General features: G+C 50.5%; 58 protein-coding genes, 1 tRNA gene and 1 riboswitch (2 of these 60 cut by a window edge). Of the genes, 29 read left to right on the top strand and 30 right to left on the bottom strand.

Going from position 1 to position 57671, the window contains the following annotated elements; genetic code table 11:
- Positions 1–332, bottom strand: partial view of a hypothetical protein gene (locus C3F13_01830; GenBank protein PWB56302.1) — the 5' portion only. 232 nt of this gene lie to the left of the window's left edge; only the first 332 of its 564 coding nucleotides appear in the window; the start codon lies at positions 330–332; its stop codon lies off the left edge, out of view.
- Between the two features lie 160 nt (positions 333–492).
- Between C3F13_01830 and C3F13_01825 the strand changes: the two genes are divergently transcribed.
- Both C3F13_01825 and C3F13_01820 read left to right on the top strand, forming a co-directional pair.
- A complete protein-coding gene (locus C3F13_01825) occupies positions 493–1050 on the top strand; it encodes a hypothetical protein (protein ID PWB56301.1) in 558 nt (185 codons plus the stop codon).
- Entirely contained in the window at positions 1005–1730 is a 726-nt protein-coding gene (locus C3F13_01820; protein ID PWB56300.1) for a hypothetical protein, read from the top strand. The genes C3F13_01825 and C3F13_01820 overlap by 46 nt, the downstream gene beginning before the upstream one ends.
- A 4-nt stretch (positions 1731–1734) precedes the next feature.
- Here C3F13_01820 and C3F13_01815 read toward each other — a convergent pair whose 3' ends face one another.
- The 5 genes from C3F13_01815 to C3F13_01795 all read right to left on the bottom strand — a co-directional run bounded on the left by C3F13_01815 (position 1735) and on the right by C3F13_01795 (position 5531).
- On the bottom strand, positions 1735–1932 hold the full coding sequence (locus C3F13_01815) for a hypothetical protein (GenBank protein PWB56299.1): 198 nt from the start codon (positions 1930–1932) through the stop codon (positions 1735–1737).
- A 98-nt stretch (positions 1933–2030) separates the two neighbouring features.
- Positions 2031–2327, bottom strand: coding sequence for an excinuclease ABC subunit C (locus C3F13_01810; GenBank protein ID PWB56298.1), 297 nt, complete (start codon positions 2325–2327; stop codon positions 2031–2033).
- A gap of 263 nt (positions 2328–2590) precedes the next feature.
- On the bottom strand, positions 2591–3388 hold the full coding sequence (locus C3F13_01805) for a hypothetical protein (protein PWB56437.1): 798 nt from the start codon (positions 3386–3388) through the stop codon (positions 2591–2593).
- A gap of 115 nt (positions 3389–3503) precedes the next feature.
- Positions 3504–4655 carry a magnesium chelatase gene (locus tag C3F13_01800; protein ID PWB56297.1) on the bottom strand — a complete coding sequence of 384 codons (1152 nt, stop codon included), beginning with the start codon at positions 4653–4655 and terminating at the stop codon, positions 3504–3506.
- A 96-nt stretch (positions 4656–4751) separates the two neighbouring features.
- A complete protein-coding gene (locus tag C3F13_01795; GenBank protein ID PWB56296.1) occupies positions 4752–5531 on the bottom strand; it encodes a hypothetical protein in 780 nt (259 codons plus the stop codon).
- Between the two features lie 98 nt (positions 5532–5629).
- Between C3F13_01795 and C3F13_01790 the strand changes: the two genes are divergently transcribed.
- The 6 genes from C3F13_01790 (at position 5630) to C3F13_01765 (ending at position 9948) form a co-directional block, all read left to right on the top strand.
- Positions 5630–6274 (top strand): lactamase, encoded by a 645-nt coding sequence (locus tag C3F13_01790; GenBank protein PWB56295.1) that lies wholly within the window; start codon positions 5630–5632, stop codon positions 6272–6274.
- 36 nt (positions 6275–6310) lie between these two features.
- A complete protein-coding gene (locus tag C3F13_01785) occupies positions 6311–6595 on the top strand; it encodes a hypothetical protein (protein PWB56294.1) in 285 nt (94 codons plus the stop codon).
- A gap of 70 nt (positions 6596–6665) precedes the next feature.
- Entirely contained in the window at positions 6666–7268 is a 603-nt protein-coding gene (locus tag C3F13_01780) for a chromate transporter (protein ID PWB56293.1), read from the top strand.
- Between the two features lie 36 nt (positions 7269–7304).
- Entirely contained in the window at positions 7305–8384 is a 1080-nt protein-coding gene (mutY, locus tag C3F13_01775) for an A/G-specific adenine glycosylase (GenBank protein ID PWB56292.1), read from the top strand.
- On the top strand, positions 8381–9478 hold the full coding sequence (locus C3F13_01770; GenBank protein PWB56291.1) for a hypothetical protein: 1098 nt from the start codon (positions 8381–8383) through the stop codon (positions 9476–9478). Before mutY ends, C3F13_01770 begins: the two co-directional genes overlap by 4 nt.
- Positions 9475–9948 (top strand): hypothetical protein, encoded by a 474-nt coding sequence (locus tag C3F13_01765; GenBank protein ID PWB56290.1) that lies wholly within the window; start codon positions 9475–9477, stop codon positions 9946–9948. The genes C3F13_01770 and C3F13_01765 overlap by 4 nt, the downstream gene beginning before the upstream one ends.
- A 10-nt stretch (positions 9949–9958) precedes the next feature.
- Here C3F13_01765 and C3F13_01760 read toward each other — a convergent pair whose 3' ends face one another.
- Complete coding sequence (locus C3F13_01760; protein ID PWB56289.1) at positions 9959–11320, bottom strand: hypothetical protein; 1362 nt, start codon at positions 11318–11320, stop codon at positions 9959–9961.
- A 251-nt stretch (positions 11321–11571) separates the two neighbouring features.
- On the opposite strand from C3F13_01760, the gene C3F13_01755 reads away from it, so the two are divergent.
- The 16 genes from C3F13_01755 (at position 11572) to C3F13_01680 (ending at position 27727) form a co-directional block, all read left to right on the top strand.
- Entirely contained in the window at positions 11572–12390 is an 819-nt protein-coding gene (locus C3F13_01755; protein ID PWB56288.1) for a hypothetical protein, read from the top strand.
- A gap of 64 nt (positions 12391–12454) precedes the next feature.
- Positions 12455–13738 (top strand): insulinase family protein, encoded by a 1284-nt coding sequence (locus C3F13_01750; protein PWB56287.1) that lies wholly within the window; start codon positions 12455–12457, stop codon positions 13736–13738.
- Positions 13739–13780: 42 nt separating this feature from the next.
- Positions 13781–15061 (top strand): insulinase family protein, encoded by a 1281-nt coding sequence (locus C3F13_01745; GenBank protein ID PWB56286.1) that lies wholly within the window; start codon positions 13781–13783, stop codon positions 15059–15061.
- A 21-nt stretch (positions 15062–15082) separates the two neighbouring features.
- Positions 15083–15445 (top strand): ACP synthase, encoded by a 363-nt coding sequence (locus tag C3F13_01740; GenBank protein PWB56436.1) that lies wholly within the window; start codon positions 15083–15085, stop codon positions 15443–15445.
- A gap of 98 nt (positions 15446–15543) precedes the next feature.
- Positions 15544–15747 (top strand): transcriptional regulator, encoded by a 204-nt coding sequence (locus tag C3F13_01735; protein ID PWB56285.1) that lies wholly within the window; start codon positions 15544–15546, stop codon positions 15745–15747.
- A 4-nt stretch (positions 15748–15751) separates the two neighbouring features.
- The gene (locus C3F13_01730) at positions 15752–16696 is read left to right on the top strand and encodes an ABC transporter ATP-binding protein (GenBank protein PWB56284.1); all 945 of its coding nucleotides are present in this window, start codon (positions 15752–15754) and stop codon (positions 16694–16696) included.
- A complete protein-coding gene (locus tag C3F13_01725; GenBank protein PWB56283.1) occupies positions 16693–17454 on the top strand; it encodes a hypothetical protein in 762 nt (253 codons plus the stop codon). Before C3F13_01730 ends, C3F13_01725 begins: the two co-directional genes overlap by 4 nt.
- Before the next feature lie 191 nt (positions 17455–17645).
- Complete coding sequence (locus C3F13_01720) at positions 17646–20180, top strand: penicillin acylase family protein (protein ID PWB56282.1); 2535 nt, start codon at positions 17646–17648, stop codon at positions 20178–20180.
- 259 nt (positions 20181–20439) lie between these two features.
- The gene (gene rpsB / locus C3F13_01715) at positions 20440–21447 is read left to right on the top strand and encodes a 30S ribosomal protein S2 (GenBank protein ID PWB56281.1); all 1008 of its coding nucleotides are present in this window, start codon (positions 20440–20442) and stop codon (positions 21445–21447) included.
- A gap of 18 nt (positions 21448–21465) precedes the next feature.
- A complete protein-coding gene (gene tsf / locus C3F13_01710; GenBank protein ID PWB56435.1) occupies positions 21466–22071 on the top strand; it encodes a translation elongation factor Ts in 606 nt (201 codons plus the stop codon).
- 96 nt (positions 22072–22167) lie between these two features.
- Positions 22168–22890 (top strand): UMP kinase, encoded by a 723-nt coding sequence (locus tag C3F13_01705; GenBank protein ID PWB56280.1) that lies wholly within the window; start codon positions 22168–22170, stop codon positions 22888–22890.
- Between the two features lie 172 nt (positions 22891–23062).
- Positions 23063–23620, top strand: a complete 558-nt coding sequence (locus C3F13_01700; GenBank protein PWB56279.1) for a ribosome recycling factor — start codon at positions 23063–23065, stop codon at positions 23618–23620.
- Positions 23617–24369, top strand: coding sequence for an isoprenyl transferase (locus C3F13_01695; protein PWB56278.1), 753 nt, complete (start codon positions 23617–23619; stop codon positions 24367–24369). Before C3F13_01700 ends, C3F13_01695 begins: the two co-directional genes overlap by 4 nt.
- Positions 24359–25177 carry a hypothetical protein gene (locus C3F13_01690; protein PWB56277.1) on the top strand — a complete coding sequence of 273 codons (819 nt, stop codon included), beginning with the start codon at positions 24359–24361 and terminating at the stop codon, positions 25175–25177. The genes C3F13_01695 and C3F13_01690 overlap by 11 nt, the downstream gene beginning before the upstream one ends.
- A gap of 42 nt (positions 25178–25219) precedes the next feature.
- Positions 25220–26206: a fructose-bisphosphatase class II gene (gene glpX, locus C3F13_01685; protein ID PWB56276.1), complete on the top strand. Its 987-nt coding sequence runs from the start codon at positions 25220–25222 to the stop codon at positions 26204–26206.
- Positions 26207–26305: 99 nt separating this feature from the next.
- Positions 26306–26434, top strand: a riboswitch (SAM riboswitch).
- A gap of 72 nt (positions 26435–26506) precedes the next feature.
- Positions 26507–27727 (top strand): methionine adenosyltransferase, encoded by a 1221-nt coding sequence (locus tag C3F13_01680; protein ID PWB56275.1) that lies wholly within the window; start codon positions 26507–26509, stop codon positions 27725–27727.
- Between the two features lie 815 nt (positions 27728–28542).
- Here the strand turns inward: C3F13_01680 and trxA are convergent.
- Entirely contained in the window at positions 28543–28869 is a 327-nt protein-coding gene (gene trxA, locus C3F13_01675; GenBank protein ID PWB56274.1) for a thioredoxin, read from the bottom strand.
- Positions 28870–29075: 206 nt separating this feature from the next.
- Positions 29076–30365: an ABC transporter substrate-binding protein gene (locus C3F13_01670; protein ID PWB56273.1), complete on the bottom strand. Its 1290-nt coding sequence runs from the start codon at positions 30363–30365 to the stop codon at positions 29076–29078.
- 319 nt (positions 30366–30684) lie between these two features.
- Here C3F13_01670 and C3F13_01665 point away from each other — a divergent pair.
- Positions 30685–30756, top strand: a tRNA-Lys gene (locus C3F13_01665).
- Positions 30757–31145: 389 nt separating this feature from the next.
- Here the strand turns inward: C3F13_01665 and C3F13_01660 are convergent.
- The 3 genes from C3F13_01660 to C3F13_01650 form a co-directional block, all read right to left on the bottom strand.
- Positions 31146–32297: a hypothetical protein gene (locus C3F13_01660; GenBank protein PWB56272.1), complete on the bottom strand. Its 1152-nt coding sequence runs from the start codon at positions 32295–32297 to the stop codon at positions 31146–31148.
- A gap of 151 nt (positions 32298–32448) precedes the next feature.
- Complete coding sequence (locus tag C3F13_01655) at positions 32449–32796, bottom strand: hypothetical protein (GenBank protein PWB56271.1); 348 nt, start codon at positions 32794–32796, stop codon at positions 32449–32451.
- 944 nt (positions 32797–33740) lie between these two features.
- Positions 33741–34976, bottom strand: a complete 1236-nt coding sequence (locus C3F13_01650; GenBank protein PWB56270.1) for an MFS transporter — start codon at positions 34974–34976, stop codon at positions 33741–33743.
- 250 nt (positions 34977–35226) lie between these two features.
- Here C3F13_01650 and C3F13_01645 point away from each other — a divergent pair, with 250 nt between their 5' ends.
- Positions 35227–36039 carry an IclR family transcriptional regulator gene (locus C3F13_01645; GenBank protein PWB56269.1) on the top strand — a complete coding sequence of 271 codons (813 nt, stop codon included), beginning with the start codon at positions 35227–35229 and terminating at the stop codon, positions 36037–36039.
- 69 nt (positions 36040–36108) lie between these two features.
- Positions 36109–37512 carry an isocitrate dehydrogenase (NADP(+)) gene (locus tag C3F13_01640; GenBank protein ID PWB56268.1) on the top strand — a complete coding sequence of 468 codons (1404 nt, stop codon included), beginning with the start codon at positions 36109–36111 and terminating at the stop codon, positions 37510–37512.
- Positions 37513–37639: 127 nt separating this feature from the next.
- Here C3F13_01640 and C3F13_01635 read toward each other — a convergent pair whose 3' ends face one another.
- From C3F13_01635 to C3F13_01615, 5 genes are all read right to left on the bottom strand, one after another.
- Positions 37640–38548: an alpha/beta hydrolase gene (locus tag C3F13_01635; protein PWB56267.1), complete on the bottom strand. Its 909-nt coding sequence runs from the start codon at positions 38546–38548 to the stop codon at positions 37640–37642.
- A 30-nt stretch (positions 38549–38578) separates the two neighbouring features.
- Positions 38579–39580: a ribose ABC transporter permease gene (gene rbsC, locus C3F13_01630; protein ID PWB56266.1), complete on the bottom strand. Its 1002-nt coding sequence runs from the start codon at positions 39578–39580 to the stop codon at positions 38579–38581.
- Between the two features lie 41 nt (positions 39581–39621).
- A complete protein-coding gene (locus C3F13_01625) occupies positions 39622–40410 on the bottom strand; it encodes an ABC transporter ATP-binding protein (GenBank protein ID PWB56265.1) in 789 nt (262 codons plus the stop codon).
- A 241-nt stretch (positions 40411–40651) separates the two neighbouring features.
- Positions 40652–41875 (bottom strand): hypothetical protein, encoded by a 1224-nt coding sequence (locus C3F13_01620; GenBank protein PWB56264.1) that lies wholly within the window; start codon positions 41873–41875, stop codon positions 40652–40654.
- 366 nt (positions 41876–42241) lie between these two features.
- Complete coding sequence (locus C3F13_01615; GenBank protein ID PWB56263.1) at positions 42242–43126, bottom strand: alpha/beta hydrolase; 885 nt, start codon at positions 43124–43126, stop codon at positions 42242–42244.
- A gap of 103 nt (positions 43127–43229) precedes the next feature.
- Here C3F13_01615 and C3F13_01610 point away from each other — a divergent pair, with 103 nt between their 5' ends.
- Positions 43230–44141 carry a hypothetical protein gene (locus C3F13_01610; GenBank protein PWB56262.1) on the top strand — a complete coding sequence of 304 codons (912 nt, stop codon included), beginning with the start codon at positions 43230–43232 and terminating at the stop codon, positions 44139–44141.
- 67 nt (positions 44142–44208) lie between these two features.
- Here C3F13_01610 and rbsC (C3F13_01605) read toward each other — a convergent pair whose 3' ends face one another.
- From rbsC (C3F13_01605) to C3F13_01545, 13 genes are all read right to left on the bottom strand, one after another.
- Positions 44209–45219, bottom strand: a complete 1011-nt coding sequence (gene rbsC, locus C3F13_01605; GenBank protein ID PWB56261.1) for a ribose ABC transporter permease — start codon at positions 45217–45219, stop codon at positions 44209–44211.
- Positions 45220–45300: 81 nt separating this feature from the next.
- Positions 45301–46083: an ABC transporter ATP-binding protein gene (locus C3F13_01600; GenBank protein ID PWB56260.1), complete on the bottom strand. Its 783-nt coding sequence runs from the start codon at positions 46081–46083 to the stop codon at positions 45301–45303.
- A 174-nt stretch (positions 46084–46257) separates the two neighbouring features.
- On the bottom strand, positions 46258–48429 hold the full coding sequence (locus C3F13_01595; GenBank protein ID PWB56259.1) for a hypothetical protein: 2172 nt from the start codon (positions 48427–48429) through the stop codon (positions 46258–46260).
- 127 nt (positions 48430–48556) lie between these two features.
- Positions 48557–49516, bottom strand: a complete 960-nt coding sequence (locus tag C3F13_01590) for a hypothetical protein (GenBank protein PWB56258.1) — start codon at positions 49514–49516, stop codon at positions 48557–48559.
- 3 nt (positions 49517–49519) lie between these two features.
- The gene (locus C3F13_01585; protein PWB56257.1) at positions 49520–50401 is read right to left on the bottom strand and encodes a branched-chain amino acid ABC transporter permease; all 882 of its coding nucleotides are present in this window, start codon (positions 50399–50401) and stop codon (positions 49520–49522) included.
- Positions 50402–50427: 26 nt separating this feature from the next.
- Positions 50428–51129, bottom strand: coding sequence for an ABC transporter ATP-binding protein (locus tag C3F13_01580; protein PWB56256.1), 702 nt, complete (start codon positions 51127–51129; stop codon positions 50428–50430).
- Complete coding sequence (locus tag C3F13_01575) at positions 51122–51850, bottom strand: ABC transporter ATP-binding protein (protein ID PWB56255.1); 729 nt, start codon at positions 51848–51850, stop codon at positions 51122–51124. Before C3F13_01575 ends, C3F13_01580 begins: the two co-directional genes overlap by 8 nt.
- Before the next feature lie 50 nt (positions 51851–51900).
- Positions 51901–52125, bottom strand: coding sequence for a hypothetical protein (locus C3F13_01570; protein ID PWB56254.1), 225 nt, complete (start codon positions 52123–52125; stop codon positions 51901–51903).
- Positions 52126–52132: 7 nt separating this feature from the next.
- Complete coding sequence (locus C3F13_01565) at positions 52133–53845, bottom strand: aldehyde ferredoxin oxidoreductase (GenBank protein PWB56253.1); 1713 nt, start codon at positions 53843–53845, stop codon at positions 52133–52135.
- Between the two features lie 51 nt (positions 53846–53896).
- Positions 53897–54862 (bottom strand): creatinine amidohydrolase, encoded by a 966-nt coding sequence (locus tag C3F13_01560; GenBank protein ID PWB56252.1) that lies wholly within the window; start codon positions 54860–54862, stop codon positions 53897–53899.
- A gap of 45 nt (positions 54863–54907) precedes the next feature.
- Positions 54908–55822, bottom strand: a complete 915-nt coding sequence (locus C3F13_01555) for a peptidase (protein ID PWB56251.1) — start codon at positions 55820–55822, stop codon at positions 54908–54910.
- 32 nt (positions 55823–55854) lie between these two features.
- Positions 55855–56220 (bottom strand): hypothetical protein, encoded by a 366-nt coding sequence (locus tag C3F13_01550; protein PWB56250.1) that lies wholly within the window; start codon positions 56218–56220, stop codon positions 55855–55857.
- Positions 56221–56226: 6 nt separating this feature from the next.
- On the bottom strand, positions 56227–57039 hold the full coding sequence (locus C3F13_01545; protein ID PWB56249.1) for an IclR family transcriptional regulator: 813 nt from the start codon (positions 57037–57039) through the stop codon (positions 56227–56229).
- 296 nt (positions 57040–57335) lie between these two features.
- Here C3F13_01545 and C3F13_01540 point away from each other — a divergent pair, with 296 nt between their 5' ends.
- On the top strand, positions 57336–57671 hold the 5' portion of the coding sequence (locus C3F13_01540) for a hypothetical protein (protein ID PWB56248.1). Its footprint extends 972 nt past the window's final position; the window shows 336 of its 1308 coding nt (coding positions 1–336); its start codon is at positions 57336–57338; its stop codon lies off the right edge, out of view.

Raw genomic sequence — 57671 nt, 5'->3', positions numbered from 1 at the left:
CCAAATCTCAGGAAGAAGAGGGCAGAGGTGATCAGGTAGATCACTCCCAACCACCAGCTGACATATCCCGCTGCCAGCATATATAAAAGCAAACCCACCGCGACAGTCATATCGATCTGCAGATCGTGATCTCCAATCCACGAGTGATAATAGACCCGACTACGGCGGGCTATGGGTCCGTCCAGAATATCCCCACACCAGTCCAGGATCATCAAACCAGCAGCCAACGGGAGTGCCTCACTGCCAGCCAGGAACCCCAACCCGGTTAGCACAAAAGCTAAAACTCCCCGGCTCAACGTGATCAGATCCGCAACTTGTTTGGCAACGAGCACGCTTGAAATTACCTCTATGTGTAGATATTATCTGTTCGTTTTTATACTTTATCAGAAAACCACCTATAATTCAAGCTTGCTTATAGGAGGATTCATTGAGTTTATTCATTCATTTTGGTCATTGTGAGATAGAATGTAGGGAAATACCTGTGGATCCCTTATGCTACCTCAAGAAAATAGCTTATTAACTCCTGATACTGTCAAACTGGTGGATGGAACGACCATCACCATCCGTCCGATTCATCCGGATGACGCCGATGACCTGCAAAATACTTTTATGCGTCTATCTACGCAGAGTATCTACCTGCGTTTTTTGAGCTATAAAAAAGTACTTGCAAATGAAGAAGCCTTGCGCCTGGCAACGGTCGATTACAACACCCAGATGGCTTTCGTGGCCACCATGCTTGAAAACGATCGTGAAATTGTGGTAGGTGTCTCACGCTACGCATTGCTGGATAAGGTTCACCCAAAGACAGCCGAATCGGCTGTGATCGTTGGGGATGAATTCCAGGGGCGGGGAATAGGTAAATTACTGCTATGGAAATTGGTTGATTATGCCAAGGCAAAAGGATTCAACCATCTGCGCGGCAACCTCGACATGGGCAACACGCGCATGCTGGACTTGATCAAACGCAGCGGTTTACCCCACAAGCAGCGATACGTGGATGGGATATGGGAAGTCAATATCGATATCCGCGCCCCACGCAAAGAGGCTTGATGGCCCTCGAAGCGCTCTCACCGACTGAGCTGGCTGCCAGCTTTGATGCAGAGCATCGCCTTCTCACCCTACAAAATACGAAGTCAGAACGAGCAATCAGCCGAAAGTATTCAGCGCTCCTGAAGCAAGCTCCCGCAGAAGATGTGCTGAGCTTCGCTCGCTTGCTGCTATTTACGTACGGCCATCGCTGGCAGGCCTACGAGCTGATCACCTCCCACCGGGCAGCCTATCATTGCCTAAGTGAGGATGAATTGGAGCAGCTTGGACAGGGAATCGATAGCTGGTGGGCGACCGATTCGTTCGCCCGCACGCTATCAGGTCCGCTGTGGCGGGATGGACTGATTGGGGATGCCTTGATCATTCGGTGGGCAGGTTATCCCGACCTGTGGTGGCGTAGGGCAGCGCTGGTGAGCACGGTGGCGTTCAACGTCCGCTCGTTGGGAGGCAAGGGCGATACAACGCGGACGCTGTTGATTTGCCGATTGCTTGCCGCAGACCATACCGACATGGTCGTCAAAGCCCTGTCATGGGCGCTGCGCGAGCTGGTGTATTTCGATGCGCAGGCAGTGCAGCGTTTTTTGGAGGAATATGACCCGGTGTTGGCTGGCCGAGTGAAGCGCGAAGCCGGGAATAAACTGAGGACGGGCTTGAAAAATCCAAGGCTGGATACTCACGAGTAGTCAGTCAGGAAAATAATTTAAATCCTTCGAGAAGATACTCAACCGACTCTGGTTGAAGGCTGGTCAATTGCTTGTTGTTGTAAATAATAGCAAAGCAGTCTGCAGCTTTGAATGTCATTGCGAAACTGGTGTTTTTGCCGGTGTGGTCATCCGCTCTTCCGGTTGTCATTGCAAAACTAGCTTTTTTCACTGGTTGAAGCAATCCACACATCCCGTCGTCATTGCGAAATCAGCGTTTTTGGCTGGTTGAAGCAATCTGCACATTCATTTCTGCATTAGATTCTCCCCTGTCCGATAGAATTATTCGAAATACTTATCAAATATATCCTCCCAGTTTGGATTGATGCTTTTGATCAATTCGATCTTTTTCCCCCTCGAGCCACCTTTGATCTGCTTTTCTCGGGTAAGCGCTGCATCGATGCTGCTCCCCGTTTCATAATACACTAGCTTATACACTTTATAACGGTTCGTGAAGTTTCTGCCTTTCCCAGATCGATGCTCAAAGACTCTCCGTCTCAGGTCATTGGTTACACCAGTGTATAAGACCGTGTTCATCATAGTCGTCATGATGTAAATAAAGTATTGTCTTTCAGACATAGTCTATATATAAAGTTAGTTTATTATCTATTGGTTTAGCTTACCGGCAGATGGTTAAGAGCGGATTGCTTCACTTGCTACGCCCCTTCCATGGAAGACCGCCATGGATTCCGCAATGACAACCAAAAAGGTCAATAGGGAATATGCTTATTCAAAGGGGATTGCTTCACTTGCTACGCTCGTTCCACGGAAGACCACCATGGATTCCGCAATGACAGTATATGGTTGTCAAGAACCAAAAAACTTGCTGATGATGACGATGGCTATAACCCCCGACCGGTTTCCATCTCGTCTTTAACGGCTTTGTAGAGTGTTTCAGCTTTGAGCTCGCTCAGGGTGTAGCAGGGGGCTTCCAGGTGATCAGCCAACGTCTGGGCCAGGCCCTGGTCAAAGGCGGCATGTTCCATGTTGACCACCACACAGCGGATATCATCCGCGGCGATCTGCTCGGCCAGGCGGTGGGCTTCCTCTTGGGCTGGCATGGATGACATGGCGACATTCCCGGCTCCATCGGTGAGCAATATGACCAGCGGTTGGACGTCTGGATGGAGGATCTTCTCGCGTGCCAGCGTCTGGTGCGCCATGAATAGACCGGCCGAAAGCGGCGTCTTCCCGCCCACGGGGATATCTGCCAGAGCGCGCTGGGCCAACATGACCGAGTTGGTGGGTGGTAAAACCATGGTAGCGCGGTCTTTCTGGAAGACGATCAACCCAACCCGGTCGCGGCGCTGGTAAGCATCGGTGAGCAAAGATAGGATGGCACCCTTGGTCGCTGACATACGCTCGGCTACTGCCATCGACCAGGACGCATCCACTACGAAGAGCACCAGGTTGGCAGTCTTTTTCACCCGCACTTTACGCTGGAAATCAGACGGACGGATGGCGAATGCCACCCGTTTGCGCAGCTCTGTACGCTCTTTTTGAAATGGTGCCGCAGCCCGGATCGTGGCATCAAAAGCCAGGTCATCTGCTTTCCCGTTGGCAGGGCGAGCCTGGATATACCGCCCGCGCTTGCGGTCCGTGTGGGTGCGCGAACGCCTGCCTGCCCGCTTGCGGTACAGCTGGTCTAGATTCGTATTCAGATTGCGCGGCCTGAAGGATTCACCAATCTTGACTTTTTCTCCCCCATCCCACCAATACGCATTCCCAACATCAAAGACGCTCTGGCGCGTCGGCTCACTCTGGTTCAGATTCCGTTGGTCTTGCTCCGAGGTGAGGTTTAGGTCTTTTTTTTTTATCAAACCGTGGAGAATGATCTTCGTCCTCCGCCACTGGTTCGGGTTCTCCGGCACTGGCTGATGAACCCTGCAGCTGTTCGATACGTTCCTGAAGTTCGTCTTCTGAGACGACGGCCTGCTGGAAAGGACCCTGCCTGATGCGATGGGGTAGAGCCAGCTCAGCGGCGAGAGCGATATCGCGTTCGGTGATAGATTTACGGCCCTCGAACGCTGCCTGGGACCGGGCGGTTTTGAGGATCACCAGGTCGGCACGGTGACCTTCCACGTTGAGCGAGGCAGTAAGCGAAGCAATCGACAGCAAGTCACGGCTACTGTAGGTGACCTGGTCCACCAGTTTGCGTGCCAGCTCGATCTGATGGGATAGTTCACGTTCCTTGTCTTCCCATTGGTGGCGGAACTTTTCGGGGTCTTCCTCAAAAGCAAGATTGCGTTCCATGATCAGCACACGCTCACGCGCTTCACGAATGCCGTAGATTTCAGCAGAATGGGCAAAACGGTCCAATAATTGGGGCCGCAGGTCACCTTCTTCTGGATTCATCGTCCCGACCAGGATGAAGCGGGCTGGATGGGCGAAGGAGATTCCTTCACGCTCGACGACATTAACCCCCATGGCAGCCGAATCAAGCAGCAGGTCTACCACATGATCGTCCAGCAGGTTGACCTCGTCGATGTACAATAAGCCACGGTTGGCAGCAGCCAGCACGCCTGGCTCGAACAGGCGCTCGCCCCTCTGGATGGCCACTTCGATATCCAGCGTGCCGACCACCCGGTCTTCCGTAGCGCTGATTGGCAGGTCGATGAACGCGATCCGGCGCTTCACCACCTTCAGCTCAGCGCCCAGGGCTTTGCGCTCCTTGACCCAATCCGACCAGGTGAGTGGGGCTTCAGGGTCATCGTTGAATGGCGAATCAGCAAAAACCTGGATCTCAGGTAGTAAGGCTGCCATGGCGCGTGCCGCGGTCGATTTGCCGGTGCCGCGCTCGCCGCGAATCAACACACCCCCGATACGCTGATCAACCGCGTTAAGGACCAGCGAGCGCTTCATGCGCTCTTGCCCAACGATAGCTGTGAAGGGATAGACGGGTCGCATTACGTTATTTGGTTCAGCCTCCTGCCAAGCAAGCGTATATTATACTCTCATGTGGAATTGTTGCAGCGAGAAGTTGACCAGATATTTCCGGTTGAATTATTCATCGCCAAACACCTGGATATCCCTGATCTCCATCCAGGTTGGTTCGGGGTTCGGCAAGGTGCCAAATTTCAGCCGGCCTACGGGTGGCAGGGCGGCATACTGGTTGTCAATCCAGATCACCAGGCTGAGTGGCGGTTGGGGTAACACCTGGGTCTGCATTACTGGCTTATCATCTACCGTGAAGATGAGCAGCTCGGTTTCCCATTTGATACCATAGCTGTGCCACTGGGTGACATCGATCTCCAATGCAGCCGCATCCTGGGAGACCATGCGCCGAATTAACCGACGAATATAGCGTGCAGCTTGTGGGATGATGGTAAATCCGATGGCTGGTGCCGCCAGGGCTAACAAGATCGCAGGCAGGTTAATTGAACGAAAAGTGGCTGCCAGGAAACCGCTGGCTGGAAGGTCATCGCGGAAGGACAGGTAATTGTGTGGCGAGGCATGGAAAAACCAGGCTGCCTGTGGAAGCGTGGGGAATCGGCTGAGCCGGCCACCATAGGCTATTAAAAAACTAAAAGGGTCATTCCAGAAGCCAAATCCCCATGTGCCGGGAAGATGCTGATTAGAGACACGTGCTTGTAGTTGTAAAGAAAGGGGAGGCTTCCAAACAAAATTTTTCCGCCGTAATCCTGCATGGTCGTCAAGCTGGGCGAGGCGATACCCATAGCCAGCATCCGCAGGGATTTGAAGGTGCCAGTGATTCACACCCAGCTCGCTCACCTGGGCGGTTGGTGAAAGGCTGGTATGTAAGTTGGGCGGTTGCTTAGCCATGGTAAAGCTATCATACCATGTGTGTAAACTGCCCCTCTCCGAGGGGGAGGCAGCCTGAGGTGCGCCAATGATATAATTTGTCCATCGATGGAGGCTGCATGGAGATCACCTGGTATGGTTTATCTTGTTTTCGCATGACCGAGCGCAACCTGGCAACGGTTGTCACCGACCCTTATGATGCCACCGTGGTGGGATACGAACCCCTTAAGCTAAAGGCGGATATCCTTGCGGTCAGCCATGAAGCGCCTGGTCATAGTTATACCAATTCAGTGAAAGGCTATTCTCACTTGATCACCACACCCGGCGAGTATGAAATCGGGGGTGTGTTCATTACGGGTATCCAGACCAATGGATATGGGAAAAACGAGTCCGAGGAGCCACGCAACACCCTGTATGTATTTGACTATGAAGGTGTGACTGTCGCCCATTTGGGTGACCTCCGCCGGGTACCCAGCCAGACGGAGATTGAAGCACTGGGCACGGTTCACATTGCACTGGTTCCCGTGGGAGGCGGTGGTGGCCTCAATGCAGCCAAAGCAGCTGAAGTGATCAGCTTGCTAGAACCTGGATTTGTCATCCCCATGCACTACGGCACTGCTTCATGCAATCTCAAGTTAGCGCCGCTCAGCAAATTTCTCAAAGAAATGGGGCTTGGCTCAATCAAGGCGCAACCTTCGCTTAAAGTCACCAAGAGCATGATCCCCGAAGAAACCCATGTGGTGGTGTTGGAATACCAACATTGATCGTAATGGAGCATTACCGTGACCGTTAAACTAATCATGACCTGGGATATCACCCCAGGTCGCGAGCAGGAATACTTCGAATTTGTGGTACGTGAATTCATCCCACAGGTACAGCAGCTTGGGATGGAGTTAAAAGACGCCTGGCTGACCATGTATGGTGAACAGCCACAGATCATGGCCACCGCCCAGATGCCTGACCTGGTTGAAATGCAGAGCATCCTCGATTCAAATGAATGGCAGGGTTTGGTCAACAAGCTGCTGGATTACGTGGAGAACTATCAATACAAGATCGTCCCAGCCAAGGCTGGATTCCAGATGTGAGGTTCAATCGAGAGATATTACCCTTGAAATGCTAGTGGTAATACCTGATTTTGTTTAAATTCATAGGAATATGATCAATATGCTCTTGCTCTGGCAAATATTCATTCTCTTCACCCGTGTAGCCATGTTCTCCTGGGGTGGAGGTCCTGCATCGCTGGCGTTGATGCAGCGCGAGACGACCAGTGCCACCTGGACGCCTCCAGGGCAAATCGACCCGGTCCCATGGATCACTCCCGACGAATTTGCAGATGCTGTGGCGATCGGCAACGCCATCCCCGGGCCGATAGCGCCGCAGGTTTCGGCGTACGTTGGCTATAAACTGGCGGGTGCACCAGGTGCTATTTCGGCGGCAGTGGGTACGGTCATCCCAACCACAGTCTTGATGCTGATCCTCATTGTATTCTTCTTTGGAATCAAGAACAGTGTGGCGGTCAAGGCCATGCTACAGGCAGTCAGGCCTGTGGTGGTTGGCTTGCTGCTTTGGACGGCCTATGACATGGCTAAAAATGTGTTTGGTGTCCAGAAACTAGGCTGGGGCCAGGCATTGGCCCAGGGGTGGGATAAACTATTATTCGCCCTAGGGGCGTTTGTCTTACTGACCTTCACCAAGATCAACCCGGCGATCATTATCCTGGTCACGGCTTTGCTCGGTTTCTTGCTATACCGGAAATAAGTTCGCCCCCCATTAATTTTCCAATTCAGAGGTTCAATTACCCTGGTTGCCCCTGATTTTTCCTCACTGCTGTTGCGTTGGTACGAGGAGCATGCACGCAGCCTGCCATGGCGGGGTCATCCCGACCCATATGCGGTATGGGTTTCGGAGATCATGCTGCAGCAAACGCGTGTTGAGACCGTCACCCCTTATTTTCTCCGTTGGATGCAGCGTTTTCCAACAATTGAGGCACTGGCCACTGCTTCACTGCAAGAAGTATTATCCGTCTGGGAAGGCCTGGGATACTATGGGCGCGCTCGTAATCTACATCGGGCTGCCCAGCTTGTGGTACAGGAATACCAGGGCCAGCTGCCTGCGGAAGCTCACCTGTTGCGGAAATTACCCGGCATCGGGCGCTACACAGCTGCCGCAATTGCTTCAATCGCTTTTAACCAGGATGAATCTGCCCTGGATGGGAATATTCGCCGGGTCTTAGCTCGTTTTTTTAATGTAGAAAAAGACGCCCGGTCAGTGGAAGGCGAGAGGGAATTATGGCGGCTGGCTGAGCAAAATCTCCCCAAAGGGCATGCGGGGACCTACAACCAGGCCCTCATGGACCTGGGAGCCACTGTGTGCACCCCCAAAACTCCCACATGCGCTCAATGCCCGTTGGGGCAGGCTTGCCTGGCTAGGCAGCTTGGCATCCAGGAGCAACGCCCGGTGTTGCTACCCAAACCTGCTGTCCCGCATTATGTAGTCACTGCTGCGGTGATCAGCCGGGGTGACCAGGTATTAATCGCCTGCCGGCCGCCCCAGGGGTTACTGGGCGGACTGTGGGAATTCCCTGGCGGTAAGCAACAAGAAGGTGAGGACCTGGCAGGTTGTTTGAGAAGAGAAATATGCGAAGAGTTGGGTGCCGATGTGGAAGTAGGCCTACAGCTTGGAGTATACCGGCACGCCTATACCCATTTTCGGGTCACCCTGCACGCCTTCAGTTGCAAGCTGATTGGGGGTGAGCCCCATCCCATTCAGGCTGCTGAACTGCGTTGGGTTTTACCAGGCGAATTATCCCAGTTCCCTATGGGGAAAATCGATCGTCAGATCTCACAATCTCTGGTATCATCAACCTCCCTATGAGTGATTTTATCATCGTCGACGCCCATGAAGACCTGGCCTGGAATATCCTTACCTTTGGACGGGATTACTCGCTTTCTGCAGCCGAGACCCGCAACCGTGAAATTGGGACGATTGTCCCACAAGCCAATGGCGATACCTTACTTGGCTGGCCCGATTATCAGCAAGCCAGAGTCGCAGTGATATTTTCCACATTATTTGCTGCTCCGATCCGCGACAAGCTGGGTGAATGGGATCAAGAGTGCTATTCTTCCAGCCAAGAAGCACACATGCGTTATAAAATGCAGCTGGACGCTTATGAGCGCCTGGTGGATGAACACTCCACAATGTTTCAACGGATCGTAACCCTGGCTGACTTGAAGTCCATACTGGCACATTGGCACCGACAGGATACCGAGGAGCATCCCGTAGGTCTGGTGACTCTCATGGAAGGGGCAGAAGGCGTGCGCGATCCGGCTGAGTTGGAGGATTGGTACCTGAGGGGTGTGCGCATCATCGGGCCGGCCTGGACAGGGAACCGTTTTTGCGGTGGCACCGGCGATCCAGGACCTCTCACGAAGGATGGATATGCTTTATTGGAACATATGGCCGAGTACCGTTTTACCCTCGACTTGAGCCATATGGACGAAATAGCAGCCCTGCAGGCCCTGGATGCATATCCGGGAGCGATCATTGCCTCTCACGGGAATGCCCTGGCTTTACTGAAAGCCTCAAACAGCAATCGCCATCTGACCGACCGGGTCATCCAAGGCATATTGGAAAGGGACGGTGTCATCGGGATCGTCCCGCTAAACAGCTTCCTGCGTACCGACTGGAAGGATGCCGGAGGGCGTGCCAGTGTTTCATTGGAGCATTACGTAGCACATATTGACTATATCTGCCAAATTGCTGGTAATGCGCAGCATGCAGGGATCGGCACCGATTTTGATGGCGGATTTGGCCAGTCTTCGGTCCCTGCGGAGATCGATACTATCGCGGATATCAGTAAGATAATACCCATTCTGAATCAAAAGGGGTATACTGAAACTGATGTTACCGCCATCCTGGGCGGGAATTGGCTTAGACACCTTACCAATACTCTGCCGGAGGGATTATGACAGAAGCTACGACTGTTCGTAAAACGAACGGGAGTCGGCGCATCCGGATTGGCTTGGGGGTAACTATATTTGGCTTTATCGTCTATCTGCTGGGTGCTGAACCCGGTCTCTATGGGTTGGACCGCAGCCCGGTTGTTGGTTTTGTACAAATTGCCACCTTCCTAGTGGGTTTGGGCTTCATCTGCCTGGGGGGGTATATCAGTTTGGTGGCGCTATGGAATGGGGGACAGAAATCGATCGCTTCGGATATCGGCTTGCGACTGGTCGGGACCGGTTATGTGATTGCAGTAGCCAGTGGGATGGCGGATATCTTTGGTTTTGGCAGCAACAACTACCCGACGATCCCGGTATTCGGTATATATCAGCAGGTCGGCGTGATCATTGGGGAGATCGTGATCGCGGTCGGATTATTGCTACTCATCCCCTACAAACACCCTGAACCCGGAACGGGTGAAATAAATCTCGCATAAATACCAGGCGTTACTCAGGGACGGTGGTTTCTATCCCCATGGCAGCCAGCATTTCATCGTTGGTAGCATATTTAAAATCTGGCAACCCTAATCGCTCCGCTTCAGTGCGCTGGATATCAACCAGCCTGCGAATATCCGATTTCTCAACGATCGGTTGATTCAACCTGCCCAGTCTCCCCAAAAATTCATTAAAGACACCCTTTGGATCCACCAATGCCGGGGCGGAGAGCAGATACTCCATGACCGCCCGGGATCCATTCTCCCCGTCTTTGCGGGCTACTCCGACCAATCCGCTGCTTGCTTCGCGTGACCAGCCTGCCACAAACACCCGGTCGATCGGCCGGTTCAGGTCTGGGTCGTAGGCTTCAAAGGATAATCCATCCACAGGGTAGTTAGGTTGGGGGTGCTTTACGAAGGCGTTGTTTCTTACGGGAAGGCCAAATGTTTCGTCTACTTTATCACCGATGCAAAAGATCACGGTATCCACATCAAGGGTGCGGTGTGTGCCCAGGCGTTTGGCCTGCACTTCGCCTTCTGCGCAGATCAAGGTGGTATCTTCAATCTCCAAGCCTCGAACACAGCCATGCTCATCTCCCACAATCCGCCCTGGTGACGCTAAAAACTCAAAATAGAAGTGGGTATCCGACACTGGTTCTAGCCCCTTGGGGACCGCGGAAAGGAAATACTCCTTGGCTTCATCCACATTTTGACCAACCCCGTCTGCTAATGGACGCACCCGCTCAACCTCAGCAGATAGTTTTTCGAGATCCAGGTTGCCGATGACGATCTTCATCTCTTCCTTCGTGAACTTCACGTCATTGGGTCCCCTACGCACCACCGAGACAACCTCCTCCACTTTCTGATCCCGGATCAACCAGTGAGCCATATCCAGCATCACGTTTCCCGCACCGATCAATGCCACGCGTTTACCAATGCGGAAATCACGCGTGCTATAGGGCGGTAGCAAGTTGTAATGAAAGACAAGGTCCTTGGCGTGGTAGACACCAAGCAGGTTTTCACCAGGCAAGCCCAGCCACTTGGTTCCCTGGGCACCCGAGGTCACCAACACGGCCTGGAAGCCCATGGCGCGCAGGTCGGCTAGATGTAAATTGCTGCCTTCGCCGATGCGAATATTCCCATAATAATCGATCAAGGGGTGATCGAGGATTTGATGAAATTGCCGGCGTAGGCCTTCTTTCATCTTATATTTATTGAAATAGATACCGTACTCTGCCAAACCCCCAGGGATGATATCGCGGTTCAGCAAGGCCACATGCACATCGTTCATGGCAAGCTGCCGGGAGGCGAAAAGGCCAGCCGGACCAGCTCCAATTACCGCTACAAGGTGTTTTCCGAAACCATCTTCAGCCAATTTCCCTGCTCCTCAAAAAAACGGCTTTCGCCGCCTCGATAATTTCACAAGCCGATCAATCCGTACAACACCACTCACTCTGAAGCATGACCCCAGAGAAACGGATAGGGAGATATTTTAGCCTGTGGCGGGAAAATTCACAAGAGACAATCACCTGCTTAGCAAATGCCATGCCCAGCAAGCGTTTGATAAAGCTTTCCTAATCAGACTGTTTGTGCTATATTCAGCTTATATACTGCAGGAGGTAATGTATGGATAATTCCAAGCCTGAGATCTCGGAGCCAGCACCGACCCCTAAACCAGGCCTTAGAACCCGTTCCAGGCGGAGACGGGATGCAAAGTCCGATATCAATGAATGGGTCGACCGTACGAGTGATCAGGCCAAAGTATTGGTTCAGGAGGGGAAGGAATATTACCACAGGTCACCCCGTTTGCAAAAAGTGGTGTATCAGGGTAAATTCATGCCAGCTTTTTGGACCGTTGCATGTATTTTCTCATTAATAGTCAATATCATCTTAGTCGGCTTGCTGGTTTCATTTGGACGCCATTTTTTCGAGTTTAAAGCCCTGGTCGCCAACGGATTGCTAACTGAAGCCTCCAATAACCTGGCGATGATGGACAAAGCGCATATCGTGATGACCGTCCCGGTAAAGACGACTGTCCGTTTGCAAGATACTCTGCCGGTCGTTTTTGACCTGCCAATTAATGAAAATACGCAGATGTCATTAACAGAAGAATCTACAATAAACGGGGCGCGGATTTACCTGAACAACACGGCAGTGACCACCGACCTGACTCTGCCTGCCGGCACACCTCTGGATGCCAATATAAACATGAGTATCCCGGTCAGCACCACCGCGCCAGTGGATATCACAGTGCCAGTGACCTTGCAGATACCGGTGGATATTGCCATCGAAGAGACTGACCTGCACCAATCGATCGTTGGGTTGCAGGAAGCCATCCAACCCTACCAGACTGCCCTGGGGTCGACTTTCAGCTCTCCCGACAAACTGGTCATCTGTAAAAATTGGCTGACAGGTTGGATGTGTGGCCTTATTTTTGGCGATTAATTACCTGGTAAACCTGCGATTTATTGATTTCCTCATCCTTCATTGATCTCCAATCAGGTAGTCTATGAATGAAGCACTGACAAAATTGACCCTTCCTAACGGCATGTTGGTGCTTCTGAAAGAAATCCATACTTCCCCAATTATCAGCCATTGGATTTGGTACCGCGTTGGCTCACGGGATGAAGTACCTGGGATAACCGGTGCCTCTCATTTAGTGGAGCATATGCTATTCAAGGGTACCCCAAAATTTCCAACCGGTGCCCTCGACCAGGCGATCTCGCGCGAGGGCGGCTATCTCAACGCCTTTACTTTTTTAGATTGGACCTCATTCTTCGTCACCCTCCCGGCCGATAAGGTGGACCTTGCTTTACAGATTGAGGCTGACCGGATGGTAAATTGCCTGTTCGAGCCCGAAGAAGTGAATGCCGAGCGAACCGTGGTGATATCTGAGCGACAGGGGAGCGAGAACGAGCCCCTTTTCCGTCTGGGTGAAGAAGTGCAGTCTTCGGCATTCAGGGTGCACCCGTACCATCACGAGATCATCGGCGATCTGACCGACCTTTATACGATGAAGCGCGAGGATATCTACAAGCTATACCAATCCTACTATATCCCCAATAACGCAGTGCTCTCTATTGCTGGTGACTTTGATACCCAGACAATGCTTGACCGCATTCGCCAGCTGTATGAGCCACAAGTAGCCGGCGCGAATCCACCCAGGTTGGTACGGACCGAGCCACCCCAAATCGGTGAACGACGCGTGTCGGTGGAAGGACCTGGGGAGACGGTTTTCCTGCAGGTATCCTACCGGGCACCAGCTGCAGACGACCCGGACTTTTTTGCCCTGAACCTCCTGGATAGCCTGCTCACGGGCCCAACCAACTTGAACATGTTCGGAGGCGGTATCACCAACAAAACCTGCCGCCTGTATACTGCGCTGGTGGAGAAAGAGCTGGCAGTGAGTGTAAATGGCGGGCTACAAGCGACGATCGATCCATACTTGTATACTACGGTAATGACGGTCCATCCGGCGCATACTGCCAGTGATTGTATTGAAGCCATGGATAATGAGATCAAGAAGCTCCAGGATGCTCCACCGCCAGTGGAAGAGCTGGAAAGGGCCATGAAACAAGCCCGGGCCATCTTTGCTTACGGCAGCGAATCGATTTCCAACCAGGCATTCTGGATGGGATTTGCCGAGATGTTTGCCAGTGTGGATTGGTTCAACACTTACCTCGACCGGTTGGCAACGGTCACCCCACAAGACGTGCAGCGCATGGCTCAGACCTGCCTGCGGCCTCAAAACCGCACCATTGGCGTCTACCTGCCTGAGGCCACCTCCTCATAGCGGGAACGATTCAAGAAAAACTTGCCCAGGAGTGATTGACCCTTGACCATCCATTCCCTACCCGGACCTGATGATATTGTCAGGAAGAGCCTGCCCAATGGCATCGTGATCCTCTACCGGGCGAACCCACATAGCCTGTCTGTGGTGGTCACCGGCTACCTGTGCGCCGGAGCGATCTTTGAGCCGGATGAAAAACTTGGCCTGGCGGGCTTCACAGCACTTTCACTGATGCGTGGCACCATCCAGCATAATTTCCAACAGATTTATGATACATTGGAATCGAGCGGGGCGAGCCTCGGGATTGACGGGGGCACCCATACCGTAGGTTTCTATGGGCACGCCCTGGCAGAGGACCTCGACCTGCTGGTGAGCACCTTGGCAGAGACGATCAGGCAACCCAGCTTCCCGCTCGATCAAGTCGAGCGCTTGCGTAGCCAGCTGCTGACCAGCCTGGCAATCCGTGCCCAGGATACCACCGAGATGGCATCCCTGGCATTTGATGAGCTGGTGTATGCCGGGCACCCCTACCGCCGGCCCGAAGATGGCTATCCAGAGACGATTAGGGCGATCACCCGGGGTGACCTGGAAGCTTTTCACAACCAGTATTTCGGGCCACGCGGGATGGTTATTTCAATTGTTGGTGGAGTAGAACCAGATAAAGCGTTGGATTCGGTCAGCCGTCATCTGGCAGATTGGGCAAATCCGTTGCAACCCGACCAGCCCGAGCTTCCTGCGCTGAAACCGCTGGAAGGCATCATCCGGCGCCAGGTGGATATCCCCGGTAAATCGGAAGCGGACATCGTGATGGGTACCGCAGGTCCACCGCGCAAGTCACCCGATTTTCTGGCCGCTTCCCTTGGGAATAGCATCCTGGGTCAGTTTGGGATGTTTGGGCGCATCGGTGAGTCGGTCAGGGAGCGCTCAGGCCTGGCATATCATGCCTCGTCCAGCTTGAGCGGTGGGATTGGCCCGGGTCCCTGGTTGTTTATTGCTGGGGTGCAGCCTGACAATCTGGAAAAAGCCATCACCCTCATACGACAAGAGATCGCCCGCTTCGTGAGTGAGCCCGTCACAAGTGAGGAGCTTGCGGATAACCAGGCGAATTACATTGGGCGCCTGCCGCTATCCCTGGAATCGAATGCCGGGGTGGCGTCTGCATTGCTCAATCTTGAGCGCTACCAGCTGGGGTTGGATTATTACCAGGGCTACCCAGACCTCGTGCGTAAGGTCACTGCAGAAGAAATATTAGAGACAGCTCGAAAATACCTTCACCCCGACCAGCTGGCGATTGTCACCGCCGGGACATTTATAAGGCCCGAATAAATTGGGATGACCATGACGATCCTGCGAACTGGGGTTGACATCATTGAAATTAACAGGTTTTCGACTGCCTGCCAGAATTATAAGCAGCGCATGTTAAGCCGCCTATTTACGGATACCGAGCTGGATGAAAATAAAAAAAATATGGCTTCCCTGGCAGCCCGCTTTGCAGCCAAAGAAGCGGTCGCCAAGGCTCTCGGTACTGGCATCGGTCCCGTCACCTGGCACGAGATCGAGATATGCCGGGGGACGGCAGGTGAGCCGGTGTTACACCTCCATGGATCCGCGCAGGCATTGGCCGAACAGCTCAATCTAACCACCTGGTCACTCAGTCTGAGCCATACCCAGGTGCAGGCGATCGCTTTTGTGGTAGCGATTGGCAATTAAACACCGTGAGATTTGGTAATAATCATAGTTTGTGTTCTGTTTATAGTTTATGACAATAGCGAGTTTGGGTAAAACGCATTCCCAAGATGGAGCAAATGATGACATTAGGTAGCCTGACTGATTTTCTTCCTTACTTAATCCCGGTACTCCTGCTTGAATGGGTCTTGATGATCATCGCGATCATGGACCTGATCCGGCGAGAGAGAACCCGCGGGTTACCCAAATGGGCCTGGGCGTTGATCGTGATTTTCATCCAGATTTTTGGCCCCATCGTTTACCTTATTTTCGGGCGAGAGGAATAAGCCGATGATAGCCGTTCAAACCGAAGAATTAGTTAAAGTCTTCGGAAAGTTTTCTGCTTTGAATGGATTGGAACTGATGGTGGAGGAGGGGACCATCTTTGGCTTCCTTGGCCCGAATGGGGCCGGGAAAACAACCAGCATACGCATCCTGACTGGCCTGGCCCACGCTACTTCTGGAAAAGCCTGGGTGCTTGGTAACCTGATCGGTTCAAGCAAGGATCCAATTGCTAAACAGATCGGCTTCTTGCCCGAAGAGCCAGCATTTTACACCTGGATGACCCCGCTAGAATTCCTGGATTATGTGGGGCGAATATTTGGGTTACCGTCAGCAGAGCGAGATGCCCGGTCGAAAGAGCTGCTCCAATTGGCAGGCCTGGAAGATTCGGCTAAAAGGCGGATTGGCGGTTTTTCACGCGGCATGCGCCAGCGGCTGGCATTAGCTCAGGCGTTGATCAACCGTCCCAGGGTTCTATTCCTGGATGAGCCTGCCAGCGCCCTCGACCCGGTTGGGCGTAAGGAAGTATTGGGATTCATTGAGCAGCTGCGTGGTCAGTGCACGGTGTTCATGTCAACCCATATCCTGGCGGATGTAGAGCGGGTATGTGACACGGTGGGGATCATCAACCATGGCAAGCTCGTGACTCAGGCCCCAAGGGAAGCCCTGCTGGCCCAGTATGCCGTCCCTGCCCTCGAGGTGGAGGTGGATGATCACTCAAAAAATGATGTCATGTCTTGGATTGAATCGCTACGTAATATGCCGTGGGTGAAGGTCATCAGCCATGACGCTCCTACTCTACGGGTGATCGTCAATGATATCGAATTAGCTAAGAAGGAACTTTTGACATCAGCAGTCCAGGCAGGGATTGTCTTCAACAAGTATGAGGTCGTCAGGCCTTCCTTGGAAGATGTGTTTATGCAGCTGGTGGGGGAGGAGGAGATCAAGCAATGAGCCTCTTCACCGCATTTCGTAAGGAATGGCAGGAAGCCCTCCGCACTTACCGGTTCTTGATCGTAGCGGTCATCCTGGTCCTGTTTGGGTTGACCTCACCCTTGATCGCCAAGATCGGTCCACAGATCTTAACCACAGCCTTGCCACAAGGTGCCGAGATAGCACAGCTCATCAAGCCAGCCACCGTTGCTGATGCTGTCACCCAATATGTTAAGAACCTGGGGCAATTCGAGGTCATCATGGCGGTGTTGCTCACCATGGGTGCCGTCGCCCAGGAGAAGGATAAGGGCACCGCAGCCCTTATGCTGGTAAAACCACTTTCGAGGGGGTCATTTTTGGGGGCGAAGTTCCTCGGCCTGGCTGCGGTCTTTGGGATTTCAATTATAGTGGCTGGAATCGGGGCCTATTACTACACCATGTTGCTGTTTGAATCCATGAATATCCTGTACTGGCTGGTGCTAAATGCGTTTTTATTTCTCTACGCATTGGTGATCGTAGCAATCACTTTGTTTTGCAGCACGGTCATGAAATCACAGGCGGCTGCCGGCGGTATGGCGATTGGCATCTTAATTTTTGGGTGGATCGCGGGTGCTATCCGTGGCTTCGGGAAGTACTTGCCGGGCGAAATCAATACCTGGGGGATGCGGATGTTGCTGGGCGATACCACGGCCTCCTGGATTGCCCTTGGCAGCGCGCTCGGGTTGATCGTTATTTCGCTGCTCGCAGCCTGGCTGATCTTCCGCCAACAAGAGCTATGATTCACTGGTTATTGGATACGTAAAAAATCGGTGGAATCCGATTTTTTATTTTCAAACAGTCTGATTTCCCTTGCAAAATACCAATTCATAACGGATAATATGCTTTCAGGCGGGTTCTAAGAGCAACCCCGCAATCCAACAATCGAATATTTGCTAGCGGGAATAATACTTCCCTTGCCAAAGGAGGAGATATGTCCAAGAAGCTCGGTCGTGTGCTGATTGCCATCGTCAGCATCATTGTAGTGCTTGCTATTGTGTTAGGCGCAGCAGGTGTGTATCTTGTGCGTCGCTCGTTCCCCACTACACGGGGTGAGATAAAAATCAGTGGGCTGGATGAAGCGGTGGATGTTTACCGCGATACTTACGGCATCCCCAATATATACGCCCAAACCCCCCATGATCTATTCTTCGCCCAGGGTTACGTCACTGCCCAGGACCGCTTCTGGCAGATGGATTTTTGGCGTCATATCGGTTCGGGAAGGCTGGCTGAGATGTTTGGGAGTTCAGAGGTTGCTACTGATACCTTCCTGCGCACGATGGGTTGGGCACGCATCGCCCAACAGGAGCTGGATGCCATGGCACCGGATGAGCTGGCGCTGATGCAAGCCTATGCAGATGGAGTGAATGCCTACCTGACTGATCACCAGGGTGCCGCGTTGAGCCTGGAGTACGCCGTTCTGAAGTTGCTCAATGGCGGCTATACTCCTGAGCCCTGGCAGCCGATGCATACTTTAACCTGGGGAAAAGCCATGGCGTGGAACCTGGGAGAGACCCGCATGAACAGCGAAGTGGAGCATGCTGTACTGATGAAATCCTTCACCCCTGGGCAGATTGCCGACCTATTTCCTCCGTATCCAGCAGACCATCCCGTGGTTGTTAACCACCTGCCCCTAGGCGCTACACCATCTGGGTTGAAAGGCACAGTCACTGAAAGCCAGCTCCTGGCCCAGCTTTCGCCCGCCTTCCAGGAGCTTTCCGTAACCATGGCGAAAATGGATACGGTGCTGGGCCCGTCTGGACGTGGCATTGGCTCCAATAATTGGGTTATCAGCGGCAACCGCACAACCACCGGCCTGCCCTTCCTGGCGAATGACATGCATCTGGCAGAACAAATGCCTTCAATCTGGTACGAAGTTGGCCTGCACTGTAAATCGGTTGCGGAGGCCTGCCCGTACAACGTTGTGGGCTATTCCTTCGCCGGTGTACCGGGGGTCATCGTTGGCCATAACGACAACATCGCCTGGGGTTTCACCAATGTCGGCCCGGATGTGCTTGACCTCTATATTGAAAAGATCAATCCTGACAATCCCAACCAGTATGAGGTCAATGGCCAATGGGTCGATATGACGCTCGTCACGGATACCATCCAGGTGGCCGGCAGTGCTCCAGTTGAAATAACAGTTCGCTCTACACGGCATGGTCCGGTGATCTGGGATAACACAGAAGACCATCAAAAAGTGCAGGAGACCTGGGGCGTCAGTCTTCCGCCCAACTTCGCCATTTCCATGCGCTGGACTGCCCTCGAACCTGCCAATATTTTCAAGGCGATTTTCGGATACGATCGTGCCCAGAATTGGGTTGAGTTCCGCGAAGCAGCTTCCAATTTTGCCGTCCCGTCACAAAATATCGTTTACGCAGATATCAAAGGCAATATAGGCTATCAAACTCCTGGCAATATCCCCATTCGCCTGCCTAATCATAGTGGTGATTACCCGGTGCCTGGTTGGACCGATGAATATGAGTGGCAGGGATACATCCCCTTCGACCAGCTGCCATATGCGTACAATCCACCTGAAGGCTATATCGTGAGTGCGAATAATTACATCGTGGGACCGGAGTATCGGTATAACCTCACCGCAGAAGATTATGGCTTTAGGGCTGCCCGCATCGTGCAGATGATCGAGACTGCGCCAGGCCCGATTGATGCCGCCTACATCCAGACCATGCACGGTGATGACTATAATGCTTCAGCGGCGCTCATGGTGCCCTTGCTGATGACCCTCAACTTGCCGGATTCTCACCTGGTGGAGGTGCGTAATCTGCTGTCAGGGTGGGATTTCCAAAATCGGATGGACCTGGCTGCCCCAGCACTATATAACGTTTTCTGGCGAGCGGTCCTGGCGCGCACATTCCACGATGACCTACCGGAGGATTATTGGCCCGATGGCGGTGACGCCTGGTTTGAGATCATGCGCAACCTCACCAAGGATCCGAACAGCGCCTGGTGGGATGACCGGACCACCTCGACCGTGGAAACCATGGACGACATCCTGACCCAGTCGTTTACCGAGGCCGTGGCTGAAATTGAGCAGTTATTGGGTAAAAACACTTCGCGCTGGGCATGGGGAGACATCCACACGGTCACATTCCACAACCAGTCTCTGGGCGTCTCGGGGGTTGGACCCATCGAAGCCATCTTCAACCGCGGTCCATATAAAACTGCCGGGGGCACCTCGATCGTCAATGCCACATCATGGAACGCGGCTGAGCCTGATTCTAGCAAAGCCTACCAGGTTCTGTGGCTGCCCTCCGAGAGGCTGATTGTGGATCTGAGCAACCTGACAGCGACACTATCGACGAACACCACTGGCCAATCGGGCCATGCCTACCATGCCAATTACGACAACCAGATTGACATGTGGCGAACCATCCAATACCATCCCATGCTGTGGACTCAGCAACAAGTGGAGGGTGCTGCCAAAGGACACCTGGTCCTGACACCATAGGCAGGGTTTCCAGGTATGCCTGCCCGAAAAATCTTCGCCCGAGCACCAAATTTCTGGACGAATCGAATAAATTTGTGGTATACTCCACCCCGCTCCCGCCTTAGGCGGGAGCGGTTACGCCTGGAAACAGGTGAACCATTATCCCACACGCTTCCTGACCCGTTGGTGCGTGCCGCAGAAGGGCTGAGATAGTCTCCCAACTGCGGTCCCAGCTGGAATGAGGGGGGCGGAGGAAAAACGCACAAGGAGAAAAAAGAATATGGCAGTTGTACCCATGAAGTCCTTATTGGAATCGGGTGTTCATTTTGGGCATCGTACGCACAAATGGCACCCTGCCATGAAGCAGTATATTTTTACCGAGCGGAATGGCATTCACATCATCGATTTACAAAAAACCTCAAAAGCACTAGATATAGCATATAACGTAGTCCGTGATACCGTCGCAACCGGTGGCGTAGTGTTATTCGTCGGTACCAAGCGACAGGCTCAGGAAACCATTCAGCTCGAGGCAACCCGATCGAGCATGCCTTACGTGACTGCCCGTTGGCTGGGCGGTACACTGACGAACTGGCGCACCATCCGCCAGAGAATTAACGAGCTCGAGCGTCTTGAGCGTATGCGCGACAGTGGCGATTTTGGCCGCATCACCAAGAAAGAAGGCTTGATCCTGATGCGTGAGATCGAGCGCCTGGAAGGCTTGCTGAGCGGTGTACGCAAGCTGGCCCGCCCCCCGGAGATGCTGTTTGTTGTGGACGTGTCGCGTGAAAGCACCGCCATCCACGAAGCCAATCTGCTCAAAATCCCCGTGGTAGCCATGGTGGATACGAACTGCGATCCGTCCAATGTCGATTATGTCATCCCCTCCAACGATGATGCCATCCGCGCCATCAAGCTGGTGGTGGGTAAGATTGCCGATGCAGCCCTTGAAGGCTTGGGAGCCCGTAAGGAAGAGATCATTGAAGAGGAAGCTCGCACAGTTGCCCGGGCAGCCGTGGAAGAAGCTGAGCTATCTGATGAAGAACTTCTGGGTGAAGCAACCCTGGCCAAGCTGGTTACACACCCCAAGGACCTCGCCCCGGCAGAGCTTGAGGAGATTGTTGAGCTTGAAACTGATCTTGCCGAAGAAATTGTAGCTGAAGAAGAAGAGCTTGAAGAGGCAGGAGAAGAGCAAGTGGAAGAAGAACAAGCAGAAGAAGAAACGGTAGAAGAAGAAACAGCAGCTGAAGCTGAGGATGAAGCTGATGCTGGTGCGGAAGAAGCGAAGTAAACGGCGAGAGGAATGATCATGGCCATTAGTATCGATCAAATTAAGCAACTACGTGAAGAAACCGGGGCAGGCGTCTTGGACTGCCGTAAAGCCCTTGAAACCTACAATGGTGATTTCGAAAAGGCGATTGAGTATCTGCGCGAGAAAGGCCTGGCCAAAGCTGCAAAGCGCGCCGACCGGGAAGTTTTGGAAGGCATGCTGGAGCTGTACTCACACGGCAACGGACGGGTGGGTGTGATGGTTGAAGTGAACTGCGAGACCGATTTTGTGGCCCGCTCTGAGGCATTCCGCAAGTTTGCCCACGAAGTGGCTTTGCAAATTGCTGCCGGTGAACCGAAATGGGTGCGTGTTGAAGATATCCCAGCGGAGGTTGTCGGTGAGGAAACCCAAAAGGCCCGCAGCCTCGCACTGGCAGAGGGAAAACCCGAGAATGTGATTGAGCGTATCATTGCAGGGAAATTAGAGAAATTTTACAATGATCATTGCCTGCTCCGCCAGCCGTATGTCAGGGATGATACGATCACCCTTGAAGACCTACGCAATCAAAATATTGCGGCTATTGGAGAGAATATCGTCATCCGCAGATTTGCCCGGTGGGAAGTGGGCGAGGAAGCTAAAGCGTAATCAGAATGCCAACCTTCGGGTTGGCTTTTTTGTTAAAATTAACTCTGTGCTTTCGTGTGAAGGAACAGGCAGACACGCAAATACCAGGAGATCCGAATGGAACGAACCCTAAAATATAAGCGCATCTTACTTAAGCTGAGTGGTGAATCTCTGGGTGGGGCTGACGGGCTGGGAATCCACCCTGAACAGGCCGAGCAGGTGGCGAAGATCATCGCCGAGGTCCGCCAGCAAAAAGTGGATGTGGCACTGGTCATCGGTGCAGGTAACCTGTGGCGCGGCCGGACGGGCATCCAGCGTGGGATGGATCGCGCTACGGCTGATTATATGGGCATGTTAGCTACCGTGATGAACGCCCTGGCGTTGATGGATGCCATGGAACGTATGGGCATGTATATCCGCGTCCAGTCGGCCGTGCAGATGCAGGCTGTCGCCGAACCGTATATCCGCCGGCGCGCCATTCGCCATCTGGAAAAAGGACGGGTGGTGATCTTTGGCGGGGGGACCGGCAACCCATACTTCTCCACCGATACTGCCGCTGCGTTGAGGGCCATGGAAATTGGGGCGGATGTGCTGATCAAGGCCACTAAGGTCGATGGCGTGTACGATTCTGACCCAGTTCGTAACCCAAATGCTGTCCGCTTCGAGAAGTTAACCCACATGGAGTCGATCAACCGCCGGCTGCAGGTGATGGACAGTACTGCCCTTTCGCTGTGCATGGATAACAACCTGCCGATCCTGGTGCTCAACATGTGGCAACCAGGCACCCTCTTAAAGGCGATTTATGGCGAGCCGGTTGGCACTCTGGTGTGCTCAGAGTAAGTGTGTACGACGCGATAAACAAATCTACTTCGCCGATCGTCCATCTTAGTCCTGGTGATTTACCCTTTTCTCCGTGGCTATTTTCGGGTATCCTATAGGTAGATAATCTACTAGACCTAGATACTTGTTACATTCCGATAGCATTCGACGACAGGAAGGCAGGGAGGCCTCTATGCTTAAAGAAGCACATAACGAAGCTGAAGACCGCATGAAGGGAGCGCTTGAAGCATTAGAGGAAGACCTGTCAGGAATTAGGACCGGCCGGGCATCTCCCGCCCTGGTCGAGCGCTTGTCTGTGGAGTATTATGGGCTGCCCACCCCCTTGATGCAACTGGCAACCATCAGCGTGCCAGAATCGCGCATGCTGATGATCAGGCCATTTGACGCCACTTCACTGAAGGCGATTGAGCGGGCGATCATGGCCTCTGACCTAGGTCTGACCCCCAATAACGATGGCAAGGTGATCCGTTTGAACCTCCCGCCACTTACCGAGGAGCGGCGTCGCGACTTGGTTAAGCTGGTGCACAACCGCCTAGAGGAAGCCAGGGTGGCGATGCGTAACGTCAGGCGCGATAGTATCAAAGACTTGCGCGAGTTCGAACACGAGAAGCTGATCTCGGAAGATGAGCTGGAAGAAGGCGAAAAAAACCTGCAGGAGCTCACCGATAAATACATCGAGCTGGTTAATGAAGTTGGTGTCCACAAAGAAAAGGAAATAATGGAAGTATGAGCCCGGACAAGGAGCCTGCTCTACCCGCGAGGATTCCCACCCATATCGGTATCATCATGGATGGCAATGGGCGCTGGGCTTTGGCCCGTGGGCTGCCGCGCATGGCAGGCCACCGGGCAGGCACGGAAAACCTGCGCCGGATTATCGAAGCCTGTATTGAATTTGGCATTAAATACCTGACGATTTACGCCTTTTCCACTGAAAATTGGGGGCGCCCCACCGAAGAGGTGCAGGGATTGATGCGTATCTTTGAGAATGTGATCGATAACGAGCTCCAGGAGCTGCATGACCAGGGGGTGAGGCTCAGGCATATTGGGCGGTTGGATAATGTGCGCCCATCCTTCAAGAAAAAGGTTTTAAAAGCCATTGAATATACAAAAGATAACAACCGGCTGGTCTTGAATATCGCCTTCAATTACGGCGGGCGGGATGAGATCGTATGTGCCATCCAGGCGCTGATCCGGGACGGGATTAAAGCAGAGGATGTGACCGATAGCCTGGTGAACCAGTACTTGTTTACCGCCGGTGTGCCAGATCCCGATATGATCATCCGCACCTCCGGTGAGCTGCGCGGCAGCAATTTCCTCATCTGGCAGGGGGCTTACTCCGAGTGGTATTTCCCTGCCACCTACTGGCCGGATTTCGACCGACAGGAATTATTAAAGGCAATCGATGAATTCAACCAGCGTGAGCGTAGGTATGGCTTGACGACCGCACAGGTCAAAAACAAAAAGAACCATGCTCGCTAAACGCCTGCTGGTAGCAGCTATTCTGTTACCCATTGGAGTGGCTGCCATCTGGTTGGGTGGCTGGTACCTGACGGTGCTGGTTGCACTATTCATGGGGGCAGCGGCCTGGGAGTATGTCAATCTCTTTAAGCTCGCGGGGCTTCACCCGGGATTGATCCTGGTGGTGGGTGGCACATTATTATTACTGGTGGGTCGCACAGTAAACGGATTTGATAGTGCAGGCTGGATGATCAGCCTGATCGTCCTGCTCAGCATGACTTATCACCTGGTGTCCTATGAGCGGGGGCGTGACCAAGCAGGTACCGATTTTGCCGTCAGCCTGGCGGGGATATTTTATATTGGCTGGCTTGGGGCATACTTCATCTCTTTGCGTGGCCTGCCCGATGGCCAGTGGTGGGTGCTGGTGGTGCTGGCTGGTGTGATGCTGGCGGACTCGGGGGCGTATTTCATCGGCAGGAGATTCGGACGCCACAAACTTTCGCCTCGACTGAGCCCCAAAAAGACCTGGGAAGGATACTTTGGTGGCATCCTTCTGGGAGTGCCACTGACAACTTTGTTCGCGTTGCTGTTCCAACACTTTGCTGGGCCTGCGGCTGGGATTACTCCGGTTAAAGGAGCCCTTGTAGGCCTGGTGATGGCGGTCCTCCCCACCCTGGGCGACTTGGGCGAAAGTATGGTCAAGCGCCAGGCAGGAGTTAAAGATTCAGGGAATATTCTGCCCGGTCATGGGGGAGCTTTTGACCGAATTGATGCCTGGCTGTGGGCTGTCGCGATTGGTTATTATTTGGTCCTTTTTTTGCAACTCTGATCGATGTATGGTTTCAACCCAGTAAACCATTGATGGGAGGGTATTGTGAAAGAAGCACCGACCCGTAATCTGGCATTAGAGCTCGTGCGCGTCACCGAAGCAGCCGCACTGGCGGCTGGTCGCTTCATGGGGCGGGGAGATAAGAATGCCGCCGATAAAGCCTCCGTAGATGCGATGCGCTACATGTTGAACACGATCGAGATAAATGGCGTCATTGTGATCGGAGAAGGGGAGAAGGATGAAGCCCCCATGCTTTACAATGGTGAGCGGGTGGGGACTGGTGAAGGCCCACAGATGGACCTCGCCGTCGACCCGATTGATGGTACCCGCCCGCTTTCGCACGGGTTGCCCAACTCGATTGCTACCGTCTCAATTGCGCCGCGCGGCACCATGTTTGATCCTGGTCCATATGTTTATATGGATAAAATTGCCGTCGGACCCGCGGCCAAAGGGGTGGTGGACATCACTGCTCCGGTCCAGGATAACTTACGAAAGATCGCCAAAGCCAAAAATATTGAGCTGGATAATCTGACCGTGGTTATCCTCGACAGGCCGCGCCATGATGAGCTGATCAAGGAAGTACGCCGTTTGGGTTGCCGCATCCGCCTGATCATGGATGGGGACGTCTCCGGTGCCTTGATGACCGCCTGGCCGGATTCCGGCATCGATGTGCTCTTGGGTATCGGTGGCTCACCGGAGGGCGTGCTGGCTGCCTGTGCCCTGCGTGCCATGGGCGGAGAAATCCAGGGCAGGCTTTATGCCCGCAATGAGGATGAAACACAACGTGGCCACGAGATGGGCTATGATTTCAACAAAGTACTCACCATGGACGACCTGGTCGCATCGGAAGACGTTTTCTTTGCCGCCACGGGTATCACAGACGGTGAGCTGTTGGACGGTGTGAAGTATCACAGCCAGGGTGCGCGCACCAGCAGCCTGGTAGTGCGAGGTCTTTCGGGTACTGTACGCCAGATTAACTCGATCCACCGCTGGGATAAACTGCGCAAGATCAGCTCAATCGAATATTGAGGGCAGGCAATACGATCACAAGCAAGCTATGTCCGCCAAGTTGACAGTTGTTTCTAACAGTGGTATCATCCGCCCGATAACCTAGCAGCCCCTTAGGCGCTCTTATCCAGAGAGGTGGAGGGACCGGCCCTGTGAAACCTCGACAACCTAGCAGCGATCAGACTGAGTTTGCAGCCAGATTGCTTTCAAGGTGCCAACTCCGGCAGAGAAAAATCTGGAAGATGAGAGGGTAGCTCTTGTGAACGCTCGTTGCTTGCCCTTTCCTGACCAGAAGGGGCAAGTTCTTTTATGGAGGCTTTGATGAGCAATACTTTTATGAATTCTCCCAGCCTGCTGTTCACATCCGAATCGGTGACGGAAGGCCACCCCGATAAGATCTGCGACCAGATCAGCGATGGCGTCTTGGATGCCTGCCTGGCCCAGGATCCCTACTCCAGGGTGGCATGTGAAGCGGCGACCAAGACAGGCTTCATCATGCTGCTTGGCGAGATCACCACGCACGCCAACATTAATTTTGATGAGCTGGTGCGCAAGATCGTGGTCGATATCGGGTACGACTCGAGCGAGAAGGGATTTGATGGCAGTACCTGTGCCGTTCAAGTAGCGATCTCCAAACAATCGCCTGATATCGATCAGGGTGTGAGCCATTCGATGGAATCAAAGGCTACAGGGAAGAGCGAAAAGGATATCAACTCAGTGGGTGCTGGTGACCAGGGGATGATGTTTGGATTTGCCTGCAACGAGACCCCCGAGCTGATGCCATTGCCAATCTACCTGGCCCATAAGCTGGCACGCAAGCTGGCAGAGGTGCGTAAAAATGGCACACTGCCCTGGCTGCGCCCGGATGGCAAGACCCAGGTCACCGTGGAATACAGCTTTGGCAAGCCTAAACGGGTGCATACCGTTCTGGTGAGCACCCAGCATGACCCTGACATATCCCATGTCGAGATCACTGAATCAGTCATCGAGAACGTAATTATGCCTTCCCTGCCCAAGGAGTTGGTAGACAATCAAATGAAGATCTACGTCAACCCCACCGGGCGCTTCGTGATCGGTGGCCCGCAGGGTGATTCAGGCGTGACCGGACGAAAAATCATCGTGGACACCTATGGCGGGATGGGTCGGCACGGCGGGGGTTGCTTCAGCGGCAAGGATCCCACCAAGGTGGACCGTTCTGCCGCTTATGCGGCGCGTTATGCCGCTAAAAACATCGTGGCAGCTGGGTTGGCTGACCGGGCGGAGATTCAGGTGGCTTACGCCATTGGTGTCTCACATCCGCTGAGCGTCAACGTTGAGACATTTGGGACGGGCAAAATTCCGGATGACCAAATTGCCAAAATTGTCAGCGAGGTTTTTGATCTGCGCCCCGGTGCGATCATCCGTGACCTGAACTTGCGCCGCCCAATTTTCCGCCAGACGGCGGCTTACGGTCACTTTGGGCGGGATGACCTGGACCTGCCCTGGGAACAGACAGACAAGGTGGCAGTGCTTAGAAAAGCCGCCGGTTTGGGCTGCGATTAATCGAAAGCTAGAGCAATCCTCTACGGACTGGCAAACCATCGTGCCAGTCCGTTTTTTTATCTAAGGCCGTTCCATGCCGTGAGCTTCAAGAAAGCGTTGGTCATTCATGAGCTCGTGTGTGGGCCCATCAGCGACCACGCAACCATTATCCAGGTCGATCGTGCATGGAAAGATCTCGCGCACCACGAGTATGTTATGGGTAGAGACCAGCATGGTGAGAGGTAGCTCTTGACACAGGCGGATGAGTGAGCGAAGTGCGAGCGGCAGAAACCCAGGACTGGGATGTATTGAAGGTCAGCAGTGAAACGATGCTGTGATTGAAGCTGGCTGGTGAGTTCCATAAGTAAATCGGGATTGGCATCCATGACCCTGCCGCATTAGCGGCGGACCAAATAGGTGTGGGCTCCGTGCTGATCGATGGCGAAGATCATTCTCCCCTCGCCCAGGTCGATGCGGCTAGCCAGCTCCCTGGCTGACCGACATGTCAGGGGTGGGATATACAGTAGCGCTATTCATCGTCTGGGTGCGTTCTTTGATTAACCCGAACACTTCATCGGCGTTGACATGCTCAGCTTGATGGGCGATGGCTATGATGATCATCTCACATTGGGGGATGATACGGAAACCAGGGACGCGCAGTGCATCGATAAAGCATAGGCAGGGAGACTTTTGTACCTTTAAGTGTTTAGAACCCCCCGGTTTTTATTGGCAACAGTTGCTATGGCAATTGCCTGCAATAGGCTTTGTTTTTTGTCTCCTGTTTAAATTAACACGGCAGACATCACGTCTGCCGTGTTTGAAGATCAGGAAAGTGATTATTTGATGTAAGAACCAAACTTCGATACGATACGGTCCTTGGATTGGTAACCGCTCAATCTCTGGACGGGATCACCGTTGACAAACAGGATTAATGTGGGAACTCCCATCACACCATACTGCACAGCCAGATTGGCATTGTCATCTACATCAAGCTTGACGAACTTTACCTTGCCAATCCAATCTTCAGACAGTTGTGTAACCACCGGGTCGAGCATCTTGCATGGATTACACCATACAGCGGTGAAGTCAACCACGACAGGCAGTGCAGATTGCAGCACTTCGGCGCTAAAGACCGCTTCGGACAGCTTGGGGATCTCTGACATGGTTGACTCCTGTTTCAACACGGGGGATGAGTTGGATAGTAACAAGAGCGACGAAAAAAGTCAAGGGCTCGCGTCACCAATTGCTTCGTTTCCTGGTTTAGAACAGAGCAATTCCCATCCATTCATGCTGAGCAGAAAGCCTTCACCTGCACCTTGATTGGAGGTGCAGGTGAAAGGTGAGTATTATATCTGCTTTAATATATCAATTATCTCTTAATGAATGGCAGGAAAGTTAGTGGACCAAAGCCGTTTAACCAATTCATCTTATCACAGGCCATTCTAACGCCCTTTTCTGGTGAGACATCTCCTGCCAATACCCAGGTCATCATGTCACCGAAAGGACTCCAGTAATTATTCATCTGTGAACCCTGGTAGCGCGGCCAACCTTGTTCAGCAGCGAGAGCAAAAGTAGCTACTAATGGATCAGATATCGTTACATCAGTGCGGACAGGCACATGACCAGCTACATCCACATATATTTGGGCTGATTCCTGGTTGGTCATGAATAATGCCAGCTCGACCGTCGACGTATAGTTAGTCGTGTTCGGATTGACATAAAAACCATCGATCCCAGTCATCGGTTTAGCGAAATCTTCCGGTCCGGCTGGTATGACGGTTAACCCCAGGTCATCCCCCAGGCATGCTTGGAGTGCTCCCAAATCCCACATGCCGTCAATGTACATATCAATCTCACCGGCACAAAAAGGCATTCCGCCCTGCCCCCATGTATCAGTAATGAGCGTTGCTCCAGCGTTCACAAGATCTACCAGGTATTGCATGGCAGGAGCCACTCCCCCCTCCTTGGCGATACACCTGCCACTTTCATTCACCAGTTCGCCTCCGAAGGCTCCGAAGAATCCAAAGTTAAAGTATGAACCAGCACCATCTGTGGTGAGGGCGAGTTTTTTGTCGTTCTGCACTGCAGCCAGCAAGGCGGTTGTGGTGTTCAGTGGTGTGGTTATTGTGCTCTTATTAAAGTATAGAGCCACAGCTTTCGATGACTCGGGCACTCCGTACAGCTCCCCATCCACTTTCATACCTTCGATTGCAGTGGTATAAACATCGGTCAAGCGGCCTTGCAGGTAGTCATCCAGGTTGGAGATCACCCCCAGACGGGCTTCATGACCCAGCCAGTCATTCGAAGCAACGAACATATCGGGACCACCACCTGAAATGACCTCGGTTTCATAAAGGCGATATATATCGGAAAATGATATAAAGGTGGCTGTGATGGTTAAATCTTGGTTATCGGCCAGTGCGTTGGAAATGATCTGCATTAGAGCCGCCTCTTCCGTGCTACCTGGACCGTACGCATGCCACAGTGTGACTGTGCCGCTGATTTCTTGGGTGTCCCCAGCGTTATCGAGTGGTGTGGCTTGAGCGGGTTTCATAACGGTAAGGAGAAGTATTATGCATCCAATGCCAATCAAGACTGTGAAGGCGCAAAATGACATACGTTTAAATATGGGTCTGCTGATCATTGATATCCTCCTCATTTTACAAAAAACAAGCTGTTGCAATATGGGTGTTTACGCTACTATAACCTCACCCCGCGTAGTTATCCCTTATTGGAAATATCTAATCGCTTTCTGTGATAACAACATTATAGCGATAAATATTAAAAAAACAACATTACTGGTTATCCCTGCTGATATCTTCACCGCATAACAAGCATGCTAGCCGATAATCCTATACTCGTCAGGGTTCCGAAGCATTGTTAGTAATTTGGTAAATATCCGTATTGTTCATAAAAACCGTAAAAAACTCAAAGCTTGTAGAAGCTGAGCACGCGTGATAGAATGTTTTTCGCAAAACGGGCGTGTAGCTCAATGGCAGAGCAGTGGCCTTTTAAGCCATTGGTTGAGCGTTCGAGCCGCTCCACGCTCACTTTTTGTTTTGGTTGCTGCACCCACAGGGGGTGTAAAATTCGAGCCGCTCCACGCTCACTGAAAATGGGATGAAGGGGTTAAAAACACCCTAAAAACGCACGTTTTCTCCCACCCAGACCTGCTTTTAAGCAGGTTTTTGCGTTTAATCCCCCATTTTGACCGATTTGGGTATTTCATAAAAAAGAGGGGAATTCCAATGGATATTTCATAACATTTATGCCGGTCAACACCAGTCAACATCTGTCAACATAACTCAACCGTTATCAACACTGATTAATAAGCGTTCCTCAAAGAGACATGATAGACAACCGCAAGCAATCCAGCATTTGGATAGCCAGGGTCCAAAATTAAATGAGGGAAGACGAATGCAGATTAGGTGGTCGAAAGCTAGAGGGCAGAGGGATTTGCAGTATCTCCAAAATAAATAAGCGGCACTACTTCGATCTGATCTGCAAGCGGATATTTTTTCTCACCCGGATAAACGACAATCAGCTTGTCCAGTTGAAGGTCTTCCATGGCAATTTTCATGGAAGGGGTTAGATAGGGTGCATCCTTGCGTTTGCATTCGACCCCTATTCGTTGGCCGTTTCGAAGGAGTAACATATCTAGCTCTGCTCCATTGTGAGTGCCCCAAAAATAGACTTCATCAGGACGCAACCTCTTGATAGTTTCCTCGATGGCATATCCCTCCCAGGAAGCCCCAATTTTGGGATGCGTGTAGAGATCTAGCTCAGAATTTATCCCCAGCATGGTGTGAAGTAACCCTGAATCACGGAAATAGATTTTTGGCGATTTGATCTGGCGTTTATGAATGTTGGCATACCAGGGACGCAACACACGGATCATGAACACACCCTCTAATATATCCAGGTACCTCCCCACCGTCATGTTGCTGACCCCAAATGAACGGGAGGCTTCCGTTGCGTTCCAGGTCTGACCGTGGTAGTGAGCCAACAATGTCCAAAAGCGCATGAGTGTTTGCGAAGGGATTTGGATACCCCATTGAGGTAAATCACGTTCCAGGAAAGTTTGGAAAAAATTCTTACGCCAAATCTGGCTATCCGCATCACTGGCTGCCAGGTAAGAGAGGGGAAATCCTCCACGCAACCAATGCTGAACGAGTTTTTTTTGACCTACCTCAGACAGACTAAAACCACTGATTGCGATGGTTTCCAGGCGACCAGCTAATGACTCGGAGGCATTGCGAACCAGTTCGGGTGAGGCACTGCCCAGGATTAAAAATCTGGCTTGAAGTGGGTCGCGATCTGCTAGTACCCTTAAGATGGGAAGCAGGTCAAGGCGACGTTGGATCTCGTCAATCACGACCAAGTCCGTCAGATCCCTTAGAGCCGTCATTGGTTCTTCTAACCGGCTCAGACTGACCGGATCTTCAAGGTCGAAATAATTCACCGAGTTACTCGATACGAACATGCGAGCCAAGGTGGTTTTTCCGCTTTGGCGGGGGCCGATCAGGGCGACAATCCGGCTGCGTTTGAGAGCAGCATTGATTTGAGTGGTATATGCGGGTCTTTCAATCATATATACATTTTACCATGAAAATTTATAGTCCATGTATAATAATTCGTGGTATTTTATGCTGATGAGGTTATGCTATCTTTTATATTATCAGAGATCATTTTGATCATGGGATTCTTCACCGGTCAATCATTGCAAGAATAATATGGCTACGTTAATCAATAAGGACACTTCGAGCCAAAGGCGAAAGGTCAGCGAGGTATAAGATTTCATCGAGGCCTATGTGCTGAAGGGAATGCACTAGATTAATTGGCAAATAAGCCTGGAATAGTTTACAAAGTCTGATTTGACCTATAAACCCCATCCTATTTTTCCGTGCGATGGCATACGGTTTGCCAGCAAGTGCGCGGTAGCATGGTTTACCGCCCATGGATGATGATTCATCCTCATAAAAAGAGACCCCGATATTCACTCGGATGCTAGCGCCTTTGACTAACGTGCTAATCTTATAGGCTCCTCCCCCCTTACCTCCAGGTCCATGTGCCTGGTAAGCCAGGAACACAGCCTGAGAATATCACCATTGCATAGATGGGGATGACGGTGTGTGCGAGAGGGAGTGATTCTCTGACCAGAGGGAGGAATCATATGCCGGGTCTTTTGCGGTATGGGGGGAAGGGCGAGCCGTGATCTGGTAATAGCCGACTCTCTCCGACCATGTCTGGCTTGTCTTTGCCCCGCTCCTATCCTGGTCGTCCCTATATGCCCAGGGGTAAGAGGGTACAGGCCCATAGGACCAGCGTTCACAGATTTACTAGTAGAGGGCTTTTGTCATCTTACCAGTGAGTCGTTTCTCCGCTTGGTAACGGGGAGTACTTTCGAGCCGCTCCACCTTGCTTCTGCAAAAAGAACGAGCAGGTGACCGCTCGGTGCATGCATGCTCACTGAAAATGGGATGAAGGGGTTAATAAGCCCTAAAAACGCTGATTTTCTCTCATTTTGGCCCGTTTTAAGTCGGGTCTTTTAGTTTAATTCCCTATTATTGTTATTTTAGTCATATCACAAAAAAAGACGAATTTCAATGGATTTATATTTAACATTTCTACCAGTTAACACCAGCCAAGAGCGGTCAATAAATTAAAGGAGGGGAAACATGACAACAAGGAACAATTCACTTTGAATCTAGAATACCTCTCATGTTTTCTTGCAATGTGTAATTTTCTGAATTGTTTCACGATTATGATCTCATTATAGATATTCATGATGTCAATGTTTCGAATCCATCCAACTCCAGCCTATTAATCTACCTTCCTAGAGATCCTTAATTAGTCGATTGGCATTTAAACAACACCATGCACAGCTGGACATTCAGCAATTTACCATAATCCTGCCAAGAGGCATATTTAACCGATTGTTTTTTACTTCCAACGGTACTACACAATGAATACCAAACTGTTATTAATAAGTTGGTTATGCCTATCTAGATCTCTATGGTAACGATGGAAGTACTTAGGAATTGGTCAGATCTGATTGGTACAGTTCTGGTACTTTAGGGCCAGGCAGTTGGATTATTTTCTTGAGCACAAAAGGCCATGCAAGCAGGCTAACAAAAGCAATGCCAAATGTTATGATGCCCAAGGCAATGATTGTATTTGTCCATGGCAATGAGATTAGCTGTATCCCAATACTGCCCATGAGGAGGCCGGCGCAGCTCATCAAAGAAGATACTGCTCCTGTGTCTCCCTTCTGTTGCTCCAACATCAGATTTGATGATGGTGGCCGGATGCAACTACCTGCGGTTGAAGCAGGTAGAATGCACAGGGCAAAAATCCACGGTTGGAGGTTTCCTAGAATACATACAAGAAGGCCACTAGTTGCAATAGTAGCAAAGCAGGCCCATATAATACTCACAGCATTGAAACGCCGCGATAGCCATAAAAAAATCATTGGGCCAGCGATCATCCCCAAGGCATTGAGCGCGAAATAAAAACTATACGTCTGTTCACTAAGATTAAAGCCATCTTGGTAAATAAAAGTTGATGAGGCGATGAAAGCCATGGTTGAGATAGCTCCAAGCGAAAAAAGAAGCAATAAATATGTGAATCCGCGGTTTTGTAATACTCTCGCCAAGCGCCCCAAATTTTCATTTAGCATTCCATAGGTGCGCTGTGCAATGGATTCTTCAAACAACAGGCTACCAACCAAAGCCACTACTCCAATACCTGTTAGAGTCCAAAATATACCCCGCCAAGACATGATCTTCATTAAGAAAGCACCAAACACAGGAGCAATGGCGGGTGAAATAAGCACCATGGACTGTACAATTGCTAGAACTGATTCGCGCTTTTTGCCACTGTAAACGTCTTTCACAATTGCAGTGGCTACTGTTCCAGCAGAACTACCTCCAATAGCCTGGAGAATGCGACACAGGATCAAGCCATCTACACTCGGCATCAATCCACATAAAGCACTTGCGATGACGTACAATCCCATGCCGGCGATTAGTATTGGTTTGCGCCCATAACGGTCGCTAAGCGGTCCCCAAAACAGTGTGCCTAGGGCATAAAAGATAAAGAAGGTGGTTAGTGTCAAGCTGATCCGGTCCGCGCTTGTGCCAAAATAAGCACTCATTCCAGGTAAAGCGGGTAAATACAGGTCAGTTGAAAGTGGTACGAATGCACTCAAAAGAGCAATAAAAATAACCAGGCCATTTACTCCAAGAAATTTTTGTTTAGCTTGAACCATTCTGAATTCCCTATAGAATTGATGGTAGTAATGGATTATCTTACACTGATTATTGGTTTTTTGTGTCTTAATTATTGTTATGATACTCTGAGGTTTCTGTTCAGCGACAGGTTTTGGTAATCAATATGATCAACGATAGGACAAATATAGATTCGAATTATTCGCTTGACAGCTTCTTCCTTCTGTGCTATCACTACACAGAATTTTTATTCCTTTTTCATTATTATCTAGCGGGCGAGGTAAATTCGTTATGAGTGAATCAGTACGTGCAGTGGATCGGGCATTGGATGTGCTCTTATGTTTCTCCAGCCAAACTCCGGAATTGACCATGACACAAATTGCCGATCAGGTCGGAATTCATAAGAGCACAGCACACAGATTATTAGCCACATTAGAGAATAAGCGCTTCATTAAACGAGATCAAGATACAGGTGTCTATCGGCTAGGTATTCGCTTGCTTCAGATGGCATATTTAACGATGGAGCAAAATGATTTGCGTCGTTTAGCGGTACCTTTCATGCATCGTTTATGCGATATGTACGAGGAAAATATTGACCTTACTATACTAGATGATACTGATGTTGTATTTATTAATATACTTGAAGGTCCCCACCGCATCAAATTGGCAGCTGCTATTGGACAAAGGCTTCCAGCATTTGCAACTGCCTCTGGAAAGGCTATCCTTGGTTTTTTACCAGAAAAACAAATTAGACGAATTCTGGATCGGGGAATTCCTCAATTAACCCCTCATACATTGAACTCAGTGGATGAATTAACTAATAATCTTAATACAGTGAGAGAGCTTGGTTTTGCAATTTCTGAGGGAGAATTAGAGGAACAAATCAATGCGGTGGCTGCGCCGATTTTTGATCAGGAACACCATCCTATTGCGTCGATTGCTGTCGCTGGACCAGCGTACCGGCTTACGCATGAAAGAATGATGGAGATAGGTCCAATTATGGTTACTACAACCGGAGAGATCAGCCAGGAAATCGCGATGTCTACCGCTCCCCTCGCCAATTCTGCTATCGATATACCTGCTCCGATGAGAGTTGGCAAGTAGGCGTTTTCTTCTTGTTAAAATCGATAATCCTTTTTATGAAGTCTTTATTATTCCTAATGGAGAATTAGAATGGCATACAAGAGTGTTATTGTTCCAATACATGGGTCAAAAATTACGATTAAAGATGGAAAATTAAATGTTCCCGATAACCCAATCATTCCATTTGTCGAAGGTGACGGCACAGGACGTGATATCTGGCGGGCATCTGTAAGAGTGTTTGACGCTGCAGTTGAGAAAGCCTATGGAGCAAGGCGCAAGATCCACTGGATGGAAGTTTATGCTGGGGAGAAATCCTATCAGATGTTTGAGAGCTGGTTGCCTGACGAGACAACTGAAGCATTCAGAGAATTTTTGGTGGGAATCAAAGGTCCACTGACTACCCCTATCGGTGGCGGTATCCGCTCGTTGAATGTGGCTTTACGGCAATTGCTCGACTTATATGTTTGTCTTCGTCCAGTCCGATACTTTGATGGAGTCCCTACTCCGATGAAACGACCGGAAGATGTTGATGTTGTAATATTTCGTGAAAATACCGAAGACATTTATACTGGGATTGAATTTCAATATGGTATTGAAGACCATAAAAAATTCATGGAATTGTTTAAGAAAACCTTCAATACTGAATATAAGGCGATTCGTTTTCCTGAAACTTCAGGATTGAGCATTAAACCCATTTCCATTGAAGGCACTGAACGACTTGTTCGAGCCGCGATTCAGTGGGCGCTCGATAATAACCACAGGAGTGTAACCTTAATTCACAAAGGTAATATCATGCCATATACTGAAGGTGCCTTTGTAGAATGGGGTTATGCTTTGGCCAAGCGCGAGTTCCGCAACCTAATTGTTACCGAACAAGAAGTAGAAATTCTTGGGAACAAAGAAAATGACCCAGAATTATCTGTTGTAGACAATGCAAAATTAATCTATTCCAGCTTCTCGTTGATGTCGGATGACCAAAAAACGGATGTCTTGAATCAGGTCGCGAATGCTTTGGAATTATGGAACACACATGGAGATGGACAGTGGAAGCATAAACTTCTCATCAAAGATCGCCTTGCTGATGTGGCCATATCTTCCATACACACCCATCCGTCCGATTTTGATGTTATCGCTACAATGAACCTGAACGGAGATTATATATCTGATTATATTGCAGCAATGGTGGGGGGCATTGGTATTGCTCCAGGTGCCAATATAAACTATGTAACCGGGCATGCTATCTTTGAAGCTACGCACGGTACTGCACCTAAATATACTGATTTGGATAAAGCCAACCCGGGCTCCGTCATTCTATCCGGTGAGATGATGTTCCGTTATATGGGATGGACCGAAGCAGCTGATCTGATCATCAAGGGGATGGAAGGTGCTATCAAGGCAAAAACCGTTACTTATGACTTTGAAAGATTAATGGAAGATGGAAAGCTCCTAACATGCTCCCAGTTTGGTGATGCGATAATTAAGCATATGGATTAATCCTGAGAAGTCAAAGAGAATCTCTTTCTCAAAATCGAGAAAGAGATTCTGCATTTAAGTGAGAAATTTCGAAGTAGGATGATACTGATCTAAAGTAATTCCATCGATCCTAAACCATATCGAATCACTATATCGGTTTCAAGTGTTTGTCCAAAAAAGAAAATACCCTCTTCATGTTTTCCTCAGTTTCAAATAGAGGGTCACCATGGTCAGCTTTCTCTAAAATATCAAACTCAAATCGATCCGTTGGAACATATTTCTTTAGTTTTTCAACAAAAATAACTGACTGCTGTACAGGAACCAGGTGATCCTCACGGCCGTGCTGTATCAGGATAGGGGGCATATCCTTGTGGATATAAGTCATCGGATTGGCAAGCCGGACCTGAGATGGTATCTCGGTGATTTTCGCTCCTAAATATTTCGATTCTGGCGAATTGGCTTGGCTGTGATCCGGTACACCTAATTTACTTTCGGTAAGCTGCTGGTCCATCTTTAAAAAGTCAGTCGGGCCGAACATATCAACAGCAGCCTGGACATCGCACGAGAAAGTCGGGTTGCCGAGACTCAGATCTTCAAGCTCGGTGTTTTTTGCTGTAAGGCATAGCATTGCAGCATAATTCCCTCCGGCTGAGCCACCACAGGCTGCAATCCTGCTGCCATCAAGTAGGTATTTTGATTGGTTAGCTCTCAACCAGCGGATAGCAGCCTTAAGATCTTGCAGCCCTGCGGGAAATATCGCTTCACCACTCAGCCGGTAGTTAACACTGGCCACGGCATAACCTTGAGTTAACCCACGCAGATACGCCGCGACCGGCATGTCGCGCTTATCTCCCATTTCAAAACCACCCCCATGAATATGCATAATGATCGGGAATGGTCCGTCTCCTTCATCGGGTAAATAGATATCAAGTTTTTGAGCACTTGAAATTTGGGCATACGCTTGATCCAGCCATTTTCTTCTGATATGCGAGATATCAGCTGGCGGAATCCTCAAGAGCTCTCCGGCAATATGGTCATGGTTTTTTATGAAATCCATTTTCTCCATGTTTCCGACTTTCTGCAAAGCTTATTTTTTTACTTGAATAAGCATTTTTGCGTTTCTCTGGAATTGGTCAAATGCCACTGCACCTAACAAGATCATTCCTCTGACAATATACTGAGCATATGTGCCCCATCCCGCCAGCTGCATACCATTGCCCAAGACCGCTAGCAGTAATACCCCAGCGATGAGAGATTGGATGCTTCCTTCACCACCCATAAAACTAACACCCCCTACGATTGCAGCTGTTAGAGCAATGAACTCCGTGCCAGGCCCAAATGAAGAGTTGGTGGTATTTGACTTTGAGATCATTACCATGGTAGCAATTGCGGTAAAAAAGCCGCATAACGTGTAGATGAGAATTTTCATCTTGCGCGTATTAATGCCTGCCAGCCGTGAGGCTTCTTCGTTCCCGCCTAACGCCAATAAACGGAAACCAAAAACCGTATTCGTGTACACGATGCTTGCCAATAGAGCAATCACGACGGTAAGGAGGATATCGAATGGTATTCCAACAACTTTTCCTTTGGTCAGGAATAGGAATTGATCGGGATATCCTCGAAAAGTATTCGCTTTCGAGATAATATAAGAAATACCCTGAAAAACTGTAGCAGTTGCCAGGGTAGCAATCAAGGGGAAGATCCTGATGCTGGTGACAATTAATCCATTAATCATGCCCAAGGTAGTGCCCAATAAAAGACCGATCAGGACTGCCAGCCAGGCAGGCAAGTGATAAACCATCATTAACATGGCAGTGACGACACCCACCAGAGACATCTGGTAACCTACCGACAAGTCGATCCCACCCCCGATCATCACGAATGACAATCCAATCGCCACGATGATAAAGTATGTATTCTGGATAAGGATATTGGACAGATTACGTACGGTGAGAAAATATGGGCTGGTGAATGAAAAGAGGATAATAAGGGCAAAAAGGACGAATGTGACCGTATATTTTTTCAAGCTGCTCACATCAAACCCAGGAGTTTTTTTCTCAGCAGATATGGCTTTTTTGTTGGGATACATTTACTCAACCTCGCTACCTATTGATGGATGAACACCGTGAGTCATCCGAAAGATTGATATACTACTTCAGGAGGCTGAGTCACATTGCCGTCCTTACCTTTGATAATCATGGTCACGATGTCGTCAAGGCAACACTTATTGACTTCCAATATATCCTGTCGCTGACCACCTTTCAACACAAATACCCGGTCAGCGATTGCCAGGATGTCAGGAATTCGCTGGGTGATGAGAAGGATCGAAAGGCCGATTTCTTTTAGATTCCGAATCAAACCGAGTAGTTTATTGGCTTCTGTCACTCCTAATGCTGCTGTTGGCTCATCCATAATTAAAACTTTGGATTCGAAGGCGATTGCCCGGGCGCAGGCTACCATCTGCCGCTGGCCACCTGACATTCGGGCCACGTTCATCCTGGGCGATTTGATGTCAACACGCAAGTCGCGGATCACCTCTTCTGCACGTTGATACATACTTTTCTTATCCACAAAAAAATTGAATGGTCCGCGGGTCAACTCCCTACCGACAAAAATATTCCTTGCCACATCCAGATTATTAAATAAGGCCAAATCCTGGTAAATCATACCGATCCCCAAGTTGAAGGCATCTTGAGGAGTGTGAATGTGCACTTTTATCCCGTTGATGATGATCTCCCCTTGATCTGCCAGATAGGCACCGGATAAAATTTTCATCAAGGTAGATTTCCCGGCGCCGTTATCACCAACCAAACCCATGATCTCACCATGTTTTAGCTCTAGGTTTACATTGCTCAGCGCCTGAACCCCGCCGAAGCTCTTACAAATATCCTTCATCTCAACAATATATTCCGATGTCATAAACCCTCACTAACCATCGTTCTGAATCATGCTGCCATTCAGACGATTTTCGCCCACAGAGATTTCGCCATGTCTTTTAATAAAACAAGAATGAATTTTTCCGATATTAACAATCAGAGGGCTGGAGAAACTAAATTTCCTTCTGTTCTCCAGCCCATTGAAAATTTAGGGTTTTATCACGTGAGTAGTCATCAATTTATGGCTATTAATCAAGCTTTTAGTGGAACTAATCAGATCTAGTTTATGGTCCTGGAAGAACTAGAGGTTGAGGTTCAGTAGTCGGGGCTGTAAGCACTGTGGCACTCTCGACCGGCACGTACATTAACTGGCCATTTTGGGCTGTGACCATATCGAGCGCATCCCATACAATCTTGGGATAATCTTCACCATTGAGCATTTTACCGGCATATTCCATAGTTCTGCCGATCAGATCCCCTCCAAACCGAATAGTTCCACGGAACACGCCTTTACCAGTTGAGGAGTCAGCCACTGCAGGGCCTTCCGCTCCGATCATCCCTACACTGAAGATACCGACTTTATTTAGATCATCGATAACTGAGGTACCTGGACCCTTGGCATACTCATCCATGATAGCCTGCGAGGCACCCATACCACCATCTCCCGCATAAGCCAAGACCAGCTTCACATTCGGATTGGTGGTGAGGATATTCTGCATGGCTGTTTGACCAGCCTGGAACATTTCAGCTTGTACAGTTTGTACAACTTTAACAGCAGGGCTGTAGGCTGGATTCTCAACTTTATTTGCTTCATCAACCACTGCCCCAGTAGCATCGATATACTCACCATTCTCATTTTTTAAGTAAGGTTCGCTGATCATCTTCAATCCTTGCGAGCGAGCAACCGCTTCAGGATTGAGGGTTGATTCGAAGATGGCAGTCTCAATCGAGCCCGGAGCAGCATCAGGATAGGTTGTGTCTACCCATTGTTTAGCCATCAATGCTGCGTACTCACCCGATAGAAATTGGTTCATCTTCATCACTGAATCATAGGCATTCTCATCGCCAGGATCACCTCCAGCGAATAGGACCTTTACACCAGCATCACGCGCCGCAGTCAGCTTGGGTACCAGGCTGGTCGGTTCCACCGCCATTACAAACATGTAAGCCGGTTTCATCGCAGTATAGTTCTCAATTTGGGTAGCCTGGGTGTTTGCATTCCCATCAGCACTAGATACCTGGACATCATACTTGTCCCCGAAAGTTTTCGTGAAAGCATCCTGGAAGGCAAGCATGAGTGGGTTATCCAGGGCAGGCAGACTGACAACTAGCAGAGGTTTCTTGGCTGGCTCGACAGGGACCGAAGCCGCGGCCTCCGTATCGGTGGGGGCAGGCGCCACAACTTCTGGTGTGACGACTGTAGTAGGTGTAGCTTGAGATTGGCAGGCAGTTACCAGCACGCCAATGATCAGTAGAGCCGAAGCAATTATAAATACTTGTTTTTTCATCTTATCCTCTCCTTTAAGGAACCAGACAAACTAGTATCGATCAATATGGATTTAGAAAAAACACAAAACCTCACTCATTCTTTTTGGGGTATTGGAATTGCTTTATTTAGCTGATTCTCCTCCTTTTCAAATCATTTACTGTTTCATTTTCATCGATATTTATTGCATGAGATTGAGCCCGGCCAGCATTTAAGCCGACAAACAAGCGCACTCCTACATAGGCCTGTTCTTTATATTTTTTGTCAGCCTTCTTGTTTGCCAGGTATTTTATCTCTCATCCTATACTTACTCTTCTGGATAATTATCGCGGATGGATAGCAGGCTGAATTCGTCATAGATTTGCCTAAAGTAAAGCTAATAAGTCATTTATTTCAGGTACCTGTCAAGAAATGAAAACACACGCCGCATATTTTCATCTGAATCAAACAACGGATCGCCATGCCCAGCCCCTTCAAGAATATCAAACTCATAGCGATCATGACTGACATACTTGGCTAATTTTTCGGCAAAAATTATGGACTGCTGTACTGGAACCAACGTATCCAATCTTCCGTGTTGGATCAGTAAGGGGGGCATGTGCTTATGTATGAATGTCATTGGATTGGCCAGCTCAACTTTTAGCGGCACATCCGAAAGCCTAGCTCCCAGATACATGGATTCAGGAGAATCGGCTTCGCCATGGTTTGCTGGACCAAAACCGCTTTCAGAAAGTTGTTCATCGATTTTTAGAAAATCTGTCGGCCCAAACCAGTCCACTGCTGCCTGGACACTGCACGGGAATTCTGGATTACCCAGGCTGAGATCATCGAAAGTCGGAACATTGGCGGTTAAGCACACCATTGCAGCATAATTTCCACCTGATGAGCCGCCACACGCGGCAATACGATTTCCATCCAGATGATATACGGTACTGTTCGCCCTCAGCCAGCGGATCGCCGATTTAATATCCTGCAACCCAGCAGGAAATATAGCTTCACCGCTTAATCGGTAATTCACACTAACCACAGCAAAACCGCGATGTAGCCCTTTCAAGAAAGTTGAAACAGGGTAATCGGTTTTATCTCCGAGAGCAAATCCTCCACCGTGAATGAACAATATGACAGGAAAGGGCCCCTCGCCGTCATCTGGCAAGTAAATATCCAGCATTTGAGACGGAGAAATGTTGGCATACGCCACGTCCAGCCACTTTCGGATGATATGTGAGACATCCGCACGTGGGAAGGGGATCCAAGCCTCATCTTTTATTGTCATGAATTCTTTCCTATAGCTATATCATACGCTTGCATAGTATGAAACATCAATTCATTCTATGTTACAATCTATTCATAAATGGAATAGGTCTCGAGCCTGATCGATGGAAATCCGTCAAATTCAGTATTTTCTATCCATTGTAGACACCGGCAGTTTTTCAGCAGCGGCGGATGAACATTTCATTTCCCAATCCTCACTTTCAAAAATGATCATCGCCCTTGAAAAGGAATTAGCGGTCACTCTATTCAATCGCAGTAAACGAAGAGTATCGCTTACAGAAGCTGGAGAAGCCTTCCTAAGGCATGCGCGAAAGCTAAATGCCGACAATAATGCCATGCTGGTTGAATTGGATGGTTACAAATCAGCAGTGGATACTTTCTCTATCGCCGCCATTCCCATATTGCCTCAATATGGAATCGCCACCTCGATTGCCCAATTCAGTGACGCGAATCCATACATCCGCTTCAGCCTCGAGGAGATTGATGGGCTGAATATTATTCCAGCCCTGGTGGAGCGACGCTATGATCTTGCATTTACACGTCATAATTATCTAGATAATGAGTTATTTGAAAGTCTGGAAATTTGCAAAGACCATCTTCTGGTGGCAGTTTCAAAAAACAACCGGTATGCAAACCGCTCAACCATATCCATAAAAGAACTGGTCAATGATAATTTCATCGTCTTTGACCGGGTAACAGAATTACACAAATTGATCATGGAGGAATGCGGGAAGGCAGGGTTTGAACCAACAATTTTCTACTCGAGCCATCGCAAAGTTAGCGTGCTCAGCCTGGTAGAAACAAATATTGGGCTTGCCCTGATGCCAGTGAAAATTTTCGAATACTACCACCATCCCGGAGTTCTTGCTATCCCCTTGGAGGAAGATATCGCCTGCAATATTGTCCTCGTGCACCTAAAAAACAGGCAATTTCCAAAATCAGCGATGATTTTTCTAGACTTTATGAAGCAAGTGACAGAAAATAGAAAGTCTAAGAATATTTCGGAATTAATATGAAGTGAATTTAAACTATAGACCGAGGTGCCTCTTACTTTGTATGAGTGGTAGGAAGCGCGTATTGTTTTTATGCTGTAGCGTTTACGATAATCTCCTTCGCCCGCCTGCTTTTCTGGTATTCATCAAAACCGACGGCAGCCAGCAATAATGCGCCTTTGATTAGGTTTTGATAGAAATCCTGGAGACCGAAAAGCTGCATGCCATTATTCAGCACAGCGATGATCATGACCCCGGTGATAAGCCCTAAAATTGTCCCTTCTCCACCTGTAAAGCTGACGCCACCCAGGAGTGCTGCAGTTAAGGCATCAAACTCGATACCTGAACCAGTAGTCACCTGCCCATTGAAAACCCTCGAAAGCAAGACCACAGCAGTAATCCCAGCGGCAAAACCGCAAATCGCAAACACAATAACTTTTTTCTGCTTGATATTTATCCCAACCAGGCGAGCGGCTTCCTGGTTACCTCCCATCGCATAAACCCGGCTTCCAAAATTCGTGTTGTGTAAAAAATAGGCGCCAATGATTGCAACAAAGATCATAATGATGATCGGAACCGGAACTGGGCCTACGTAACCCTGCCCATAAATACGGAATGAGTCGGGCAATCCATCGATATTACGCCCGCCAGCAATAATGTAACCCAGCCCTTTGTAAATGAAAGCTGTGCCTAAGGTGATGATCAGTGGGTGGACTTTAAGGATGTTGCTTAGAATCCCATTTGCGGTCCCTAATAGGGTTGCCAGGGCAATGCAAACCGGAATTGCGATCAAGGGGTTGATCGAGTAGCCATATGTGCTTGATATCATGAGCGAAAGGACAATATTGGTAAGGATGATCTGGGAGCCAACGGAAAGATCGATCCCTCCCCCAACCATCACAAACATTAAGCCAACTGCGGTGATGGTCACGAAAGACATTTGCCGCAGCATTAACCTGAAATTACCGACGGTAAGGAAATTTGGCGCGATAAAGGAAAAAATCACTACAGCCAACAATAAGATCAATAATGGGGTGTAATTGACGGCAAACCTTCCAAAGCCGGCGAACAATTTCTTGATGAACGATGGATGGCTGTTCATTACTTGATTACTGTGCTCCTTTACTTGATAATCTCCGGCATCTAAACCGTTAATTCATCATGCTTACAACAAACGCAGCAGTTACCCGAAAGACTTGTATTCAATATCCTCAGCGAGTTCGACCCTGTTTTCTTTTCCTTTTACGATGAGGGTTACAACATCATCCAAGGTTGTATTGCTGACATTCAGGATATCCTGCCTCACCCCACCCTTTAGTACGAAAACGCGATCGGCAATAGCCAGGATATCAGGGATTCGCTGGGTGATGAGTAATATAGACAAGCCCAGATTTTTCAGATTTTTAATAAGGCCTAATAATTTATTGGCTTCTGTAACTCCCAAAGCGGCGGTTGGCTCATCTAATATCATGATCTTCGACTGAAAGGCAATCGCTCGTGCACAGGCTACCATCTGGCGCTGCCCACCAGACATCCTGGCGATGTTCAATTTCGGAGACTTGATATCCACCCGCAGATCTTTGATCAGTTCTTCGGCGCGCCTGTACATGGCTTTTTTATTCAGGGTCATTCCAAGCGGGCCGCGGGCTAGTTCTCTTCCAGCGAAGATATTGCTGGCGACATCCAGGTTATTAAATAAAGCCAAATCCTGGTAAATCATACTTATCCCGAGCTTGAATGCATCCATGGGATTCTGGATATGAGCTGGCTCTCCAAAAATACAGATTTCACCCTTATCAGCCTGATATGCCCCGGAGAGGATTTTCATCAGTGTGGATTTGCCAGCGCCATTGTCACCGACAATTCCCATGATCTCACCGGATTGGAGCTCCAGATCGACGCTCTTCAGCGCCTGGATGCCCCCAAAGCTTTTGCAGATGCCTTTCATCTCAACCGCGTATTCCATAATCTCTGACCTCAGAACGTTGTGCTGATATTTGCTTTACCAATCTTTTCTTGCTAGTTTCAAAACACCAACAAGCAGTTTGGGATGTGTAACTTTGAGGAAATCTGGCGATGACGCTACATAACAACGAGTCATCGCCAGATTTTATTAATTCATTAGTCTCGGGTGAATAAACTACCTTTGATCAAATTCTGGAGCAGGGAAGCCAAAATCTGCAGACTTTTGACCATCGGAAGTCCAAACGAGCTCCATCTTCCCATTCAGCCATTGGGTCATCGGGTTCAAGACATTACCGGTACCATCCGCATTGAATGTCACCGGGCCGATGACAGTCATCATATCGGAGTCTGCCATAGCATTGCGGATCGCATCGCGGTCCAATGCGCCAGCACGCTCGATAGCATCGGCGAAAAGCTGGACACAAGAATAGGCTGGTCCAACCAACACGTCTGCAGGCCGGCCGAAGTCCGTCTGATGCCTGGTATTGATCTCTGCCACGCCTGGGAAGTTCTCGGCATTGTGCCAGCCGGGGAACATGGTGACGTAATCACCGACTGTACCAAGGGATTCGCCCCAGGTTGCCGCATCCGGTGCCCTGACAAGCATGGTGAATTTCGGCGTCCAACCAAGCTCGCTGAGTTGTTTCATGATGGCAATACCGTCGGGAGTGCTGGGCATGCCTAGCAGAATCTCAGCCCCAGCCGTCTGGGCATCCAGGATCATAGTGGAGAAATCGGTTGTCCCTGGGGCATATTCTGCGTAGTACACCACATCATAGCCAGCAGGCTTGGCGTCTGCTTTGAACAAGCCACCCAACTCGTTGCCCCAGTCCGTCTTCTCCTGGAAGATGGCGACCTTGGTAGGTCGTTGATCAGCGGGGATCATCTGATTGAGGGCGGCGTAAACATCCCGAGCCTGGTCAGGGCTCTTGGGGAAGGGTGAGAACAGGTACTTGTACCCACGTTGGTGGATATTCCACCAGGCAAAAGACACACCGCAATATGGCACCTGGTTCTTTTCAGCAATGGCGGTTGTTGCGGCGTGCATACCACTTGCCGCGCCACCCAGATAGGCAACCACGTTTTGCTCAGAGAAGACTTTTTCAAGGTTGCTGACGGCCTTGGTGGGGTCAGACTCATCGTCATAGGCGGTCAGGCGCAGGGGGATCTTGACACCGTATTCTTCGACATACACACCACCGTTGGCATTGATCGCATCGATGGCGTAGTCATAACCGACCTTTACCTGGCTGCCCAGAGAGCCGAATTTACCGGTCAGCGGGATGGAAGCACCGATCTCGATGAACTCCGGTGCAGTCGGTTTAGCAGCAGCGGTTGGCGCACATACGAAGGTGGTCAATGGATCGAGGGTTTCCTTGGGGTAGTCCGTACCACTGATCATGCCCTTCATGATCGAGTAAGTGCTGCTGATCAAGTCGTCCAGGCTTCCGCCAATGGCGACGGCACCACGATAGGCACCTGCTTCACATGTGGGGAGCTTTTCCTGGGTATCGGGGCTGACGTCACCAGAGTAGACGGCATATTGGTCGAGATTATTTGGTGCGTAAGCTTCGATCGCCTGAGCTGCGCCCTGGGCGCCTGAATCACCGGCGACGAGGATCACCTTGGTATTCGGATTAGCTGTGAAGATATTCTCTGTGGCGGTGACTGCCTCTGCAATGGTGGTCTCAGGAACGTCCACAAACTGGACCAGCTTGGCTTTGGCGCAAGCAGTATCGATGGTTTCCATGCCTTCGGTGCGCAGCCTGAGATTTTCAGTTCCCTTGGTGCTGATAATGGCGACTTCAACGCTTTTGTCTGCAGCATCCGGATAGGTGGTGTTGATCCAGTCGCAAGCCATGGTGGCCATCTTTATGCCGATCTCTTTTTGATCGGTATGCATGATGGCATCGTACGGACCTTGCTTATCGACCGGCACGCCCATGACCTTAATGCCAGCAGCCTTGGCTTCTTCAACCGCAGCAGCCACCGCATCGGGTTCAAGAGCAGCCATGATGATCATACCAGCCACCTTCTGGGATATGCAGGTCTCGATCTGGTTGTACTGGGTGGTGGCATTTCCTTCAGCGCCGAAGATCTGCACCTCGACTCCATCAGCGGCGAATTTATCCTTAACGCCCTGGGTGAGGCCAGACAGGAAGGCATTCCCGGATTCGGGGATGAGGTAGCATACTTTCTTGCCTTCAATAGAGCCAGTGGCTGGTTGGGCGGGCGCCGTGGTGGGTTCAGGTGCCGTGGTGACAACCGGCGTTGCAGTTTGTGCACAGCTGCTGAGCAGGAGGCTAAGCAGGACAATGACTGCAACCATTGACATAATTTTCTTCATGTTTCGTTCTCCTCGTTAGAATTATTATTTATGTTATCCGACCTTAATAATATTATGCTAAGGATTTTTTTATGAAGTCAATATCAGCTCCTTTCTTTAGCGAGTCTCATGATTAATGCTCAATTTCTCAGGCAACCTGGACAGTGGCTTTCTTCTTCCTCTGCCCAGGACCACGGCGAAGGTAAGACTGGGTTTTCTTCCATAGCTCAACCAATCCACCTGGAAGGAACAGGACGATCAGGATGAACAAGGTACCGAAGATGATCAAATGGTATTCGCCGACGTTCCATACCAGTAGCTGCTTAAGACCCACGAAGAAGATCGAGCCAATGATCGGGCCGATGATGGTGCCTGTGCCACCAATGTAGGCCATCATCATCGGATCAAAGGTCCACTCCGGACCGAAGGGCATATTCAGGTAGTAACTCACATGGTAGTATGCAAAGGCGCCACCGACCAGTCCAGCCAGGAAGGCGCTGGCAGCCAGGGCTAAAAGCTTGTGCCTCAGGGCACTGATGCCCAGGGATTCAGCCGCATCTTCACCTTCGCGAACGGCCATCATCCCAAGCCCCCATTTTGAATTGACCAGCAGATAAGCCACGCAGATCGTGCCGACGGTTAATGCCAGGAACAGGTAGTACCGGGGCAGCAGCTGGTAATCGGTGATGTTCGGGTTGAACGACATCTCGGGGAAAATATTGCTGACGGTCAGGTTGAGGATCTGCGCCAGGGCCAGGGTGCCGATGGCAAAGTACACCCCGCGCAGCTTGAAGGCTGGGACACCGATCAACATTGCCAGGGCAACCGCCCCCAGACCTCCGAGCAGAAAGGCGCCGAAGAATGGCATACCGCCGATCCACAACAGGCGGGTGATGAGCGAACCGGTGCCAAAAAAAGCCGCATGACCAAGGTTGGTTTGCCCGGTGTACCCGCCGAGGATATTCCAGCTTGAGGCAAGGGCCATGTACAGAAGGACCAAAATAACCAGGTTGATCGTGCTGTCGGAGGTGATGACCAGCGGGAGCAATGCCAGGGTGATTATGGCTGCGATGGATAAAACCAGGACAAGGAGGCGTTTTTTATTCATGGGCTAGGTCTCCTTGGCTCCCATCAAGCCCTGTGGCCTGAAAATCAAAACCAGTAGAAACAGGACCAGGCCGGCTATCTCACGGTAATTACTGTTTATGAAGAAGGAGGTGGCTGACTCGGTCAGCCCCAATACCAGCCCACCGATAAATGTACCTGGGATACTTCCCAGGCCTCCCAGAACCATGACAATCAGCGCTTTGAGGGTCCAGGTGAGACCCATGTTAGGTTGGATCGAAAAATTGATAGCTACCAAAGTGCCTGCCACACCCGCTAAGGATGCTCCGATGGCAAAGGCCAGCAAGTAGACCCGTTGAATATTAATACCCATCAGGGAAGCGGCTTCCCAGTTCTGCACTGTGGCTCGAATGGCCTTTCCGATGTACGTCTTGCGCAGGAAGAGTTGTAAGACCACCAAGAAAAATACCGCAATCAGCAAGTTAGCCAGGCGGGCATATGGCAGGCGAATGCCAGCAACCTTGATGGCAGTGCGGAGGATCGGGGTGGAGATGGCCCGCTCATCGGCCGTCCAAAATTTCAAGGCCAGGTTCTGCAGGATGATTGAGAGTCCGAAGGCAACCAGCAGGGTATTTTTAATTTTTGATTCTTCAGGCAGCTTGACCGTACGTGAAAAGATCAGCTTGTACAAGACCGCGCCTAACAAAAACAGTACGACCATGCTGATCGGGATGGTCAGGTATGGGTTGATCCCCAGGAGCGAGAATGCCCAAAAACTAGCAAACCCACCGATCATGAGCAGCTCGCCATGGGCGACATTGAGTAGCTTGGTGACCCCAAAAACCAGCGAAAGCCCCAGGGCGACCAGCCCATACAGTGCTCCCACCAGGATCCCGAACACGAGAGTTTGTGCTAAAGGAGTAAGCATTGAGAACGCCTCCGCTTGCCTTTCACCTAACCAAGATAAGAACTACGTACTGACTCAAATGACAACAGGTCATTGACACTACCCTGGCCCACGATCCGCCCGTTCTCGAGCAGGTAGGCTCGATCTGCCAGGTCGAGGGCAGCCTGGATGTTTTGCTCAACGAGCAGGATGGTGACACCCATCTGGTTAATTTTTTCGATCATGCTAAACATTTGCTGCACCATAATCGGCGCCAGGCCAAAAGATGGCTCATCCAGCATCAGCAGCTTCGGCGAAGACATCAGCGCTCGGCCAATGGCGAGCATCTGGCGCTCTCCGCCGCTCAAGGTACCTGCCATCTGCTCACGCCGCTCGTAAAGGCGTGGAAAGATCTCGTAAACTGTTTTTACACTCTCAGCTTTTAGCTTACGGGCGCTGGGGATAAAGGCGCCTAGCTCGAGGTTTTCGTAAACACTCATCCCGGTAAAAATCTTTCCCGTTTCAGGCACCTGGGAGATCCCCAATTCCACAATTTTATGAGCTGGCAGTTTCCCGATGGACTGTTCGTGAAAGCGAATTTGACCAGCAGCGGGTTGCAGCAATCCACTAATAGCATTCAATGTCGTGGTTTTACCGGCGCCATTGGGTCCAATGAGAGCCACGATCTCGCCTTGGTTCACTTCAAGGGTGATGCCCCACAGTGCCTGGAGCTCCTTATAAAAAACATCCATATTTTCGATTTTAAGCATGGGCTTTCCCCAGGTAAACTTCGATCACATTGGGCTGGTTGACCACCTCTTCTGGAGGTCCTTGGGCAATCAGCTCGCCCATGTTTAAGACCAGGATGCGGTTGGAGATGCAAGTTACCGCCTTGACAATATGCTCGACCATGATGATTGTGATGTTCGATTCACGGATGGCTGAAATGAGCTGGCAGACTTCGTCGGCTTCGGCCAGGTTTAACCCAGCCATGAGCTCATCCAGGAGCAGCAAGGTGGGCTTGGTCGCCAAGGCCCTGGCTAATTCCAACCTTTTGCGCTCCATCACTCGCAGATCTTTCACTAAAATGCAAGATTTGTTGAGTAAACCAACCCTATCGAGAATCTCATCCGACTCGTTGGCGGCAGTTTTCATATTCGCACATGGATCCTGACCGTACATCCTGCCCACCATCACATTTTGCTGAGCAGTGAAATCGAGGAATGGCTTGCACAGCTGGAAGGTGCGGGCAATACCTTTTTGGTTGATCTTATAGCGCGGCTGACCGGTGATATCTTCCCCCCGGAAAGTGATCTTGCCGGAGTTGGGTTTCAGGAAACCCGTGATTAGGTTGAGTACAGTGGTCTTGCCAGAGCCATTCGGGCCGATGATGCCTAAGATCTCGCCTTCATCGACATGAAAATCAAGATTACAAATGGCTTTCAAACCACCAAAATTCTTACAAAGTTGTTCGACAGTCAGGATGCGCATGCTTCTCCTTAATCAAGTATGTGCACTAACACTAACAAATCTTCAACTCCTTATCCACCGGATAAATATGGAAAGAAACACAAGCGACAATCAGCGGGTATCTGATCACGCAGCTCACTTTGTACGCCATTGATGGTGATCAAGCCAATCTCTCCTGGATTCAATCCCAAGAGACTGACGGCATCCTGGACTGTGGCAGAGTCTGCCACGTCCAGGGTCTGCCGCCGAGGAGAAAGAGGAGAGAGTTGGCCGAAGAGCTCAACGGATAATTTCACGTCTCACCTAAAGAGTATCAAACACCGTGTCGAGGTCTGCATCCGGCACATCAAAAGTGGCTTGATGAGGCGGCAGTGGCTCAGTATGCATGAACTCAGGGATGCGGTAATCAGCAGCAGTCAGACCTGAGCGGCGATTAAACTCAAGCTCGGTGCGCAAGACCTCACGATTGAACCGGTTATAGTCATCCACCGTCCAGCCCCAGCCGTAACGGCCATTGACCATATCCACCATGAGTTGGGGGTTGGCGATGATGGGCGGTCTGGCAAACAGGCACAGTCCGGTGCTATCCAGCATGGCAGCGATAATCTGCAGCTTGAGCGAGAGAGCTTTCTGGCCTTCGATGCCCAGTGGGTTGACTTCTTTACGGGCCCCGAAGGCGTTCCCAGCCGTATGGTCGGCACCCTGGGGTGAGGTGGCATAAGTGACGCCATTGCCCTTGAGGCTGCGCGGGTCGTAGCCCGGTATTGCCTGGCCAACTGCCGCGGGAACACGCCGGATGCCGAGCACCTGACCGGTCACAACTGCGCCGTTGCCGATCAACCGGCCAAGAACCGTCCCTTCGCCCACTTGCATTAACAACGTTTGGATTGATTCAAAATCACCGAACTTCCCATAACCTGCTTCGATTGCGACGCCCAAGGCAGCCCCAGTCTCGATCGTATCCAGGCCAAAATCGTTGCACATGCGGTTCAGCCTGGCAACCTCATCGAGATTACCAAGACCAAGGTTAGAACCTAAAAGTGCAATAGTCTCATATTGCAAGGTGCCAACAATCGGTACTTTAGCTTCATCAACATAGACATTCCGACAAGCGATTACACACCCCGGCATACAGCGTGTACCAACTTGGCCTCCACGCTGCAGGATAACTTCGCGCAGGTATTCACCGCGCAATGTTTCAGCAGCTTCGAAATTACCGTTGCTGAAGTTTCGGGTTGGGAAGGAACCCATCTCATTAACAGCAGCAACAATCGAAGCTGTTCCATAAAGATGCTGCGAGCCTTGTGTGCCCAGCTTGGGGTCATTGATCAGTTTTTGGGCGAAGGTCTTGGTAGCTGTGCGTAGCAAGTTGCCATCAGCGGCAGGGATAATCTTACCAACCGGCTTATCGATCACGATGGCTTTCAGTCCCTTGCTGCCCATCACGGCTCCCAGACCACCACGGGCAGCATGGTTGCTACGCTGACCACCCTCTCCGGTCACGCAGATACCTGCACCTCTCAAGAACATCTCGCCAGCCTGGCCAATCGAGATGACCGCACAGCCTTCACCATAACGTTCCTGGAGCAAATCTGAGGTAGCATATGTGCCCAAACCAAGTACGTCATCGGCTGGGATCAATTCTGCAGAATCTCCGTGGATATGCAAGATGAACCAGTGCCCCACAGGTGCCTTGCGTTCGACGACAACTGCCTTGATCTCCCATCTTCCAAGGTAATCTCCCGCAGTGCCGCCTGCGTTGGCTTCTTTTGTGCCTCGGGTGAGTGGGCTTTTTCCTCCCACCGACAGGCGTCCCGCAGCTGTTACCCCACAACCGCCCAATAAGCCTGGAGCAAAGATCAGCTTATTATATGGCCCTAAGGCTTCACGGGTGGGAGGCACCTCTTCAAGCAATAGTCTGGCGATCAGGGCGCGGCCTCCCAAGCGCTCATAAACTGGAGGCGCTGCTTCCCAGCTTACTGTTGCCTGATCCATATTTACCCTCAATAATCTCATAACCAATCCTCGAGTATACAATCTATGCCAAAATGCTCATCAAAAAACGGTTTACGGTGGATAAGCTACTGTGTAGATATGCTTACCACCATTCAACGGGCCCTTCAGTAAGGCATCAATCTCTTCTTTGTCCCGCTGGGTCACTTTCTCTGTCGGAGGCAGCTCTCCAGCAGGGAAACGGACCAGGATATCGTCGATCAGCTTGACCATGAAATCCATGCAAGCTTCAATACCAGGTTTGGCTTTTTCTGCATCAGCCAGGGTCGGTCGGCCAATTACGCCCTCAGGATAAACCTGCACCTCGGTCCCACCCAATCCAACGTGTTCGTGGCCCTTGATGGGAGCGTGGTACACCTCACCGCCTTTATCCACATAGCCTGGAGGCAGGAATCCTTCTGGTTTGGTATCCACGGCCAGATCCATTTGCATAAATTCGGGGAACAATGCCAGGGAATATGAGGCTTCAACTTCGCAGGCATGCTGGAATGGTGTATCAAATGGACCGCCATGGGCTTTATCCTTCAGGAAGTCGTGGATCACGGTTGGCCAGTGAAGCGAGATGAGGATACAGGGCACCTGGTATTTCTTGGCAAACTGGTGCAATGCCAGGGGAATGACTTCCTCCTGGCCATGACCGTTTAAGAAGATTTGCTTGCGGAAGCCAGTATTCCATAATCCTGCAATGATAGCCCGCAGGTTGGCTAAGAATGCATCTTCCGGGACCACAATTGTCCCGGGCATTCCCAGGTGGTTATAGGGATGCGAGCCATACCATACCGGTTCGGCCACGGTACAGCCAGTTTTCAGCGCCACCTGCTCGGCCATACGCGACACAAGGAACGTGTCTTCTCCCAGCGGCTGGGCCGCACCATGACATTCAGTGCTGCCTACTGGGATGATGATCAGATCGTTATTCTTGAGCCGAGTATTGATCTCGGTCATGTTCATGGTCTGGTAGTAAACGCCAGAGGAACGTTCCATGTGTCCACACTCAGGAGGGATTTGCCAGCTACCCATAATGTCGCCTCTTTTCTGGTAATATGATCATGTACTCGTGTGAGACTAAACCTCTGGGATATGCAGGTCGCTGCATCGTGTGGGAGATTGTTTAAATTCTGGGTAATATTTATTGACCATCTCGACTACAATGCTCGCCTGGTCAGCCATTCTCTTTCCCTCGGCACATGATGTCATTTCTCCATGCCCACTGACGCAGGAGTTACCGGTTTTGCAATGCACGGGTGCAGCCACACGGACGATCTCGGGGGCTTCGTAGACACGGATGAAACCACCTGAGCCAGGGGGATTATCGGTATGAACATCCAGGGGTACCTTCACTGCCGCACGTAACGCGGCGATCATTGGGATCTGCAGGTCGCGCACCGGGTTGATGCTGTCGGCGCCCAAACTTTCTAGGAGCCTGAACGAGCAGGGGTTGCACTGCCCAAGGTGGGCAGAAGTCTTGAAAACGATATCCTTCGGCAATGCACCATCCTTACGCATCTGACCCACCAGCCACAACATGCCCTCATCGTAGATAAGGAAGCCACGCACACCCAGGTCATAGCCACGCTTGATATCCTCAACACCCCTGAGGACCTGGTCCATCCCGCGCAGTCGGTAGCTGATGCGTACGCCCTGGGGTGAAAGCACTGTGGCACCCGTGTCATAGGTGGCACGCGGCCCGGTGGACATCAGTAGCTCGGCACCGTAGTCATGGCACAGCTTGCAGTACTCCTTGATCTCCTCGCGCGTATGGCGGAACATACCGTAGGTCTCGGTAACACGGTTGATGGTGATGCCGTTTTTACAAGCAGTTTCGAGTAAGGACCCAACCGCTTCAGCTGAGTTGATCGTAGGGACCTCGATCCGGAAGGCTGCCCCATCTGGGAAACGGTGCGGTGAAGACGGCATATCATACAGGTCACCTGTGGGTAATCCAAGAGTCTTTACATATTCACGGGTTTCTTCAAACATAGCATTTACTCCTTATAAGTATTTGATATTTATTAGCGATGATTAGGCAACGGAGGGCAATATACCCAGACCAGTTTGAGCGGCTCGTCGCCAATGTTTTCAACACGATGTTTCTTACCGAGCGGTGAATAGAAGGCAGTTTCAGGACCGATCTCCCACTCACCTTCTCCCTCGATGACAATCTTTGCCCGTCCGCTGATGAGAAATAAGACTTCTTCAGATTCGTCATGGACATGGTCGGGTATCATGCTGCCAACTTCTGTGATGTTCATCCCCATGGATACATTTTGGACCCCACCAAATTTGGGCGCCAACAATAGCTTGGAGACACGCGGTGGGAGGCGATATTCACCTTCAACTTCTGCAGCTTTGACAAACGGTAATTTCTCCATCATCATGCCTTTCTATAGGTTATTTACGTTAGTGGATGAGTAATTGATATTCGATAATATGGTTGGCAAGGTAGCCTGCCCCACTTCCCGGGAGAGAGCATCGGTGGTTTCCTTCAATAGTTGTCCAAGGCTCTGCAACCGCTCAGGGGGCATGCGGTAAGAAGGCCCAACGATGGCTATCACCGCTACCGGGGAACCATTGGCATCCATGATCGGGGCCGCGACAGCATTGATCTCGATTTCATATTCCTGCTCTGAAATTGAAAACCCGCGAGTGCGGGTCTCGCGTAAATTTGCTAGCAATTTTTCCAGTGAAGTCAGTGTTCTTTCGGTGTACCTGGTTGAATCCTGATCGAGGATCTGACGAACCTGGCTCTCGGGTAGATAGGCAAGAAAAGCCTTCCCGGTGGCAGTGCAAGTCGCGGGCAGCCGTTCTCCAACAGCGGCGGCAATCTTGACTCGCTGGGTGCTTTCGATCACCTGCAAGTAGACTACATGGCCATCGCTGAGTATCGCCAGGTCGACTGTTTCACCGCTCCGATCAGATAGCTGCTGGAGGTACGGTTTGGCTAATTGGCGGAGATCGAGATCCTGCAGGATGATCGAGGCCAGCTCGACAAATAGGTAACCCAGCTGATACATCCCGGTCGCTTTATCCCTGATGATAAAGTGCTTGCTTTCAAGGGTAGCAAGCAGGCGGTGGATGGTGCTCTTGTTCATGCCCACCTGCTCGGCGATCTCGGTCAGGGAAAGGCTGGAGCGATCCGTTCTGAAGCACAGAAGGATATCGAGGGCTCTTTCAACAGCACGCACCGCTTGAGGCAAGCAGCATTCTCCGATTAATTTGATTTACAAACAACTGAGTTTCGTGTAATAGAACTGAGTTTCACAAATTAGTATAGCAGAAGTTTCACCTGATGTCAACTAATTTCATAGTGTGGAACTCCATTAAGCTGTCATGCTTTTGCATTCGCGCGGTATGATATTTGTAACTTGACGCAACTCCTTTGAAATGCTATCCTATAATGAAACTTAATTTCATCAGGTGAAACTACTGAATAAGCTTTACGATAGTTGTTCAGATTTATATAAATCCATTCATCGGATAAAATTGATGCCGAATGACTGATCGACTTTATCGGGTTCCATACAGCAAATCCTTTCTTGAGTTCAGCCTGCCCGCAGGGTTCCATGTAGATGTGGCTGTCTCCCAGGACAAGGGAATTCTTGCTGATCCACAAGCAGCCATCCAGGAAGCGCTGGACTTTCCCGTCGGCTCTCCCCCACTGATACAGCTTGCCAAGCCAGGCATGAAAGCCTGTATCGTGTTCACGGATACGACCCGAGCCAGCCCGGATCACCTGCTGGTTCCCCCCATCCTACGCCAGTTGGAAGCTGCCGGCGTACATGATGAGGATGTGACGCTGCTGTGCGGGACAGGAATGCACCGTCCATCC

Source organism: Anaerolineales bacterium (assembly GCA_003105035.1).
Classification (GTDB): domain Bacteria; phylum Chloroflexota; class Anaerolineae; order Anaerolineales; family UBA4823; genus FEB-25.
The sequence above is the reverse complement of the archived record's forward strand: the minus strand, read 5'-3'. Positions and strand labels throughout refer to the sequence as shown.

Bases quoted from the DNA above. Each gene is read 5' to 3' on its own strand.
- C3F13_01825 (PWB56301.1), top strand. From the start codon at position 493: ATGCTACCTCAAGAAAATAGCTTATTAACTCCTGATACTGTCAAACTG.
- C3F13_01820 (PWB56300.1), top strand. From the start codon at position 1,005: ATGGGAAGTCAATATCGATATCCGCGCCCCACGCAAAGAGGCTTGATG.
- C3F13_01810 (PWB56298.1), bottom strand. From the start codon at position 2,327: ATGTCTGAAAGACAATACTTTATTTACATCATGACGACTATGATGAAC.
- C3F13_01800 (PWB56297.1), bottom strand. From the start codon at position 4,655: ATGCGACCCGTCTATCCCTTCACAGCTATCGTTGGGCAAGAGCGCATG.
- C3F13_01795 (PWB56296.1), bottom strand. From the start codon at position 5,531: ATGGCTAAGCAACCGCCCAACTTACATACCAGCCTTTCACCAACCGCC.
- C3F13_01790 (PWB56295.1), top strand. From the start codon at position 5,630: ATGGAGATCACCTGGTATGGTTTATCTTGTTTTCGCATGACCGAGCGC.
- C3F13_01785 (PWB56294.1), top strand. From the start codon at position 6,311: ATGACCTGGGATATCACCCCAGGTCGCGAGCAGGAATACTTCGAATTT.
- C3F13_01780 (PWB56293.1), top strand. From the start codon at position 6,666: ATGATCAATATGCTCTTGCTCTGGCAAATATTCATTCTCTTCACCCGT.
- C3F13_01770 (PWB56291.1), top strand. From the start codon at position 8,381: ATGAGTGATTTTATCATCGTCGACGCCCATGAAGACCTGGCCTGGAAT.
- C3F13_01765 (PWB56290.1), top strand. From the start codon at position 9,475: ATGACAGAAGCTACGACTGTTCGTAAAACGAACGGGAGTCGGCGCATC.
- C3F13_01755 (PWB56288.1), top strand. From the start codon at position 11,572: ATGGATAATTCCAAGCCTGAGATCTCGGAGCCAGCACCGACCCCTAAA.
- C3F13_01750 (PWB56287.1), top strand. From the start codon at position 12,455: ATGAATGAAGCACTGACAAAATTGACCCTTCCTAACGGCATGTTGGTG.
- C3F13_01735 (PWB56285.1), top strand. From the start codon at position 15,544: ATGACATTAGGTAGCCTGACTGATTTTCTTCCTTACTTAATCCCGGTA.
- C3F13_01730 (PWB56284.1), top strand. From the start codon at position 15,752: ATGATAGCCGTTCAAACCGAAGAATTAGTTAAAGTCTTCGGAAAGTTT.
- C3F13_01725 (PWB56283.1), top strand. From the start codon at position 16,693: ATGAGCCTCTTCACCGCATTTCGTAAGGAATGGCAGGAAGCCCTCCGC.
- C3F13_01720 (PWB56282.1), top strand. From the start codon at position 17,646: ATGTCCAAGAAGCTCGGTCGTGTGCTGATTGCCATCGTCAGCATCATT.
- rpsB (PWB56281.1), top strand. From the start codon at position 20,440: ATGGCAGTTGTACCCATGAAGTCCTTATTGGAATCGGGTGTTCATTTT.
- tsf (PWB56435.1), top strand. From the start codon at position 21,466: ATGGCCATTAGTATCGATCAAATTAAGCAACTACGTGAAGAAACCGGG.
- C3F13_01705 (PWB56280.1), top strand. From the start codon at position 22,168: ATGGAACGAACCCTAAAATATAAGCGCATCTTACTTAAGCTGAGTGGT.
- C3F13_01700 (PWB56279.1), top strand. From the start codon at position 23,063: ATGCTTAAAGAAGCACATAACGAAGCTGAAGACCGCATGAAGGGAGCG.
- C3F13_01695 (PWB56278.1), top strand. From the start codon at position 23,617: ATGAGCCCGGACAAGGAGCCTGCTCTACCCGCGAGGATTCCCACCCAT.
- C3F13_01690 (PWB56277.1), top strand. From the start codon at position 24,359: ATGCTCGCTAAACGCCTGCTGGTAGCAGCTATTCTGTTACCCATTGGA.
- C3F13_01680 (PWB56275.1), top strand. From the start codon at position 26,507: ATGAGCAATACTTTTATGAATTCTCCCAGCCTGCTGTTCACATCCGAA.
- trxA (PWB56274.1), bottom strand. From the start codon at position 28,869: ATGTCAGAGATCCCCAAGCTGTCCGAAGCGGTCTTTAGCGCCGAAGTG.
- C3F13_01670 (PWB56273.1), bottom strand. From the start codon at position 30,365: ATGAGGAGGATATCAATGATCAGCAGACCCATATTTAAACGTATGTCA.
- C3F13_01660 (PWB56272.1), bottom strand. From the start codon at position 32,297: ATGATTGAAAGACCCGCATATACCACTCAAATCAATGCTGCTCTCAAA.
- C3F13_01650 (PWB56270.1), bottom strand. From the start codon at position 34,976: ATGGTTCAAGCTAAACAAAAATTTCTTGGAGTAAATGGCCTGGTTATT.
- C3F13_01645 (PWB56269.1), top strand. From the start codon at position 35,227: ATGAGTGAATCAGTACGTGCAGTGGATCGGGCATTGGATGTGCTCTTA.
- C3F13_01640 (PWB56268.1), top strand. From the start codon at position 36,109: ATGGCATACAAGAGTGTTATTGTTCCAATACATGGGTCAAAAATTACG.
- C3F13_01635 (PWB56267.1), bottom strand. From the start codon at position 38,548: ATGGATTTCATAAAAAACCATGACCATATTGCCGGAGAGCTCTTGAGG.
- rbsC (PWB56266.1), bottom strand. From the start codon at position 39,580: ATGTATCCCAACAAAAAAGCCATATCTGCTGAGAAAAAAACTCCTGGG.
- C3F13_01625 (PWB56265.1), bottom strand. From the start codon at position 40,410: ATGACATCGGAATATATTGTTGAGATGAAGGATATTTGTAAGAGCTTC.
- C3F13_01620 (PWB56264.1), bottom strand. From the start codon at position 41,875: ATGAAAAAACAAGTATTTATAATTGCTTCGGCTCTACTGATCATTGGC.
- C3F13_01615 (PWB56263.1), bottom strand. From the start codon at position 43,126: ATGACAATAAAAGATGAGGCTTGGATCCCCTTCCCACGTGCGGATGTC.
- C3F13_01610 (PWB56262.1), top strand. From the start codon at position 43,230: ATGGAAATCCGTCAAATTCAGTATTTTCTATCCATTGTAGACACCGGC.
- rbsC (PWB56261.1), bottom strand. From the start codon at position 45,219: ATGAACAGCCATCCATCGTTCATCAAGAAATTGTTCGCCGGCTTTGGA.
- C3F13_01600 (PWB56260.1), bottom strand. From the start codon at position 46,083: ATGGAATACGCGGTTGAGATGAAAGGCATCTGCAAAAGCTTTGGGGGC.
- C3F13_01595 (PWB56259.1), bottom strand. From the start codon at position 48,429: ATGAAGAAAATTATGTCAATGGTTGCAGTCATTGTCCTGCTTAGCCTC.
- C3F13_01590 (PWB56258.1), bottom strand. From the start codon at position 49,516: ATGAATAAAAAACGCCTCCTTGTCCTGGTTTTATCCATCGCAGCCATA.
- C3F13_01585 (PWB56257.1), bottom strand. From the start codon at position 50,401: ATGCTTACTCCTTTAGCACAAACTCTCGTGTTCGGGATCCTGGTGGGA.
- C3F13_01580 (PWB56256.1), bottom strand. From the start codon at position 51,129: ATGCTTAAAATCGAAAATATGGATGTTTTTTATAAGGAGCTCCAGGCA.
- C3F13_01575 (PWB56255.1), bottom strand. From the start codon at position 51,850: ATGCGCATCCTGACTGTCGAACAACTTTGTAAGAATTTTGGTGGTTTG.
- C3F13_01565 (PWB56253.1), bottom strand. From the start codon at position 53,845: ATGAGATTATTGAGGGTAAATATGGATCAGGCAACAGTAAGCTGGGAA.
- C3F13_01560 (PWB56252.1), bottom strand. From the start codon at position 54,862: ATGGGTAGCTGGCAAATCCCTCCTGAGTGTGGACACATGGAACGTTCC.
- C3F13_01555 (PWB56251.1), bottom strand. From the start codon at position 55,822: ATGTTTGAAGAAACCCGTGAATATGTAAAGACTCTTGGATTACCCACA.
- C3F13_01550 (PWB56250.1), bottom strand. From the start codon at position 56,220: ATGATGATGGAGAAATTACCGTTTGTCAAAGCTGCAGAAGTTGAAGGT.